Genomic DNA, 57,671 nt, shown 5'->3' on the forward strand with positions numbered 1-57,671 from the left:
TGTTGTACATTAGAAGTAGCGGCATTTTTAGCACCCACAGTAACTTCTTGTGGGCTTTTCATAAACTTTTTAGCTATTGTAGCAACTTCTCTTGGCATAGTAGCCGAAAAAAGCCATGTACTTTTCTCCTTTGGCGCATGTGAAAGAATCTCATTGATATCCTCATAGAATCCCATATTAAGCATTTCATCAGCCTCATCAAGTACACAGTACTCAATTTTAGAGATGTCTACCATATTACGGCTAATCATATCTTTCATTCTTCCAGGTGTAGCAACAACAATTTGTGCTCCTCTTTTCACCTGTCTCGCTTGGTCGGTGATGCTTGCACCACCATAAATAGCTACCACGTTAAGAGATGGTAAATATTTTGAGTATAGTTTTAATTCATTAGCAATCTGTAAACAAAGTTCACGCGTAGGCGATAAAATAAGCCCTTGAGTGGTTTTACTGTTCACATCAATTTTCTGAATCATAGGAAACCCGAATGCAGCTGTTTTCCCAGTACCTGTCTGTGCCAATGCAACCATGTCGGTATCGTTGGCTAGTAGGACCGGAATAGCTTTCTCCTGTACTTCAGAAGGAGTTTCAAAGCCCATATCTGTGATGGCTTTAAGTAGCTGTTCGTTCAGTCCTAATTGTTCAAATTTGTTCATATATCTATTTAAAAATAAGGGCGCAAAGGTAGGCTTATTTATTGAGAATCTACTATTTATGGACTTAATTATTATTATTCCTTATTATTGATAATGAGGTTTTTAAGTCCTTGTCCCTTTTTCAAACGTTATATGGATATTTTTTCACACCCTTTTTTGGTCTAATCAAAAGTAGAATAGTGTAATTTTTTATGCTTTTTGAACCTTAATATTGAAAGAATTGGAGTTGCTTTTGGTTGATGCATTGTTAGTTAACTAAAAGAATTTGATGTAAACCCCCTTTTATTCTTATTAATTTAAGCTTATTTATATTTCTTTTTGATAGGTGACAACATCTAGAATTTTTCCAAACTTCTCACCTACATTTCTAAAATTGGCACATTCAAAATAGCCACATTTTCTAAATAAAGCAATACTAGCCGTGTTTTCTCCGGTAATTATTCCTAGTAAATTTTTAATGCCATTTGTTTTTGCTTTTTCTTCGAGGAAATATAAAACCTTTTTACCAACACCTTTTCCTTCAAATCCATTTTTAAGGTAAATTGTTACCTCCGCAGTACGGTCATAAGCTTGGCGTTTTTTAAAGTGTGTAGTAAAACAATATCCAGCCAATTCATTATCTGCATATATTAAGAAAGAGTGGTACAGATGATGATTAAAATAAAGTAACTCCTTTAATTCGTCTAAAGTTATAGGCTGTGTGTGGAAAGTGGCTGTAGAATTAGCAATGTACCAATCGTAAATTTCTTTAACTAAAGGAAGCTCTTCTTCTTGGATGTCTTTGTAGGAAAGTTCCATTTTTATATAATTTTATTACAAAGTTTTATATTAACTAAGGTAATCTATGAGTTGTTTTATAGCTTTTGCACGATGACTTACTTTATTTTTTTCTTCTGAAATTAACTCAGCAAAAGTGTTTTTATAGCCTTCAGGTTGAAAAATAGGATCATAACCAAAGCCATTATTCCCTTTTTTTGAAGTAGTAATAACGCCATTAATAATACCGTTAAAAATTATTTTTTCACGATCTGTGCGAAGGGCAATTACTGTTTTAAATCTTGCGGAACGGTCTTCTTTATCTTCGAGCTCTTTTAGTAGCTTGTTCATGTTATCGGTTGCATCTTTCTGTTCTCCGGCATAACGGGCAGAGTAGACGCCAGGCGCTCCATCTAAAGACTCTACTTCAAGTCCAGTATCGTCTGCAAAACAATTTAAATTGTAATTATCAAACACATAATTGGCCTTAATAGTGGCGTTCTCTTCAATTGTCTTTCCATATTCTTCAATCTCTTCGGTACAGCCAATATCATCTAAACTTAATAATTCTATGTCTGGAGGTAAAATTGATTTTACCTCTTTTAATTTATTTAAGTTGTGTGTTGCAAAAACTAATTTCATAAGTAATAAAGTTTTCTTTTTTCAAAAGTAATTTTTTGATTGTATATTAGTTAAATATTCCCCCGCTAATTTTAAAAAATATTATAGATGCGAAAGCTTGTGATTATTGCAGTCCTTATAATGGCTGGGAATTTTGTTTTTGGGCAAAAGATAGAGAATGATTCTTTACAGACTGCAAAGGTTAAGAAAGATAAGCGAGTGGAACTAACGCTAATGCCTTATATAAGCTATAATAGAAATTTAGAGTTTATGATTGGGGTCATTCCTATGGCGATGTATCGAATAAATAAAAATGATGCAATTTCTCAGAAATCGACTTCTGGACTTTCTGCGGTATATACTACAAATGGATCGTATTTTGTAGCATTTTTTAATCGTTTTTTCTTTGCTGAAGATCGTTGGAGAGGAAAACTATTTGCTTTAACTGGAGATCATGTGTCTCAGTTTTATGATGATGATACAGAGTTTCCTGGTTTTTACGAGTACGCTACAAATACTACAGTAGTAAGTGTTGGAGTACAAAGACGAATAATTAAGCATTTGTTTGGTGGGTTAACTTATACTTTTGCTGATTATGATACAACTTATGAAGATGACGTAGAAGAACCATCAGCGGTGCAAACTAATGCTTTGGAGTTAAATGTACTTTATGATACCCGAGACCAATATTATTATCCTATGCATGGAGAGAAAGCACAGGTAAGATATATCTCCTTCCCGCAGTGGTTTGGGAACGATCAAGACGCTAATAAAGTGCTAGTAGAGTATAATAAATACTTCCCTATGAAAAATGGTAAGGATTTAATTGCAGCTAGATTTTCGGGTAAATTGGGAATTGGAGATATTGCTTTTGAGCAACAGGTAACTATAGGAAATAAAGATATTAGAGGATATTCTCAGGGCGAGTTTCGTGGAGACGGATTAATGGCAGTGCAGGGAGAGTATCGTTATAATTTTGGAAAAAAAATGGGACTTGTAGGTTTTGCAGGGCTAGCAACTTTATATGGATCAGATGTTGAGGATAACAACTGGAAAATGTATCCTGGAGTTGGAGCTGGATATAGATATCAAGCTTTTAAAAAGGTGAAGTTTAATATAGGATTAGATGCTGCTGTAGGTAAAGACGATTGGGGTGTATATTTTAGAATAGGAGAAGCTTTCTAGAAATTCACAACGCAGAATTATATCAATAAGCAGTTTTGAGACAAAAGTTTGTTTGCCTTCAGTTTTTTATTTTTTTCGCCTAAAGCCTAAAGCCTAAAGCCTAAAGCCTAAAGCCTAAAGCCTAAAGCCTAAAGCCTAAAGCCTAAAGCCTAAAGCCTAAAGCCTAAAGCCTAAAGCCTAAAGCCTAAAGCCTAAAGCCTAAAGCTTAAAGCTTAAAGCCTATCTATGATGATAAGGTTCGTTTCTTAAGATGGTGAATCCGCGGTAGAGTTGTTCGATAAAAAACAAGCGTATCATCTGATGGGAGAATGTCATTTTTGAAAGTGATATTTTTCCTTGTGCTTTTTGGTAGACAGCATCAGAGAATCCATAAGGTCCTCCAATAACAAAAACCAGCTGTTTTACTCCGCTATTCATATGTTTCTGTAAATACTCAGAAAATACTTCCGAAGAGAAATTTTTTCCATTTTCATCTAAAAGAATGAGAATATCCGTAGGATTGAGTTTTTTTAATATCAATTCTCCTTCTTTTTCCTTTTGTTGCGCTTCAGAAAGGTTTTTTGCGTTTTTTATGTCTGGAATAATTTCAAAATCAAAATTAACATAAAAACCTAATCGTTTTATGTATTGACTAATAAGGGAGTTTAATTCCTTCCCATCTGTTTTTCCTACAGCAATAAGTTTGATATTCATGCTGCAAAATTATGAAATCTTATAAAATATTCGGAGTTTGCAATAGAATTGCTTAAAATTAATGAGTTCGAACTCGTAGCTATAGAGGATTTTAATAAATTAGCGCAAAACATTACGGAATGATTTCTGAAGAACAATTTCAAAAAGAGCTAGAGCTCATCATAATAAATGCCATCCGTGAAGATGTTGGAGATGGAGACCATAGTTCGCTGGCATGTATTCCTTCTGAAGCAAATGGGAAGGCTAAACTATTAGTAAAAGATAAAGGCATTATTGCTGGTGTAGAATTAGCAAAGCGAGTTTTTCATTATGTAGATCCTAATTTAAAAATAGAAACGCTTATTAATGACGGAGCTCATGTAAAAGAGGGTGACATTGTTTTTTATGTTGAAGGAAGTTCGCAATCTATTTTAAAGGCAGAACGCTTAGTGCTTAACGCCATGCAAAGAATGAGTGCTATTGCTACCAAAACGCAGAGTTATGTGAAGTTGTTGGAAGGTACAGGAACAAAAATTTTGGATACTCGAAAAACTACACCAGGAATCCGTGCGATTGAAAAATGGGCAGTAAAAATTGGAGGCGGAGAGAATCATAGGTTTGCATTATATGATATGATTATGTTAAAAGATAATCATATAGATTTTGCTGGAGGTGTAACGGAAGCTATTTCGAAAACCAAGCAGTATTTAAAAGATAATCAAAAGAATCTTAAGATAATTGTAGAAGCTAGAAACCTTAAAGAAGTAGAGGTTATTTTGGCTGCAGGAGGGGTTTTTAGAATCCTTTTGGATAACTTTAATTATGAAGATACACGTAAAGCAGTGGCTTTAATTGGAGATAAATGTCTTACAGAATCATCAGGAGGAATTAATGAAAAAACCCTTCGTTTATATGCAGAATGTGGTGTAGATTATATATCTTCTGGTGCGCTAACACATTCCATTTATAATATGGATTTGAGTTTAAAAGCAGTATAATATGTCTGTAGAGATTGAGGAAAAGCTAGCTAAAATACCTGTAGTAAATTACCTTGTTAAATTACTTAAAAATGTAAAACTTCCAGGTTTTGAAGGGCTTTCTGTTTATGATCTCGCGGAAATGTATTTTGTAGGGATTGTAAAAGGAGCGCTAACTTATAGAGCGAGTGCAATATCTTTTAGTTTCTTTATGGCGCTATTTCCTTTCCTACTATTTATTTTAAATTTAATCCCGTATGTTCCTATAGAAGGTTTTCAGCAGGATTTTATTCATTTTATAGAGAGTTTATTGCCACCGCAAACGGCTAATTTTTTTGATTCTATTATTGAAGATATTGTAAGTAAACGTAGAGGTAGTTTACTGTCTTCTGTATTTATATTGTCGATTTTTTTAATGGCAAATGGAATCAATGCTATTTTTGGAGGGTTTGAGACTTCGTACCATGAAGTGATTACAAGAAATGTTATAAAACAATATTTTGTAGCGGTAGGAGTAGCTTTATTAATGGCATTCTTGTTTTTAGCTACAGTAATCGGTTTTATTTTTTATGAAATTTATATTGTGCAATACCTGAGCGAATTGGCTGCCAAAACTAATGGCATGGATATTGAAAGAGGAGATATTATAGGAGTGCAGGTAGGTCGATTTTTATTTTTTGTAATCATCACTTATTTAACCACTGCAATATTGTATTATTTTGGTACTTTAGAAGGGAGAGAAACAAAGTTTTTCTCACCAGGAGCGCTGTTAACGACTATTCTCATTGTAGTAACAACTTATTTATTTGGAATCTACATTGAAAATTTTTCACAGTATAACGAAATTTATGGGTCAATTGGAGCGTTACTTATTTTAATGCTTTATATTTGGATTAACTCCAATATCTTGCTTTTAGGCTTTGAGCTTAATGCATCATTGAGGAGTCTTAAACGTAACTTTTAAACTTAAAATTATGATGAATAAAAAAATCGTACTTGCTATTTCATTTTTATTTTTTGCTGGAATGTCAGCATACTCACAAAGTGTATTAGGGCTATGGAAAACTATAGATGACGAAACAGGAAAAGAAAAGTCTGTTGTAGAAGTCTATGAAGAAAATGGAAAGGTCTATGGAAAAGTGATTGAGATTCTTAACAAAGATCGCGTAGATGTAGTTTGTGATAAATGTGAAGGAGATAAAAAAGATAAACCAGTTTTAGGAATGGTTATTATTGAAGGATTAGAGAAAGATGGTGATGAATATGAAGGAGGAACAATCTTAGATCCTGAAAAAGGAAAAGAGTATAAATGTAAAATTTGGGTTGACGAGGATGATGAAAATCAGCTTAATGTAAGAGGGTATATTGCCTTTTTGTTTAGAACTCAAGAGTGGACTAGAATCCATTAAAAAATACTTTGTTGCTTCTATATTTTTAAATGGAGGCTATTAGTAATATCTTAGCGTTAAAGGAGTTTTTTAAAGCTCTTTTAGCGCTAATTGTATATTTATGAAAAGCGACTAAAAGCTGCCGATAGCTAATTAATAAATCCAAATTAATAGATTCTGAAAAAATGCATTTTATAGATGTTATTCTACCCATACCACTAGAAAAGACATTTACATACGCTGTTTCTGAGCGAGAAGCTTCCTTTCTTCAGCCAGGGATGCGTGTTTCAGTTCCTTTTGGGAGGTCTAAGATTTATACGGGATTGGTGTATCGAGTTCATAATAAAGCTCCAGAGACATATAAGGCTAAAGAAATAGATCAGATTCTAGACAATGCTCCTATAATTACAGAGAGACAATTTAAACAATGGGAGTGGATTTCCTCTTATTATATGTGTAGTTTGGGAGAGGTTTTTAAAGCAGCTGTTCCTTCTGCTTTTCTGTTGGAAAGTGAGACACTTATTTTAAAAAATGAGAGTTTTAATCCCGAAACAGAAGAGTCTTTAAAGGATGATGAGTGGTTGGTTTATGAAGCGCTCCAGCATCAATCGATGTTAAAAGTACACGAAGTAAGCAGTATTATAGATAGAAAAAGTACGCTTTCCGTTTTAAAAAGATTGCTCGATAAGAATGTAATTAAGCTTAAAGAAGAGATTAATGATCAATACAAGCCTAAGCTTATTCGTTATATTAGGCTTAATGAAAGGTATACTTCTGATGATGAGTTAAATGGACTTTTAGAGCAGCTTTCTCGAGCGCCGAAACAAAGAGAGGTTATACTTACTTTTTTTACGATGGAAGCGGTGGCTGGAAAAGGAATTCAAGTTAAAGAACTAGAAGAGAAAAGCAATGCTTCATCGACTACCATAAAAGCATTAGTCGATAAAGAAATATTGGAGGAGTATTTTATTCAGCAGGATAGAATACAATATGAAGGGGAAGAGATTTCAGACTTAAAAGATTTAAATGAATATCAAACTTCGGCATTAAAAGAAATAGAAGAACATTTTACTTCAGAAGGAGTTGTTTTATTGCATGGAGTTACTTCTTCAGGAAAAACAGAAGTTTATGTTAAGCTTATTGAAAAGATTATAGCTGAAGGGAAACAGGTTTTATATTTATTGCCAGAAATAGCGCTTACTACACAGCTTATTAAACGCTTACAGGATTATTTTGGAGAAAAAGTGAGTGTATTTCATTCTAAATATTCTGTAAATGAACGGGTAGAAACGTGGAATAATATCCTTAAGGGGGCTTCTAAGGCACAAATTGTTATTGGTGCAAGATCTGCCGTTCTATTGCCGTTTTCTAACTTAGGACTCGTTATTGTAGATGAAGAGCACGAAACATCTTTTAAACAGTTTGATCCAGCGCCAAGGTACCACGCAAGAGATACGGCTATAGTTTTAGCGGCTATCCATAAGGCGAAAACCTTGCTGGGGACTGCTACTCCAAGTATTGAGAGTTATCATAATGCTAAGATTGGCAAATATAGACTGGTAGAGATTACCCGAAGATTTGGGAATGTAATGATGCCAGATATCGAACTCACAGATATAAAAGAGAAGCATCGGAAGAGAAAAATGACGGGGCATTTTTCAGATCGGTTATTAGAGGCTATTCAAGAAGCATTAGGGGAAAAGGAGCAAGTTATAATTTTTCAAAACCGTAGAGGGTTTGCGCCTATTTTGGAGTGTAATACTTGCGGACACTCTCCTCAATGTCCTAATTGTGATGTGAGTTTAACATATCATCAATATAAAAAGCAATTAAGATGTCACTATTGTGGGTATGCTATGGCAATGCAATTGGCTTGCTTGGCATGTGGGAGTAGTGAGATAGATACCAAAGGCTTAGGGACGGAGCAAATAGAATTGGCATTGAAAGAGCTTTTTCCGAAGGCTAAGATTGGTCGTATGGATTCTGATACTACACGGGGAAAACATGGTTATCAGAAAATAATTACCGCTTTTGAGCAGCTAGAAATCGATATTCTTGTGGGAACACAAATGCTTACCAAAGGATTAGACTTTAGAAATGTTAGTTTGGTGGGTGTTATGAATGCAGATACTTTATTAAATTTTCCTGATTTTAGAGCGCACGAAAGGAGCTTTCAGTTAATTCAGCAAGTTTCAGGTAGAGCAGGGCGTACAAAAAAGCGAGGTAAAGTAATAATTCAGACTTTTAATCCTTATCATCAGATATTACAGCAAGCCTCAATAAATAGTTATGAGGAAATGTTTACAGATCAGATTAATGAAAGGCGACAATTTAGATATCCACCTTTTACAAGAATTATAAAACTAGTTTTTAAACATAAAGATTATAATAAGGTAAATGATGCTAGTAGTTGGTACGCAAAAGCATTGCATACAGTTTTTGATAATCATACTAAAACAGAAATATTAGGACCAGAGTTTCCGCCTGTTTCTAGAATTCGAAATGAGTATTTAAAAAATATTATAATTAAAGTTCCGCACAATCAGTCTGTAAAGCAAACAAAAGATGCTATTAGAAGAATAGATAAGAGTTTTCAATCTATAGCAGCCTATAGAAGTGTGAGAATAATATATAATGTAGACGCTTATTAATGGTGAGAGTTAAATTTAAATAAGGAGATCCTTTTTAAATTTGGTTTAAGAGTTTGTACTGCTTAATGCTTCCGATAGCTCCGTCTTTTTGTTTCTACTAAGCGGAATTTGTTTTCCGTTAACTTCCACATTTTTACTATTAAACTTCTCTACTTTATCTAAATTAACAATATAAGACTTATGAATTCTTAAGAAGCGATTTTCAGGAAGTTCTTTTTCAAAAGATTTCATCGTAGAAAGAATAACAATGTTAGCATCATCCGTTACTAACTTTATATAATCACCTAAAGCTTCTACCCAATTAATTTCATTTAAAAAGACTTTTCTCTTCTTAAGATTACTCTTTACAAAGATGTGATCATCATCTTCTTTAGATGCAACTTTTAATTTGAAGTTGTCTTGAGCTCTTTTTATAGAGGCCTCAAAACGTTCTTGAGTAATAGGTTTATGAAGGTAATCTGTTACATCGTAGTCAAATGCTTTAAGGGCATATTGTGCACTTCCAGTAATTAGTATAACTTGCGGTGGTTCGTTAAGAGCTTCTAGTAAGTCGAAACCATTAACAACAGGCATTTCAATATCTAAAAAGATAAGATCAATGCTTTGTTTTTTTAGACCATTCCTTGCTTCTATAGCATTACTGTATTCAGCAACTAAGTTGAGCATAGGGTGATTTTTTATCAATCTAGCAACAGACATTCTTTGAATGCTTGAGTCGTCTACAATAATGCAATTCATTTTCATTTTGACCTAATAGGTAAGTGGTTGGATATTTATGAAGTACAATTTTAGTGAAAAAAGTAAGGGTAAGCAAGTAAAATGTTGTGAAAAGGCAGAGTTTTGTTGTCGAAAGGGGAAAAATAACCTTCTTTTATCGAAATGTTGCAGATTAGCTTTTTTATTACGATAATTAATTCTACTTTTGCAGCCTTAAAAATTAACAATAATATTCACATTATGAATCATTACGAAACTGTTTTCATTCTTAATCCCGTTTTATCTGAGACTCAGATAAAGGAAACAGTTAAGAAGTTTGAAGATTTCTTAACCTCTAAAGGAGCAGAGTTTGTATCTAAAGAAGATTGGGGGCTAAAAAAATTAGCATATCCTATTCAAAACAAGAAAAGTGGGTTTTACCATCTTTTTGAATTTAAAGTAGCTGGAGAGGTAATCGAAGGTTATGAATTAGAATTTAGACGTGACGAACGTGTTATGCGTTCTCTAACTGTAAGTTTAGATAAGCACGCTATTTCTTGGGCAGAAAGAAGAAGAACAAAACTTAAACAAAAAGCTTAGTATTATGTCATCTATAGAGCAACAAGCAAAAGGAAAAAAAGATGGAGAAATTAGATATCTTACTCCACTTAATATAGAAACTAATAAGACAAAGAAATATTGTCGTTTTAAAAAGTCAGGCATCAAGTATATCGATTACAAAGATCCAGACTTTTTATTAAAATTAGTAAATGAACAAGGTAAGATCTTACCAAGAAGGTTAACCGGAACATCATTAAAGTATCAAAGAAAAGTATCTGTAGCAATTAAAAGAGCTCGTCACTTAGCTTTAATGCCTTACGTAGCAGATTTATTAAAATAAAAGAAGGTAACCATGGAATTAATATTAAAGAAAGACGTAGATAATTTAGGTTTTAAAGATGATGTGGTAACTGTAAAAAATGGTTACGGACGTAATTTTTTAATCCCTCAAGGTCAAGCAGTCCTTGCTACAAGCTCAGCTAAGAAAGTATTAGCTGAAAATTTGAAGCAAAGAGCTTTCAAAGAGAAGAAAGTTATTGAGGATGCTCAAAAAGTTGCAGATCAACTTAAAGACATTCAGGTTAAGATAGTTGCTAAAGCTGGAGCAGGTAAGAAATTATTTGGTTCTGTTAGTAATATAGATTTATCTGAGGCTATTCAGAAAGAGGCTAGTCTTAATATAGATAAGAAATACATTAGCATCTTAGGAGGTAACGTAAAAGTTGCTGGTCCTTACGAAGCTACTATAAGATTACATAGAGAAGTAGTAGTTAATTTCCCTTTCGAAGTTACAGTAGAAGAGAAGTAATTAAGAATTCTTTGTTAATAAAATGTTAAGGCCACTTGTTAAAGTGGCCTTTTTTGTTTGTAGTTTTATTGCTACCGCCAACAAATCATAAACATTTAACTCATTAACAATGAAAAAATTACAGTTACTACTTAAGCTATTACTAGTAATGACAGTGGGAACACTTAGTTCCCAAGTAACAACCTCAAATATTAAAGGGGTTGTAACAGACTCACAAGGTGAGCCACTACCAGGTGCTAGCGTGGTAGCAGTTCATACACCTACAGGGACTAATTATGGTGGAGCAACCAATTTTGAAGGTCGCTTTAATCTTCTCAATCTTAGAGTGGGTGGTCCCTACAAATTAACAATCTCATATATTGGTTTTCAATCTCAAGAGGTTACTGGCGTATATTTAGATTTAGGACAGACCTCAGACTTTGAGATTAAACTGGTTGATGATAGTCAACAATTAGGAGAAGTTGTTGTTACAGGGGATAGTTCTGGTGCCTTTGATGCTGATAGGACTGGTGCAGAGACGAGTGTAGGAAGAAGAGAGCTTACAAGGCTGCCAACCATTTCTAGATCAGCTCAAGATTTTACAAGATTAGAGCCTACCTCAAGTAGTGATGGCTCTTTTGGCGGAAGAAACGATCAGTTTAATAATTTTTCTTTAGACGGAGCTGTTTTTAGCAATCCTTTCGGTTTGGATGCTGCTACTCCAGGAGGACAAACAGATTCACAACCTATTTCTTTAGATGCTATTGATCAAATTCAGGTATCTATTGCCCCTTATGATGTTACCCAATCTGGATTTACAGGAGCATCAGTTAATGCTGTAACTAAAAGTGGAACAAATAATTTTTATGGTACAGTATATGGTTTTTTTAGAAATGAAGATCTTACGGGAGGTAAGATTGAAGGAGAAAAGGTAATTAAGCCAAAATTAGAGCAAAACCAATATGGTATTAGTATCGGAGGACCAATTATTAAAAATAAGCTTTTCTTTTTCGCAAATTTTGAAAAAGATGAAAAAACAGATTTAGGTACCTATGGATTCATACCAAATACAGGTTCAGGCGCAGTAAATGAGTCACGAGTTACCGAAGGGGATTTAATGGATGTTAAAAATGCTTTAGCGGGACTTGGTTACGATACTGGAAGATATGAGGGGTTTACTTATGGAGCAGCTTCCACAAAAGGAATTATAAAAATTGATTGGAATATTGATGACAACAACCGACTAGCATTTATTTATAACTTTTTAGATGCTTACAAAGAGAAACCAGCACACCCAACTGCCATCGGAGTAAGAGGGCCAAGTGCTTCTACGTTACAATTTGAAAATTCTGGGTACCGTATTAATAATAATATTCAATCTTTTCAATTAGAATTAAATTCAAATATATCGGATAAAATTGTTAATAAACTACAATCAGGATATACCTACTTTAATGATTATAGAGATCCGTTATCTTCACCCGCACCTAGTATTTTAATAGAACAGAATGGTTCTAATTATATTGTTGCAGGCCATGAACCGTTTTCTATAAACAATACTCTAGATCAAAAAGTATTTCAAATTACTGATAATTTAAATATATTAATGGGAGATCATAATTTAACGTTAGGTTTTTCTGTTGAAAAATTTGAGTTTGAGAATAGTTTCAATTTAGGGTTTTATGGAGGTACATTTGGATTTGAAATTGACGGTGATCCAGATACTCCTCCTCGTAATTTTGCTAGTGTTCAAGAGTTTCTAGCAAATTCGCAGCCAGGGGGACTTATAGATAACCTTATACAAGGAGCAGAAGGTACTTATAATGCTCTAAATGCAAGTGATGGATGGTCGTTGGCTGAAACTAATGTTGGTCAGTTTGCATTTTATGCTCAAGATGAATGGAATATTTCTGATGAATTTAAGTTAACTTATGGAGTTCGTTTTGATAAACCTTTATATTTTAATACAAAAGATAAAATTCAAGAGAATATTGATAGAAAAGGAACATATGTTCCAGATATTCCCTACTTCGATCCAGAAACAAAGGAAGAAGTAAAGCTTAATTCATTACAACTTCCAAACAACGACTTTCTAGTATCTCCTCGTTTAGGTTTTAATTGGGATGTTTTAGGAGACAGAAGCTTTAAGTTAAGAGGGGGAACTGGTATTTTTACAGGTAGATTCCCTTTTGTTTGGCTTGGTAACCAAGTACAGGGAGTAGACGTGTTTTTTTATCAAATTGTCGATGCTGATTTCAAATGGCCACAGGTATGGAGAAATAGCTTAGGTGCAGATTATAAATTTGAAAATGGTCTGGTTTTAACTACAGATCTTTCATACACAAAAGATATTAATGGAATCAATGTTCAGAATTGGGGGCTTAGTGACCCAAGTGAGAATTTAAATGCGCCAGGTGATAATCGTGCATATTATGCAGATTCTGATAAGGGAAACAATGCGTATGTATTTACAAATAGTGATAAAGGTCGTGTTTGGAATGCTACTTTTAAAGCACAGAAATTCTTCAATAATGGGCTTTTTGCAAGTCTTGCATACAATTATTTAAATTCTAAAGATGTTAACTCAATTGAAGCTGAAATTACTGGAGATGCTTTCGATTTCAATCCAGTAGTTGGAGATGCCAATCAAGATGTATTATCTTTTTCTAAGTACGGAGATTCTCATCGTATTATTGGAGTTATTTCCAAGCAATTTAAATATGGACATGACAAATGGGCGACTACAATATCCGCTTTTGGAGAATATGCTCAAGGAGGAAGATTTAATTATACTTATGCTGGTAATATTAATAATGATAGTTCTTTTCAGAATAATGATCTTATTTATATTCCAACTTCAGAAGAAGTTCAGCAAATGCAATTTATTGGTAATCCAACAGAACAAGCTACTCAAGCTGCGGCATATGAAGCATACATCCAGCAGGATGAGTATTTAAATGAAAACAGAGGGGACTACATGGAACGTTATGGCGCTTTAGCACCATGGAGAAGTAGATGGGATGTGAAAATATTGCAAGATTATAATTTTAAAGTTTCTGAAACAAAAACGAACACAATCCAATTTAGTATTGATATTTTAAATTTTGGTAATTTATTAAATTCTGATTGGGGAGTTATTCAGCAACCAAGAAATTTAAACCCGGTATCAGTAGTGTCTATAGATGCTAATAATGTTCCAACATATAGTTTTGATCCTACTTTAACAGAAACTTTTGGAGCATTTTCTGGAATTCAATCTAGATGGCAAGCTCAAATAGGATTACGCTATATCTTTAATTAAATTTTAAAGTACTTCTCTAAAAGGATAATTTCTTAAATTTTATTATAAAAGGCTATGCACTCCGCATAGCCTTTGTTATTTTTGCAAAATCTAAATTGAATCGTAAAAAAAATTAGGTGAAGTACAGAAGACTTACAAAGGAGCAGTTAGAAGAAATGCATCAAGAATTTATAAATTTCTTAGCAACGCAGACTATAACTGTTGATGAATGGAACGATATAAAGAAAAATAAACCAGAGGTTGCTGAAGACGAAATTGATGTATTTAGTGATTTAATTTGGGAAGGTGTTTTAAGTAAAGTAGATTATTTGGAAAACATCTCTGCTACAGAAATGCATTTATTTTATTTGGGAGAAAAAGAAATGAGACTTATCGCTGTACGCGTACATCAGCCAGGTGTAGATTTAACTACAAAAGAAGGGTTTACTTGGTTTAAGAATAACTTTTTAACGGAAGCCGTTGAAATGATGATTGCAAATAAAGCATACTCTGAAGACCGTAATAAGGATAAATTTGAGCTTATCGAAAAGGGAGCAGTTATTACAAAAGGAGAGTTATTTAATTATTTTGACGATATATTACCAAATTAACTTTAAGATGTGTGTTGGTGGTCTTTAGAATAATCTATTTCTAAAGTCATTAACTCAAACACAATACTAATATAATGGCACAAAAACCAAGCATAGCTAAAGGAACTAGAGATTTTACACCAGAAGAGGTTGTTAAACGTAACTATATAATCGATACCATAAAATCTCATTTTCAAACATTCGGATTTCTTCCAATAGAAACACCGAGTTTTGAGAATTCGGATACATTAATGGGGAAATATGGAGATGAAGGAGATCGACTTATTTTTAAGATCTTAAATTCAGGAGACTTCCTTTCTAAGGTTGATGATGCTTTGTACGAAAAGAAAGATGCAAATGCACTAACGGGAAAGATTTCCGAAAAGGCTTTGCGTTACGATCTTACAGTTCCGTTTGCTCGTTATGTGGTTATGCATCAAAATGAAATCGAATTGCCTTTTAAGCGTTATCAGGTTCAACCAGTTTGGAGAGCGGATAGACCTCAAAAAGGGCGTTTTAGAGAGTTTTATCAATGTGATGCTGATGTAGTAGGCTCGAAGTCTTTATGGCAGGAAGTGGAGTTTGTGCAATTGTATGATGCCGTTTTTCATAGTTTAAAGCTGGAAGGCGTAACTATAAAAATGAATAACCGTAAAATACTTTCAGGAATTGCTGAAGTTATTGGTGCCAAAGATAAATTGATCGATTTTACAGTAGCTCTAGATAAGCTAGATAAAATTGGTGAAGATGGTGTGAAAAAGGAAATGTTGGAAAAAGGAATCAGCGAAGATGCGATTCAGAAAGTACAACCTTTATTTTCTTTTACAGGAAGTAACACCGATAAACTAAATAGTTTACGCGCTCTTTTAGAAGCTTCAGAAGAAGGAATGAAAGGTGTCGATGAATTGAGTTTTATAATAGATGCTATTACTGCTTTAGGACTTAAAACAGCTAAATTAGATTTAGATGTAACATTAGCTCGTGGTTTAAATTATTATACTGGAGCCATTTTTGAAGTGGGAGCTCCTGCAGAAGTAAAAATGGGTTCTATTGGTGGCGGCGGTCGCTATGATGATCTTACCGGTATTTTTGGACTTAAAAATGTAAGTGGAGTAGGAATCTCTTTTGGATTAGATCGTATTTATTTGGTTTTAGAAGAATTAGGACTTTTCCCTGAAGAAGTCTCAGAAAGTACTAAAGTATTGTTCTTAAACTTTGGTCAAAACGAAGCATTATACTGCCTAAAAGCACTTAAAAAACTTCGTGAAGCAGGTATCAAGTCAGAGATGTATCCTGATGATGCTAAAATGAAAAAGCAAATGAATTATGCTAATAAAAGAAATATTCCATTTGTAGTTTTAGCTGGTTCTAAGGAAATAGAAGGAGGTACTTTTACATTAAAAAATATGAATTCTGGAGAGCAGTTTGAAGTAACAACAGAAGAACTTATTGAGAGAGTAATGATTAAATAGTTTTAATTTCCATAATCTTATTCTCAAAGGAATCTTTGTAATTAGATTTACTTTTAATTCTTGTTTTGTAGGTGTAAATAGTTGCAACTGAAAGCTCAAGAAAATCGGCAATCTGGTTACTATCTTGGATTCCGAGTCTATATAAAGCAAAAAGGCGGAGCTCTGTATTTAGGAGCTCCGATTTTTTTAATATGTATTTGTGCTCTTCTGGAAATAGCTGATTAAAATCTGTTATAAAAGTTGGAAATAGTTTTAGGAATATCTCATCGAAATTTTTAAAAAGGTCGCTACGTTCTTTCTTTACACTATATCTATTTAGGACAGTTAGAATTTCATCTGTTTTTTTAGCGATTAGTTTCTGCCGAGTACTTTTCTGTAAGCGATCTATTTTTTTTATAAAACCTGAAGTGGCTTGAATAAAATAAGTAATGTACTCTTGTTTAATTGCATCTGCTTCTCTTAAATGCATATTTACTTTTTGTAATTCATCGTATGAAGCTATTAATTCTTTTTTTGATGTATTTCTTACTTTAAGCTGTTTGAAAATTATAAATAAGAAGACAATCACTATTATCACTAATACTCCTAAAAGAATTGCAATTTTACTTAATAAACTATTTTGTTGCTCAATTTTATGCATTTGAGCTTCTTCAATAATTGGAAGAATACTTGAAATTTGAATTTTTCGGTGCCTTGCATTGTAAAAAGTAGCATCATCCATAGCTAGATGGATATACTTGTTTGCACTGTCTAAGTCATTAATTTCATAAAGTTCGTTGGCTAGATTACGTAAAGCTACCGTCTCTTTTGTTGCAGATTGAACATCAGAAATAGCTGCTAAAGCCAGATACTCAATTGCTTTTTCAGTATAACCGCGTTCCCCATAAATATAACCAAGACTAGAAGTTGCAATACCATAATACTTAGGGGAGAGGTCATAGTTGTTTATCCAATACTCAAAAGCAAACTCAGCGCCTTTAAGGTCTTGTTGTTTTAATCTCCTTAAACTCTCTGTTGTCCAATATTCATTAGTATTTTTATCAACATAACTTAAAGCCTTATTTATGTATTTATTACCTTTTTGAATATAGTTTATACTAAAGCGATGGTCCTTGTTGTAATCTGCTAAATCGTAGTATGTACGTGCTTTAACAGAGTAATAGTTAAATTTATTCTCTTTGGATAATAAGTCAGGATTAATATCATTTAATATGTCTATTGCTTCTTTAAATAGTCCTGAAGAAAGTAAAATAAACCCTTCATTAATAGCAACTTCATTTATTAATTCTTCCTTTTCTAATTTTATAGCTTTTTGTTTTGCATTCTCTAAATAGTAGTATGCAGAATCATATTTAAAAGAGCGATATTCATTAAATAATAGAATATAAGATTGGTATAAACTGTAATCGCCTCCATTAACAATATTTTTTTGAAGCCCTTTTTTTAATATTTCTATCTTTTTGTATTTCTGCTGAATGTAGTATTCTTTATTGTCAAGCTCGTTTTCTAGTTTTTTTAAAATTTCTTCATGACCATTAGCAAAAATGCTAGCAGTAATAAAAAAAAGAAAAACCGAAATGTATCGCATTTTAGTATTATAAAAAGGTTGGTTGATAATAGTAGGTATTTGTTATTTATAATTAAAAACTAGTTCATAGAGTGCTTCACTAACGCCAAAAAAATGATAACTGATTATTGCTTAGTATATTATTTAATTGTTCTTAACATAATTCATTGCGATTCCATTAATTACAAGCGACAATATATGAGTTTTTTAAAATATTGTGCAATATTAATTGCTGAATAATGAATTTTAAACACTAATTACTCTCGATTTAATCTTGATTTTTAAACATTTAATTAAATATTATATTGCTGTAAATGAGTTGTTTGAGTGTTTTTTGAAACTAAATAAATCTTGATTTTTATTATATATTTTTCTAACGGTTTTTCTTGGACTTAGTTTTGAAACAGCTTGAAGAAAAGTTGAGAAGAATGGGGTTTTCTAATAAATTACCTTGAACATTAAAAACGATTTAATTAAATAGTTAGCTTTAAACCAATGGATTAAGTTTTTATGGAAAGCCTCACTCACTTTTAAGAAATAGATAACAGTTTTGTGACTCAATTAAAGAGGAATTATAAAATGAAAAATATAAAATCAATACCCGAACTTAACCTATTTAATAAGATGCAGAAGTGTCTTTTATTACTCATTTTAACGTTATTTTTTTCATGTGATGAAAAGCCGATATCTATTTTATCTCCTGATAATAAAAATGAATTGATTTTTAGCTTAACAGAGAAGGGAGAACCTCAATATGTTCTTTCTTCAAGAGGTAAAAACGTGTTGTTACCTTCAAAGCTTGGTTTTGAATTTGAAGAAAATGAAGCCATGAAAGAAGGATTCAAAATCATCAATATTGAAAAAAGTACTGCCGATGTTTTATGGGAGCAGCCGTGGGGAGAGTTCAAAGAAATTCGAGATCACCATAATGAATTGATTGTTCATTTAAAGGAAAAAAATGGGAGCGGACGAACAATGGATCTTGTTTTTAGACTTTTCAATGATGGACTTGGGTTTAGATATATTTTTCCGAAGCAAGAGAATTTAGGGAAAGTGAAAATTTCCAATGAAATTACTGAGTTTACTTTTCCAAATCAAGAAGATGTATGGTGGATTCCTGTTCATCGTGAGAATAGCTATTATGAAAGTTCTTACCGAAAAACTCCAATTGGACAGACAGATACTATAAATACTCCTGCTACTTTTGAAACAAAAGACAGTTTATATGTAGCTATTCATGAGGCTAATTTAACCGACTTTGCTTCAATGACCTTACTTAAAAGTAATGAGAAACAGTATAAAAGTGAATTAGTACCGTGGGCGGATGGAGTAAAGGTTTATACGGAAACTCCTTTTAAAACTCCTTGGAGAACAGTTATTGTAGGTGAGAATCCTGCTCAATTAGCTACCTCTACGTTAATGCTTAATCTCAATGAACCTTCTAAGATCGAAGACCTCTCTTGGATTGAGCCTTCTAAATATATTGGAATCTGGTGGGGAATGCATTTAGAAAAGTATACCTGGGGGCAGGGAGAAAAACACGGAGCTACAACAGAAAATACAAAAAAATATATAGATTTTGCTTCAGAAAATGGATTTGATGGAGTTTTAGTTGAAGGTTGGAATGTAGGATGGGATGGTGATTGGACAGCAGATGGACGTGCTTTTAGTTTTACAGATGCATATCCTGATTTTGATCTAGAAGAAATTTGTAAATATGCTGCTCAAAAGAATGTTCGTCTAATTGGTCATCATGAAACTGCTGGAGCTGCAAAGCACTATGAAGACCAGCTTGAAGATGCCTTTGCATTGTATAAAAAAAATGGAGTAAACGCTGTGAAAACAGGATATGTAAACAAGTATCTGAACAAAAAGGAATGGCATGATAGTCAATATGGAGTGAGGCATTACAGGAAAGTGATTGAAACTGCTGCAAAATACCACATCATGATTGATAATCATGAGCCAGTAAAAGGAACAGGGTTACAAAGAACATACCCTAATTTAATGACTCAAGAAGGCGGTAGAGGTCAAGAATACAATGCGTGGTCTCCAGACGGGGGAAATACTCCCGAGCATACTACAATAATGCCTTTTACAAGAATGCTTTCTGGTCCTTTTGACTTTACTCCAGGGAATTTCGATTTTGATTATAAAACGCCAAACGGAGCAATGGTAAATACAACTTTAGCAAAGCAATTGGCTCTATATGTAATTATTTATAGTCCGCAGCAAATGGCATCAGATCTACCAGAAAACTATAAAGATCAACAAGCATTTCAATTTATAAAAGATGTGCCTTCAACCTGGGAAACAACTAAAGTGCTTGATGCTCAGATTGGAGAATATGTTACTACTGTTCGTAAAGATAGAAATAGTAGAAACTGGTATTTAGGTGCTATTACAAATAAAAAAGCGAGAGATATAAGAGCGGAATTATCTTTTTTAGAACCAGATAAAAAATATGAAGCTACTATATATTCAGATGGGAAAGATGCCAATTACAAATCGAATCCTTACCCTATAATCATAACAAATCAGTTGGTCAATAATAAAAGTGTATTAAATTTAGAATTGGCTCCAGGCGGCGGAAGTGCTATTAAATTTACTCCTGTAGATTAATATAAACAAAGAAATATATTGCTTTTTGCTACTGATAAGTGAAGGCATCTATAATATCATAAGCGAGTAAAATAATTAGTTTGATTGAGAAGTGAACTTTTTTATGAACAATGGTTGTAATTCAACCTTGGGTGAAAGCTCAAAAAAACCTGTCTGAATATTATTTTAGACAGGTTTTTACATTTTAAAAAACTACTAATTAATAAATTTTCATTTAATCAAACATTATTTTTTAGACCAACAACAGTAAGCTGTAGCTAAACAACAGTCAGTATTTTATAGGTTTAAATAAGTGTTTTTTTCTAATGATTTAGGACAATAAATATTTAATTTTAGAAGGTTTTAGACAATAAATTATTAACCAACTTACTAAATGAACTGTGTTTGTATTTTGCGTTTTTTCGGGAAGCTTCAAGATACTTTTATTTCGTTTAGAACTTATACTTTTTGAAATTGAAAACAAGTAAAAGAATACTTTCTATTGATATTATGAGGGGATTAACGCTCTTCTTGATGCTATTCGTAAATGATTTATTTGAGTCTGGAGTACCAAAATGGTTAGTACATAGTAAAGCAACCGAAGATGCTATGGGACTTGCGGATTGGGTGTTTCCAGGGTTTTTATTTATGGTAGGACTTTCTATTCCATTTGCATTTTTATCACGAAGAAAAAAAGGAGATAATAACCTCGATATATTAAAACATATTTTAATTAGAACTTTAAGTCTCTTACTTATTGGTGTCTTTATGGTTAATATAAATGAACTCAATTCAGTGCTGGCAGGAATTAATAAATACCTATGGGCTGTTTTAGTGTATATTTCTATATTTCTCATTTGGAATAAATATCCTGATAAGTCTAGTTATAGCGTCTTATTTAAGGTGTTAAAAGGAATCGGAATCCTTGGATTAGTACTTTTAGCTTATATTTTTAAAGGAGGAACTGAAGAAAGTCCAACTTGGATGACAACAGGATGGTGGGGAATTTTAGGACTTATAGGTTGGGGGTATTTTGCTGGATCCATATCTTATTTGCTAACCCGTGGAAAATTAATAGGAGTTGTTATTTTATGGATTGGTTTTATAGTGCTAAATATATTATCACAGCTACAGTTATTAGGTTTTTTAAATCCAATGAAGCCTTATTTTGGTGTTTTAATTAGTGGAAATACTCCTTCAATTGTTCTTTGTGGATTGGTAGTCGGAATGCTTTTAAAAGATAATAAAGATGATTTTAAAAAGCTAATGCAGATACTTTTACCATTTGGACTATTGGTTCTTTTTATTGGATTTATATTTCGAAATTGGTTTATCATATCTAAAATGCAAGGAACGCCTACTTGGGCAATGATTTGTAACGGAATAAGTATTTTGGTTTTTTGTTTACTCTTTTATGTGATAGATTATTTAAAGATTTCTAAATGGAGTTCAATATTCAAGCCTGCAGGTCAGAATTCTTTAACTACCTATTTGGCGCCTGATATTATTTATTATACAATTTGGGGTTTCGGATGGAATATTCTTATTTATAAACAAGAAGAATCGGCATTATTGGCTGTAGGCGGTTCTATTATATGGGCATTTGCTATGATTGGCTTTGCTGCTTTACTTTCAAAAATTAACATCAGACTAAAACTTTAAAAAATGAAACAGATTTATCTCGTATGTACGTTTTTAATTACTTGCTGTTTATTACAAGCGCAGAGTGAGCTTCCTTTGAGAGGAATTGCAATTGCAGCACCAGCAAAACAAGATGTAAACAGGTTTGTTAAGTTTATAAATGAAGAGCTCTCCCCCCGAAAAGTAAATACAATGGTATTGAGAGTGGATTATGACTATGAATATAAATCGCATCCTGAATTGGTAAATAAAGGAGCGCTTTCTACCGAAGAAATTAATAGGATAGTGGCGGCTTGCAAAAGACAAAAAATTAAAATCATTCCACAGATAAATTTATTGGGACATCAATCTTGGGCAGATTCGATAGAGAAATTATTGCAGGTATATCCTGAGTTCGACGAAACCCCACATGTGAAAATTCCTGAAAAATATGAATGGCCAAACGAAGACGGATTGTATTGTAAAAGCTATTGTCCGCTTCATCCAGAAGTTCATAAAGTAGTTTTCGATTTGGTAGATGAAATAATGGAAGTCTTTGATGCCGATGCATTTCATGCAGGAATGGACGAGGTTTTTTATATTGGAGACTCTAAATGTCCTCGATGTAGCGGAAGGGATAAAGCTGAATTATATGCTGGCGAGGTTACAAAAATAAGAAACCATTTAGCAAGTAATGGACAGCGTTTATGGATTTGGGGAGATCGATTGATTGATGGAAAAACAACAGGAATTGGGATGTGGGAAGCGAGTATGAATAATACTCACCGAGCAATTAATTTAATCCCAAAGGATGTTATTATTTGCGATTGGCATTACGAACGGGCTGATCCTACAGCGGTTTATTTTGCAATGAACGGTTTTGATGTAGCTACTTGTTCATGGAGAAAACCAGAAGTTGCTTTAAAACAACAACAAATGCTAAAAGATTTAAGAGCGAATGCCACCGATGAGATGAAAGAGCGCTATAAAGGGATGCTGCACACAGTTTGGACAAGTGCTGGGAATTTTTTAGATATGTTTTATGCAAATGATAGCGAAGAGGTAAATGAGGCTACTACTTTTAAAGCATTATTTAAAGCCTCATAAACCTTATAACTCCTCACAGCTATATCCTAAACCATGTAATGTATTTGCAATGGTTTTAGCAGTAGTTTGAACAGTTTCGACTCTGAGGATTTTATCACAATCCTCAAGGTCGAAATTCCACTGTTCGTTTTTTTGCATTAGTTGATTTAAAAAGGGGCGTAATTTTTTTAGCTCTTTTCTTCTTTCTACCGAAGTTTTAAATACTAATACTGATTTCATAATAAAAAATGAGTCGGTTAGCGTTCCCAGAAAAATGGCGGTTCAATATTCAAACTTCTTAGGTATACATATCCTTGCCCACGATGATGAATTTCATTATCAATAAAATAGAGAATTGAGGATATAACGGTGCCTTCATATTCTCCAAAAAGTTTTATCTGTTTTGAGAAGTCTTTTGCTTCAAGTTGCTTCCAATAATTATTAATATCTTCAGTAGACTGATCCCATAGTTTTAAAATAGCAGATTTCTTTCCTCCATGATCAAAATCTTCTCTTAATTTTTCTGTATTTCCAACTACAATTTCTTTCATTCCGGGTGCCGCTATTCCTATAAGTTCCATTGTCATTTCAGCAAAAGTTCTCATGCCTCCAATATTGTAGTTAAAGAATTTGTCTTCAGGAAAAATCTCTATTACACGACGGGTAAGTGCTCTATGTCCTTGCCAATGCGCTAATAGCTCGTCTGGAGTTAATACAGTTGCTTTGTTTTCATTGATTTGATTGTCTGCGTTTTTCATAATTATATATTTTGTTGTTTACATCTGGAATCAAAATTAAATAGGGGAGATGACAGCCTTATGTCAGCAGTAAAAAAAAAGTATCTACTGACAAATAGTTGTCACAATAGCTTGATAGCTTTGCTTAATTTAATATAAATAATGGCATTACATATTCAAAATAAAGTTTGCTCATCTGGAGAATTTTATTTTTTCTGGAAGTCTTATCTTTGGAGGATATGCCAAAACATTATGAGCGATACCACCATAAAACGCTTTGATAGAATCGTAACTATTTTAACGCAGTTACAATCAAAAAAGATAGTCAAAGCACAAGATCTTGCAGAACGTTTTGAAGTAAGTTTACGTACTATTTACAGAGATATTAGAACGCTAGAAGCATCTGGAGTCCCAATTATTAGTGAGGCTGGAATTGGATATAGTATTATGGAAGGGTACAGGCTTCCGCCAGTAATGTTTACAAAAGAAGAAGCAGGGAGTTTTGTAGCTGCAGAAAAGCTGATGCAACAGTTTACAGACGATTCTCTTGGAGCTTACTATCAATCGGCTATGTACAAAATAAAATCTGTTTTACGGGGTTATGAAAAAGATTGGATTGATGCTATAGAATCTCAAGTTACCATAAATTCATCTCGCGAACTTTTTAATAAAGAGATTCCTAATGCATTGGAGATTATTTTTGAAAGCATTGCAGAGAAACACCAGATTTTTTTAAAATACCAGTCGCTTCACGCTGAGAAACATTCTGAAAGATTGATAGAACCCGTAGGACTTTTTCATGAGCATAATTATTGGTATATGATGGCGTATTGCCATTTAAGAAAGGATTATCGGCAGTTCCGCACCGATCGAATTATTAAGATTAGTAGGACGCAGACTCCTTTTTTATTAACGCACGGAACATTAGAAGATTATCGTAAGAAAGAAGAGGAGTGCGATAAAACTAAGATCGTAATTTTGGTAGACAAGCAGATTGCAAAATACATGAAGAGTAATTGTAATTATTACGGACTTACTTCAGAAAAGATAAAAGGGAATGACGTTGAAATGACTTTTTTTACTTCTGATGTAAAGGATGGATTTGCACGTTGGTTTCTTATGTTTGCGGACTATGCAACTATTATCGAACCAGCTTCTTTAAAAGAAAGAGTGAAGGAGATTATTATGGAAGCATCGAGTAGATTATAACGGATAAGTGCTTCTTAGTTATAACAATTAAATTACAATAAGAATATGGAAGTATTTCCGGTAATAGCATCTACAATCTCAGCTAAAGAATTGGGAGATTTTGTAGTAGAAAAATATGGACTTGTAGGGAGTTACGACTGTAAGTTGTTTCGAACGGGAATGAATCATACGTATTACCTTTCCGAAGGCGAAACAAAATATGTGATTAGGGTTTATAGCCATAATTGGAGGTCAAAATCGGAAATAGTAGAAGAAATAAAGCTTTTAAATCTATTAAAGGATAATAACCTAAGTATTTCTTATCCTCTTCAAGATAAGAGTGAAGGTTTTATCCAAGAAATAGAAGCACCAGAAGGGATTAGATATGTAGTTTTATTTTCGTTTGCTAAAGGTGGTAAAGTTAGATTTATGAGCAATAAAACCTGTTACAAAATAGGTGCTCTTATGGCTCGATTTCATAAGCTTACAGAGAAAAGTACTATTGATAGAATCTCTTATAACCAACAATCGCTTTTTGAAGCTCCTTATAAGAAATTAAAAGATTTCTTTTCTGAAGAGTTACCAGAAATGCAGTTTATAAAAGAGCAAGTAATAGCATTTAAAGACTCTGATTTTAAATGTAGTCAGATAGGAATAGTTCATATGGATATTTGGTATGATAATATGGCGGTTTCAGATGAAAATGAAATCACCATTTTTGATTTTGACTTCTGTGGTAATGGTTGGCGAGTTTTAGATATTGGGTATTTCTGTAATCAATTGTTTAATATTGGAGTTGATAAAGAGGAATATGAAGTTAAGAAGAAAAATTTTTTAGGGGGATACAAAAGTATTAGTGAATTACCAGAACAGGAAATAGCATTAATCCCAAAAGCAGGATTAGCAGTTTTTATTTTTTACCTCGGAATTCAAGCACAAAGATTCGATTGGTCTAATATTTTTCTTTCTGAAAACTATCTCAAAATGTATGTAGGTAGAATGAAATCTTGGGTCGATTATACTAGGTGATAATTAATAAAGAAGATTTAAAAAGTAAGCGTAATTTTTGATAAACTGGTATACTAAAATAAACTTATTCTTATTTTAGTAGTTGCAATAAGCAAAACTATGAATCCTAAAGTAGATTTCTTTTTTGAAAAAGATAACCAATGGCAAGAATGTTATAAGAGACTAAGAACTATTATTCTCGATTGTGGTCTTATAGAAGAATTAAAATGGGGCGTTCCATGCTATACATTTAATGGGAGCAATGTGGTTTTAATCCATGGATTTAAATCGTATTGTGCTCTGCTATTTCATAAAGGAGTTTTATTAAATGACGCTGATGATATTTTGATTCAGCAAACTAAAAATGTACAATCTGCTCGTCAGATTCGATTTACAAGCCTCCAAGAGATATTAGATTTAGAGCGCACTTTAAAGGCCTATATTTTTGAGGCTGTAGAAGTGGAGAAAGCAGGATTGAAAGTAGCTTTAAAGAAGACAAAGGAATATGAAATTCCAGAAGAATTTCAAGAAAAACTTGATAATGACCAAAAATTAAAGGATGCTTTTTATTCTTTAACACCAGGAAGACAACGGGGTTATCTATTGTATTTTTCTCAAGCAAAGCAATCAAAAACGCGTTTGGCAAGAGTTGAAAAATATATTCCTAAGATTTTTGAAGGATTAGGATTGAATGATTAATTTTTAAGGTTTTAAAGTATTTAAAACTCTATTTAAACTCCGAGGGGTGATTCCTAAATAATTTGCAATGTCTTGTTTAGAAATTTCCTCTATAATAGTAGGGAATTGATGGATTAGCCGTAGCAGATTATCTTCCAGAGTATGCGATTGATTGTAGGCATGGCGAACTGCTGTATAAGTGAGTTTTTTACTTAGAGCTTTTAAAATATGCTTGTTAAAAATATGATCTTCCTCTAATAACTCATTAAAATAAGAAGCCTCTATTTTATATACTTCAACAGTATTTATGGCTTCAATACAACAGAAACTAGTATCGCCATTTATAGCTTCTAATTCTCCAAAAATTTCACCTTCACCAAAAAATTCTTGGATAAAATCTACACCATTATCTTCTGTAAGATAGCATTTTGTTATTCCAGATTTAATAATATACACCGAAAAAACTCTTTTCTTCTGATCTAATATTTTTTCTCCAGCGTTATAAGATTGCGTAATGATATTCTGATTAGATTCCTTCAGGAGTTTTTGTGTGATATATTGTAAGAGGTCGGCGTTTTTTCGTATCATTTTACTACTTCGGACAAATGTCCTTTTTAAAAACTATTACAAACCATTTCTTTGTATTCAAAATAGCTACAAACAAAGATATTTAATAAGCATGAGCTTTATAAAGAATATAGCGGTAAAATACAATTCGCATCCAATCTACAATTTTAAGTTTGCATTGGTATGTTCTAGTTCATTACTTTTTTCTGCTAGTTACAATATGCTTATTCCTGAACTTCCTGCTTATTTAAGCTCTTTGGGAGGAGCTAAATACATTGGTTTAATTATAGCATTATTTACGCTTACCGCAGGAATTTCTAGACCTTTTAGCGGACGTATTACTGATACCGTTGGGCGTGTTCCTGTGATGGTTTTTGGAGCTTTGGTATGTGTGTTTTGCGGAGTTTTGTATCCTGTTTTAAATACTGTTGCAGGCTTTTTAATATTGAGACTTCTCCATGGGTTTTCTACAGGTTTCAAACCTACGGCAACCTCAGCATATGTGGCAGATATTACACCTCAGCGCGCTTGGGGAGAGGCTATTGGGATGCAAAGTCTATTTTATAGTACAGGAATGGCTGTTGGACCTGCTGTAGGAAGCTTTATAAAAATGAATTATTCATACAGCACCTTATTTTATATATCGTCGGCATGTGCTTTTCTTTCGATGCTTATCATTCTAAATATGAAGGAAACATTATCACCCAAGAAAAAATTTACTTGGTCATTATTAAAAATATCAAGAAGAGATATTATTGCTATCGAAGTTCTTCCAGCAGGCTTGGTAACATTTTTATGTTATGCCTCTTATGGAGTTATGCTAACACTTATTCCAGATTGGACAACCCATATTGGAATTGCAAATAAAGGATTGTTTTTTATAGTATTTACCATCTCTTCATTGCTAATAAGATTTATAGCTGGGAAAGCTTCTGATAAATATGGACGGACTGTTGTTATCACCTTAGGACTTGTAGTGCTTTCTGTAGCAGTTGTAGTCATTGGATTGGCTACTTCACATTTACTATTTATTATAGGAGCCATTTTATATGGTGTTGGAATGGGCGGCTTAACGCCTTCGCTAAATGCATGGACTATAGATATGAGTAGACCAGAAGCAAGAGGTAAAGCGATGGCGACTATGTATATTGCTCTGGAAGCGGGAATTGGAATTGGGGCTTTATTCTCTGGATGGTATTATCAATCAACAATAAATCATATTCCACATGCCTTTTATGCTTCATCAGTTTTAGCAATAATAGGACTTATTTATATGTTGAGGAGAAACACTTCAGCAGTAAATAAATAGCTTAGAGAAGTAACTTCCCTAAGCTATTAGAAACTTATTTAACTAAGTTTTTTACAAACCAAAAATCTTGTAAAGTTAAATTAAGAGTAATAAGATGGTAGTTTTCTTTTACCAAAATATTATCAACAAGACCTTTGCTTCCGTAGCTGTAGGAAAGATTCAAAGTGGAATTATTTCTGTTGCTTATAGGTAATCCTAGTCCTGCTGTAACACTATAACTGCTTATTTTATTATCATTTATTTCTAAATATCCATCATCATAATTAAAACCTGTACGGTAGGAAATACGCTTAAAATAGCTTTTGTTTCTAGAATCACTATTGAATTCTAATCCGAGTCCAAAAATATTCTGATTTGCATAGGTTCCTATATGATCCGATTGGTTGGTATCATCCCAAAAACTCTTTTTATAGTCTCCATTTATGGTAAGTTTATTTTGAAATAAACGAGCGCTAAAACCAAGTCCCAATTGCATAGGGAGTTCAAAATCGGAAACATCACCTTCCGCTTCTTCTTCGATAGTGACACTATTATAATCAAGGGTTTTATAAGTAGATCGTTTTAAACTTCCACTCAAAGCAGTTGGAAGCTTTAAAGTTCCTCCAATGGAAACATTTTTTAAAACTTCGATTTGTGTTCCTAGCCCTAATTGTAGTCCAGAATAAGAGGTTTCTTCCTCTAAAGAAAAGGAGGAGCTACTTAAAGTAAAGTTTTCTTCCTCTTCAATATTTCCGAATAATACAGAAGCGCTTATCCCCACACTAACTCTCGGAATAATGGTATAACCAAAGTTTCCGCTGAATTCATTCAATCCACCGCTTCCTAGAATATTACTTTTAAAAGTCTCCGTAGAGCCTTCAATATTAGTTTCTAATCCAATTAAAGAATACCCTACTTGGCTGTATGGAATAAGTGTTAGTCCCATTCCCATTTTACTATTTATAGGAAATGCAAATGCTATGTTTGAGAAATTGAAACTAGTATTATTCTCTGCATTATTTTTATTCTCATAAGTGTTAAGTTCAGCCTTTCCTCCAACATCAAATATAAAACTGTTTTGAGGGATAAGAGAATAGGAGGCAGGGTTTAAATTATTAATATACCCGTCGGATTTCATTGCGATTCCTGTATATCCCATCCCATTTACTTTCCCAATACCACTTTGATTGATAACTCCAAGGCCATATAATGAGTAAGGGGAACTCGTTAAACTTTCTGATTGTGCATATGTAAATAGTCCAAATAGGGAAAACAGAAGGGCTAGATTAATTTTCATCTTCATCATAAACAGTATATATTAAGTTTAATTCAATTTTGTAGCTATTGTTAGTACTTCCGTATAAAACCATTCTATCTACACTCGATTCAAAGTCGTTGGGTAATAGAGCAAAAGATTGAATATCGTCCGTTTCTAAGTTTAAAAGGGTTTCTACATAAGTTCCAAAAGGGAGAACGTAATAGATGTTATTAAACTCTTGGTTTTCTTTATTGAGTATGGCTTGTACTGCGCTACCGTCACTATAAGTTAGCTGTTCTGTAACATTATTATTTTGATCTAAAACATAAACATTAAGTGTGTCTCTAAGTGTTAGATTGTCGTTATACGACGCTATTTCAGGATGTATATTTAGTGTAGCATCTAGAATAGTTCCTGTGCCTTCAATATCAAAAAGGGTTTTTATGTGAGGAAAACTAATAGCTGTTGCAACTCCAATTCCAGACTGAATAAAAGATTTATTTTCACTTTGTGAGCTAGAAATAACCTCTTCTTGATCGGTTAGACTTTGTATATATTCGTTAGAGTTTACTGAGGATATCTGATTAAAAAATGAAGCATAATCAGTTCCTTTATTGATAGGAATATCAAGATAGCTTTGCGAAAGATACGTATCTTCTTCAATCGTATAATATAAGCGCATATAGCAGGAAGTAGTTTCCGTAGAAAAACCTATAACAGATCCATTATCGCTGTCTCCAGGTTGTATGGTAATTCCTTTAAAGTAATTTTTAAACTCGTCGGAATTTGTAATCACTTTTGTTTGAAGGTTGTCAAATATTTCGTTCCCCAAGTCATCATCTATTTTTATTTCCAAAGTATCTGCCTCCATTGGGCGAGGTCGGTAAGTAAGTAATCCTATATCTTCAGTGTTATAATCAACTTCACTGGTGTTGTAAAAAACATCTTCATCGGGCTTTACGGCTTCCGTTACTCTTTTTACATGGATATTATTGTATTGTAGTGTATCGTTATAATAATAGTTGTCGTAATGAAGATAGAGCGCAATACTATCGTAGGTAGCTTCACTATCTATGGTGTAACTATCAGGAAGCATTTCAAAATAGCTGGCGGCTTTTACAGTTCCAAATTCGGGATCAGTGTATTTCCCTAAGAGGATTCTATTGCTACTTGAAGTTGTAAGACTATCGAACTTCATTGTAGAAGTCTCGATAGTAAGAGTGTCAATTTCTATGACTCTTATCTGACTATCTACAAAAGAGTTACCGGCATTAAAATCTGGGTCGTAAGGGCTATCATCGGTGCAAGAATAACACATAATAATGGCGAGTGAAATCATAGAAATAATAGGTGTTCGCATCTGTTTTTTTGGTAAATGTAACGTGACTATTACGCTATAAAAATCTTAATATATCATCTTAAAAAATTAGTATACAAACCCCTATAATTCTACTACGAATAGAATAGGAGGTGCTTATAGATAAATACACCCTATTCGTATATTAAAATGGGGGTTTTATATATTCCATTTCTTAGGTTTTTATCTCTGACTTAGCTTTACCCAAAAATTAAATCTATGAAGCGTAATTACAGTTTAAGATCATTACTATTATTAGTATTTGTAAGTACTACATTTATTGCATGCTCGTCTGACGATGATGATGACGAATTAGGAAACTGGATCGACCGTTCTATTTTTGATGGCTCTCCAAGAAGTGGGTCGTCTGCCTTTACAATAGGTAATATTGGTTATATGGGCGTTGGTTATGATGGCGATGATTATTTAAATGATTTCTGGGCTTACGATATGGATGGGAACTATTGGTCTCAGAAAGCAGATTTCCCTGGTGTAGCAAGAAGTGCAGGAGTAGGGTTTGAAATTGATGGAAAAGGATATATCGGATCTGGATATGATGGATTGGATGAATTGGGAGATTTCTATGAATATGATCCAGAATTGAATACTTGGGAAGCAATTGCAGATTTCCCAGGAACTAATAGACGTAGTGCAACAGCATTTAGTATTAATGGATTTGGTTACTTCGGAACTGGTTTTGATGGTGATAACGATCGTAAAGATTTCTGGAAATATGACCCTGCAACAGATTCATGGTCAGAATTAGAAGGCTACGGTGGTAATAAAAAGAGAGCCGCTACAACTTTTGTTATTGATGGAATTGCTTACCTAGGAACAGGAATTTCTAATGGTGTTTATACAGATGATTTTTGGAAGTTTGATCCAGAAACGAATGCTTGGACGAAATTACTAGACTTAGATGAAGAAGATGACTATGCCATAATGAGAAGTAATGCAGTAGGCTTTACAATGAATGGTTACGGATATATTGTAACTGGACAGCAGAGTGGAGCTGTAGCAAGTGCATGGCAATACAATCCTTTAAATGATTTATGGGAAGAGTTAACAAGTTTTGAAGGGTCCTCTCGTCAAGATGCGATTGCTTTTTCAAATGGAATAAGAAGTTTCGTAGGGTTAGGTAGAACAGGAAGTCTTTATTTAGATGATATAGATGAGTTTTTCCCAACCATGGAATACGATGATGAAGATTAAGGCAGGGCTAAAATCTTGCTTGTTTGTTGAGTTTTAAATATGAGGTGCGCTGGATACGCACCTCTTAAACTGTTTATACATATTTCTATTTCTAAATTTTAAGATTTTTTTTGGATGAGGTTAAATAAAACACAAAGCTACCTGCTAATAACCAGTTGTTTAGTATTATTATCCTTGCTTTACTCTTGTAATAAAAAGGAACCAATTACTAGTGAAGTTATAGAAGTAGATGGAGGATTTGGTTATGAAGTATCCTATAAAAATCGTGTGCTAATAAAGCAGGAATATATTCCCGCAATTAGCTTTAGAAAAGCATTTGCCACAAAAGAAGATGCAGCTAAAATTGCAGAAGTGGTAAAAGGGAAATTGATGAAGAAGCAGAAACCGATAATTAATAAAGAAGAGATCGATAGTTTACACATCAATATAGAAAAATATGAGGACTGATTTAAACTCCATAAATAAATCAAATGGAATTTTTAGTGATGTACTCTTGCATGTATTAGTTTGGCTATGTTGGTCGGGAGTAATACTCTTCCAATCGTATAGTAGAACCGGTAGTATAGATTTCTTCTCTATCTTCTCTCCAAGTTTCTTTATAAACATCTCATTATTTTACCTCAATTATTACTTTTTAGTACCTAAACTTCTATTAAAGAAAAAAATAATTCCTTATCTCTTTGTATCACTTATAGTAATTTTAGTGGTGAATTATATTATGGAACGCACGCTACCTCCAGATATAATGTTCAATAGAGAAGAAGTGAGAGGACTGCCTCCAGCTATAGATCGAAGGTTTAATTTCCCAAGAGATGAGTGGTTTCGTTTTAAAATGTTTTTAGGTCCAGCTATTGGCGCTGCTTTTTATTTTGTGGTTGGTACAATTATTAGGGTATATATTGAGTGGAATAATAACGAACGTCTTCGTGAGAAAACGGAAACTGAGAAGGTAAATTCTGAGCTCCAATTTTTAAAAACACAATTGAATCCTCATTTTTTATTCAATTCTTTAAATGCTGTTTATACATTATCCATAAAGAAATCTCCAGATACTTCTGAGGCTATCATAAGTTTATCAGAGTTGATGCGCTATATGATATATGAAGCCAATAAAGAGATTGTTTCCTTAGACAAAGAATTGGATTATATAAAGAGCTACATACAGCTTCAGCGATTAAGGTTACCTAATGCAGAAGAGGTTTATTTTAATATTTATGGCGATGAAAGGGGAAAGACTATAAAGCCACTATTGTTTATCTCTTTTATAGAAAATGCTTTTAAATACGGTACTGATTATAGAGGTAATACATGGATAAAAATTAATATTTCTATTGATGAAGATAAGATTCATTTGTTTGTAAGGAATAAGATAGGGATTGTTAAGAAATCTCCTGAAAGCTCCGGGATTGGATTGGAGAATATTCAAAATAGACTAAAACTATTATATCCAGGAGCGCATCGATTAGACATGCAGAATGACGGTAAGTACTATACAATAAATTTAACGATATTAAATATTCAAGGCGATGAGATGCATAATAATAGACGATGAGCCATTAGCAATAGACTTGATAAAAGAATATTGCGGCAAATTAGACTTTATAGATGTGGTAGGAGTGTTTACTAATGCTTTAGATGCTATTGTAACTATAAAGGAGCGAAATGTAGATTTGATATTTTCTGATATCGAAATGCCTCAAATTAATGGAATAGACTTTATAAACTCATTAGATAATAAGCCGCTTTTTATTTTTACCACCGCTTATTCTCAATATGCTGTAGAAGGATTTGAGCTTAATGCAGTAGACTATCTTGTAAAACCAATTCCATATCATCGATTTATAAAAGCGGTATCTAGAGCTAAAGAAATTATTGCTAATAAAAATTCTACTATGACTACAAATGTATTTTCCTCAACTGGCGATCAGAAGCTAGAAAATGACTATATTTTTATAAAGGCAGATTATGAAAATGTAAAAGTTGATCTTGAAGATATAAAGTATATTCAAGGTCTTAAAGACTACTTAAAAGTTCATATAAACGGGACCAATAAGCCTATTTTGACCCTTATGAGTTTTAAAGAGCTGCTCTCTAAACTTCCAGAAAAAGACTTTGTACGAATTCATAGGTCTTTTGTTATTAATGTACCTTTTGTTAAGACAATTCAAAAGAATAAGGTAGTGATAGATGATATTAGAATTCCGATTGGAGATAGTTACAAAGAAGAGTTTTATAACCGATTAGGAATTAAGTAAAAGCAATTCCTTTTTGTGTATTAATTTAAATACAGTTGATACTAATTTTTGCAAAAATGAATAAGGTTTACATTTAGTTTAGTATTACTGTATTAAAAAAGGCATTCTATAAAGTATGATGATATAATTATACTTTATAGGATGCCTTTAATTTTTGTGTTTTATTAGTTAGCTATTTTATGACTGAAAAGTTTAGGGTTGATAACTAACATTGCCCAAGCCCAGTTATTAGTATTGTCGTTTGTAACACCACCTTTAACAATACTCATACTATCTGAAGCAAACATATGTGAGTATCCTACTTTTAAAGTAGCAAATTTCATTAGCTTATGAGTGTATTGTAAGTCGATTTCTGTTCCTAAATAAGAATCAGCATCATTAGGAAGATCTCCATTTGCACCAAAGTAATGTACTGCTGTTAATAGACTTGATTTTTCACCTGTTTTAAAAACTACTTTACTGTAGATATCATTTAACCCTGCGTTATTTGCATAGTTACCAACATAGAAATAATCCATAAAACCATTAAATCCATGGTTTGTACCATATAATGGGAAGAAAGAGTTACTACTGCTATCACCAGAATCAGAACCACTTAATATCTCAAATCCAAGAGCAAATAATGTATTTTGTGGTTTGTAGCTACCTTCAAGCATAAGTTCATATGCATTTAAGTTAACATCCAAAGGGTATGCTTTTCCGAACTGATAGTAGAAACTACCTGCAAAATCTAAAACTGAAATAGGGAACTTAACATAGGTTCCAGCTGTCTGTGTGTAATAAACTCCATCTGCTTCATCATTAATATCAAACTTTTGGAAACCATTATTTAAGAATAGGAAACTAGCAGATGCTTTTTCCCATGTTTTTTTAGCATATAAATACTGCATCGTTTTATAAGTAAAGAAACCAGGAACGTCATAAGCAGTTCCTGTGTTTTCCTGACTCGTTTGGCTAAAAGCAAAACCTGCATCCGCCATAAAGCTATCGTTACGATACTTTATAAGTGCAGCATCATGAAAACGTCCTTGCATAGCCCAATCAAGACCACCAAATATACGCTCGTTATCGTATATAATAGTTTGTCGACCAACTTTTGTCGACCAATTCTCATTAATATTTAATTCTGCCCATGCTTGGAATAACGAAAAAGAATCGTTTCCGTCAATAGGTAAAATCTGCCTCGTATCTCCCCAGGTACTAACATCTTGCACGCTAACCATTATATTTAATAGTTCCGAACTATAATTCATATTTAATCTGGTACGCTGCGTTACAAATGCTGCAGGATCTGCATCATCTGGAAATGGAGCACTATAACCATGGCGATACTCAAAGCGCGGACGTATGTCTGCAGAAACATCTAAAGTTTGACTAAAGACAGTGCTTGTAAAACAAACAAAGACAAGTAAGGTGGTAATAATTTTCTTCATAATATTAAATTTATTTAAATCTAAGTATAAATACTTAATTAATATACATAAACACGTAATTTTTGTGGTAATGATTAAAAAAATAATCATTATGTTTGTTTTAGTTTAAAGATAAAGAAATGATTTCTGTAAAAGAAGCAATTACGTCAATTCTAGACAATTCTATTTCCTTAGGAACTCATCATATTCATATAACTAAAGCATCCGACTCTTATTTGTCATCGAATATTTACTCAACTATAAATCTACCACTTTTTCGTCAATCAGCAATGGATGGTTTTGCAGTTTGTCAATATAATGGTGATTCTTATAAGATTATTGGTGAAATACAAGCGGGTGATAGTAAGGATATAGCATTAAAGAAAGGCGAGGGAGTTAGAATTTTTACAGGGGCACGAGTTCCTAAAGATGCTGATATCGTTATAATGAAGGAGTATGTGGAAGAGTCTGGTGATGAAATTTTACTACAAAAAAAAATATCACAGAAAACTAATATTAGAATTCCGGGAGAATTAATTAAAGAGGGAGACTTAGCTTTAAAAAAAGGAACTTTATTAAATAGTGCTGCACTTGGATTCTTAAGTGGACTAGGTGTTGATAAAGTTACAGTCTCACAAAAACCACGAGTAGCTATTTTAGTTACAGGTAATGAGTTGGAGAAAGCAGGTACTCCGTTAACTGAAGGTAAAATTTACGATAGTAACTCTATAATGTTACAAATGCTATTAAAAAAGGCAGGGGTAACGATTGTAGATTGTTTTAATGTCGAAGATACACAAGCAGCTTCTACTTCTATAGTAAAGGAAGTTTTGGAAGCATATGATTTTATTATCGCTTCTGGAGGGATTTCGGTGGGCGATTATGACTTAATGAGAAATGCTTTTCATATAAATGGTGTGGATGAAAAATTTTATAAAATAAATCAGCGGCCAGGGAAGCCTATTTATTTTGGAAAGAAAGATAATACTTTGGTGTTTGGACTTCCAGGGAATCCAGCAGCATGCTTTATAAATTATCAAGCGTATGTACTTCCTGCACTTCAATTAGCTATGGGGAAGATCACTGATACCCTTTTTAAAACGGCAACTTTAGAAGATGCTATCACAAATACTACAAAAAGGAGTTTGTTCTTAAGAGCTGAGGTAAAAGGTTCTTCAGTAAAAATTTTTAAGAATCAGAATTCGGCAATGCTTCAAAGTCTAGTAAATGCCAATGCTCTTGTATATATTTCTGAAAAAACTACACAAATAGAAAAGGGAGAAGAAGTTCGTTATTTGGAGATTCTTCAGTAACTTTATGATTCGAATGAATTTTATAATGATTTAAGATGAAAAAGAAGAAAAATGTATTTATGGAGGGAGCAATATCCCCATCATTTATAGCAGATTCTATAGCAAAACACCAATCGAAACATTCTATTGGAGCACATAATATTTTCTTAGGACAAGTACGTGCAGATGAGATTGATGGTAATAAGGTGAGTGCAATTGAATATACTACCTACGAAAGTATGGCTGATGAAAAGTTATATGAAATTCGGGAGAAAGCTTTTGAGAAGTTCAACCTTACTTGCATGCATATTTATCATAGTTTAGGAAAAGTAAATGCTGGAGAGATTTGTCTTTTTGTTTTTGTTTCTTCTGAAAGAAGGAAAGAGGTTTACGAAGCTACAGAGGCTATTGTAAATATGATAAAAGAAGAGGTACCCATTTTTGGAAAAGAAATTTTTGAAGATGAGACTCATCAGTGGAAAGTAAACAGTTAAGAGCAGAAACCTTCTTTTTATTTAAATAAGCAATACCCAAAATATGAATGATATTTCTCGTGAAATAAAAACAGCTTGTACTTCTATAGCAGCGATTACAATTACACTGAATGAAGAATTGATACCGCTTTATAAAAAAGAGGTTTTTACATTGGTGAAAACTGGAGCGCAGTTGGCTGTAAAAAATGCCTTTTCGATTATTCCAGATGTATATCCTGCTTTATTGGACAGTATAGATATAACGGATGAATTGGAGGGGGAAGAGCTTACATTTACGGTTAGTGTAAAAGCAATTCATAAAACTAATTTAGATTCGGAAGCAATGTTAGGTGCTTCTGTTGCTGCCATTACACTAGTAAATACTTTCGAAACTAAAGATGCTGGGATAGCCATTGGTGCTTTAAGGATTGTAAAGAGTAAAAGTGCGCTTAAAGGATTTAAAAGGATATTTCCTTCTAATTTGAAAGCCGCTGTTATCGTTTGTTCTGATTCTATTTCTGATGGGAAGAAAGAAGATAGGGCAGGGAAAGCTATTATTGAGAAGTTAAAGGAATCGTCAATCGAGATTTCTAATTATGAAATTATTCCTGATGAAGCAGTTATTATAGCTGAAAAAGCTTTAGAACTATCTAAAACTAATAATTTATTGATTTACACTGGAGGTACAGGACTTTCATACCGAGATGTTACTCCCGAAGCATTGGAGCCTATTATCGAGCGAAGAATTCCAGGGATAGAAGAAGCCATTCGTAGTTACGGACAAGAAAGAATGCCGTTTGCAATGCTTTCAAGAAGTGTAGCGGGAACAATCGGGAATTGTTTGGTTTTGGCCTTACCGGGATCTACAAACGGAGCTAGCGAATCTATGGAGGCTATATTTCCTCATGTTCTTCATGTTTTTAAAATACTAAGAGGACAGCAACACGATTAGCGCTTTAGCCCGCAGTTGTTTCAGTATTTTAACACTTCAAACCTTCGAAGGGTATTTGATAGTAAAGTATTGAGTACTCAGCAAACTACTTTGTTTAATAGTTTAAAATAGACTACTATTGTCACCCTGAGCTTGTCGTGAGTATTTTGATAGTAAAGTATTGAGTGCTCAGCAAACAGCTTTATTTAAGAGTTTAAAATAGACTACTGTTGTCACCCTGAGCTTGTCGAAGGGGGGGGGAGTTAAGTTTTAGTGTTCAAGAAGTAATTTTTATTCTAATTCGGAATTCAAAATTCAAAATTTTAAATTTGCCTAAAGCCTAAAGCCTAAAGCCTAAAGCCTAAAGCCTAAAGCCTAAAGCCTAAAGCCTAAAGCCTAAAATCAACTCAGTTCTTTAATCATATTTAGCCTTTTCATGGCTGCTTTTGGTGCTTCACATAAAGAGCAGCAGTATTCATTTGGGAGTTGTTCAAAAGCTGTATTTGCAGGAATATCTTGTGTTAAGTCTCCATAGGTAGGATCGTAAATGGTAAGGCATTCGCCGCATTGGTATACTTCCGTTTCTATCTCTTTTTTAATTTCTATTTCCTTTTTAGGAGTTTCTTTTTCTTCACCTAAAGTATCAAAATACATTTTACTAAGTTCCATAAGTAAACCTGGGAGCTCTACTTTATCTACATCTTGAACATGTGTTAGGTATTCTATGGTATTAGGATCAAAATTCTTTGCATAAAGTAAATTGTAAGTGTCTCGAATTTTAAAATCACCTAATGCTTCTGGCTGTCTATTTTTTTCAATAACAATAGAGGTAAAATAGTATGCCTTTTTCGTATAGTCTGTAATTCCAAATGTAAGTCCGTAAGTACTAATATCATTTTGATCAAAATTAGAAACCAAGTATTTTTTTAGCTTTAAAGCATCTTTATTATTTACAGGAAGATGCCAGTTAAGCTCCAACATTGAGTGACGAACATTAATACCGCGCTTTCCTAAGAATTTCTCCCATTTAAGCTTAAACTCTGTTTGAATTCCTTTTATGATAAAAGATTTCCAAGGAGTAATACATATTTTTCCAATTTTACATTCAGCACATAAATCGCACATAGCTTTTAGAAAATCCAAGTCGTATTTATTATTCCTCCAATACAAGCCTAACCAGTATTTATCCGATCCCATTCTATTCATTCCTTCATAATATGGAAAAGGGTAGAAAGGAACATCTAAAGGCGTGTCAACAGTTCTATTATTGGTGTCGATTGCATCATTTACAAGCTCGAACACCATATTAATAGTTTCGGGTTCTTCTTGAAGTAACTCTTCTATAGCAAGCGATACTTTTGCAATATCCCAACTGTAAATTAGAGCGGGGTACATTACTATTTCTTCCCAATTTGGGAGTCGTACATACAAATACCAATAATCATCGTGAGCAGAAGCTATAAAGTTCAAATGCCCAGTAAAAAGAGGGACAAGACGTTGTTTAGGGTCCGTAATATTTATTTTCAATAAGGGATGATGTCTAAATTGCTCTAAAATATATAAATAGCGATCTCCTGTAAGCCACGAATTTTTAGGAAAAATATCAGCAGAAACATAAGAACAAACAATATTTTCTGTTCCCTTTTCATTCGGAGCAATCCATTCTAAATCGTTAAAATTAGCTATGGATTCTTTAGCTATTTCTTTTGAAAAAAGGATGTCTTGTCGGGAGCCAAATGAAATAGTTTTTAAGCCTGAATTTTCAGCAGCTTCAGCAATCGATTTTAATTCTCCAGGAGACAAAACACCGCCTTTTATGATTAATCTGTTCAGTTCTTTATTCATTTGGATCGTTTTTAAGCTAAAACACTACTATTTTTTAATAATTCCCTTACTTCCGTTTTACAACTTCCGCAGCCGAGACCAGCTCCTGTTTGTTTGCATAATTCAGTAAAATCAGAACACCCATTACGGATTACTTCTTCAATATTTCCAACGCCCACTTGACTACATGAACATACGAGATTCCCCATTACAGGCTTTGTATTTGTAGCACCACGGAGTAAGGTATTTCTTTTATCGGAGAGTTCCATTTTGCCTTCAATCATTTCCTTGAATTCAGCAAACTCATTTTTATCTCCCATTAGAATAGCACCCACTAATAAATCGTCTTTTACAATGCATTTTTTATAATACCTTTTTGTGGCATCCATAAAAATAATTTCTTCATAGCTAGTATCGTTTTCCGGAACATTTATATCTCCAATACTACAAAGGTTGAGGTCATTAAATTTTAAAATATTCATCAGTACGGAGCCTTTGTATCCGCTGCTAATATCTCCAGCAATAAAATTTGCTAGAATATTGGCTTGCTCTTCCGCAGCAGAAGTAATACCAAAAAGTTCGTTATTAAATTGAGCAATCTCTCCAATTGCATAGATTGATGGATCCGAGCTTTGTAAATGCTGATTGATTTTAATTCCGCGACCGCAGTCGATACCAGCATGTTTTGCAATCTCAATATTTGGACGTGTACCAATAGCGTAGACAATAGCGTGTGCATTAAAGTTTTTCCCGCTTTTTAGAGTGATTGATAGATCCCCATTTTCATCATCGTCAAAAACGGTACTTACCTCATTATCAAAATATATTTGAACCCCTCTTTCTTGAACATCTAAGGCTAGTAATTTACTTGATGTTTTGTCCAACTGACGTTCCATTAAACGAGAAGAACGTTGAACGATTGTAATTTTTACACCTTGGTGTTTTAATGCTGCTGCGAGCTCTAAACCGAGAAGTCCGCCACCAACAATTACAACGTGTCGCTCTTCAGTAGGAAGGTTTGTATTTTCTAAGTGGCTTTTAAAATTGTCGGCATCACTTTTACTTCTCATGGTAAATCTTCCAGGAAGCTCCAATTGAACATCATTAGGAACAAAAGCACGACTTCCAGTTGCTAGAACTAGTCGGTCGTATTGATGTATATTCCCGTAGCTATCCTTAATATGTTTATTTTCTTTATCAATAGAAACAATAGAAGTACTACCATGCAGCGTTATTTTAAGCTTTGAGAGCTCATTTTCTTTTAATTTCTGAAGTTGCTCCCATGAAAGTTCTTCTGTGATATATTCTGGTAATAAAACTCTATTATAAAATGGATGAGGTTCTTCAGAAAAGGCATGTATTTCATGATGAATAGTATGCTCTCTATAATTTTGAATAAACCTAAAAGCAGCAGCTCCAGCTCCTACAACTATTATTTTTTCTCTTTGCTTTTTATATTTAGATACTGCAACTGCTGTAAACTTAAAGTCAGGTTCTTTAGACTGCGGATCTACAATAGTATTGGTTAGATTATTAGCTCTGTTGAGGTCACTTTTTAATACTTTACCCCAATGCATGGGTATAAATATCACCCCTTCACGAACGCTATCTGTTACTTTTGCCCGCAATCTTACCACTCCGTTTTTACTTTTTATTTCTGAAACGTCTCCGTTTTTAATTCCGTATAGATAAGCATCAACAGGATTTATTTCTAAAACGGGAGTAGGGTAGTGCGTATGTAAACGAGATACCTTCCCTGTTTTTGTCATTGTATGCCATTGATCACGAACCCTTCCAGTGGTCAAGATTAGAGGATATTCGCTAGAAGGTTGGATGGAAGCATTTTCTGTACTATAAGGAACATTAAAAATTGCTTTCTGAGAAGGAGTATAGAACTTCTTATCTTCAAAAAGGCGTGTTGTTCCTTTATGTCTATAAGCTGGCACTGGCCATTGCATGGTGCCTTCATTTTTAAGTCGGTCGTAATTCAGAAAAGAAATGTCAATATTTGTGCCTTTGGTCATCGCACAATACTCTTTGTAGATTTCCTCTGTAGCATTGTAATTAAAGCCTCTAAACCCCATTTTATTAGCGAAATCGCATAATATTTCAACATCAGGCCTAGCTTCTCCAGGAGCATTGATAACTTTTGGGAGGTAAGAAATCCTACGTTCAGAGTTCGTCATAGTTCCTTCTTTTTCCAACCACCCGGCAGCAGGTAAAAGTAAATCCGCCATTTTTGTGGTATCAGATTTATGAGAGATATCCTGAACGATAACAAATTTTGCATTTTTTAATGCTTTTTCGACCCTTCTAACATTCGGCATACTTACCAATGGATTTGTACAAACAATCCACACCGCTTTTAGTTTTCCTTTCTCCAGGGCATCGAACATTTCTGTGGCTGTATATCCAGGTTTTCCTGAGATACTATTTACACCCCAGAATTGAGCAACTTCTTTTCGGTGTTCTTCATTGAATAGATTTTTATGAACTGCTAATAAATTGGCCATTCCACCAACTTCGCGGCCTCCCATGGCATTTGGTTGCCCTGTTAAGGAGAAAGGTCCAGCTCCAGGTTTTCCAATCTGACCAGTAATTAGTGATAAATTTAGGAGTGAAAAGTTCTTATCAGTACCAACTACACTTTGATTAAGCCCCATTGCCCACATGCTTATAAAACCTTTAGCAAGGCCAATCATATCGGCAGCTTTTTTTATGTCATTTTCGGGAACACCGCAGATTTTAGCGGCTTTTTTTATAGAAATTCCTAGAATTTGTTCTTTATACTTCTGAAAATCTTCCGTGTGGTTTTTTATAAAATTATAATCGATCAATCCACGTTCTAACAGACGCCTCCCTATGGCATTATGGAGTACAACATCGGTTCCAGGAATAAGTTGTAAGTGTAAATCAGCAAATTTAGCAGAATCAGTTTTTCTAGGATCGATTACAATTACTTTTACGTTTGGATTCTCTTCTTTATGCTTTTCAAGTCTTCGAAAAAGAATAGGGTGACACCAAGCAGGGTTCGCTCCAGAAATTAGAAAACAGTCAGCCAATTCGATGTCTTCATAACCAATTGGAACGGAGTCTTCTCCAAAAGTTTTTTTATAACCAACAACTGCAGAACTCATGCATAATCTAGAGTTGGTGTCGATATTATTGGTACCTAGAAACCCTTTTGTTAGTTTATTGGCAATATAGTATTCTTCGGTTAAACACTGCCCAGAAACATAGAAACCTACGCTATCTGGACCGTGTTTTTTTATAATTGATTTAAAAACAGAAGCAGCCCTTTCCATGGCATCATCCCAAGAAACACGCTCTCTAGGATGTGATTTACTCCATCGCATTTCTGGATATAAAATTCTATCAGAAGTATCGTTGGCTACATAGTGAAGGTTCATCCCTTTTGAGCATAACATCCCCTTATTCACTGGATGATCTTTATCTCCTTCCACATGAACTTTGTTTTGAGCATCTTTTTTTATTATTATGCCACAGCCAACGCCACAATAGGAACAGGTAGTTTTTACTTCTTCTTTCAGCATTTTACTTTTGTTTTGCTACTCGTTAGTAGTAATTGCTCGATTTTATATGATCGACCTATTTCAATTTCCGATAATTTTTCCTCAAATAAAACAGAGAGACTTCATTATTACGGATGTTATAATTATATAGTATCTAGATTCTTATATTCTTAATTTATGGGTATAGATATTATCCATTTGCAGTAGCCAATTCTCCAGAAGCCTGCTTTAATTCTCTTTGAGCTATTTTTTCATCTTGAGCTGAGAATCTTATCGCTAAGGCACATAATCCTGTTACTACTACCAACATACCTATCATTAAGTAACCACTAGAAACCGCTGAAGCAGCAGCTTCTGATTGGGCAGCTTTTATGGCGGCTTCACCCATTCCTTGATGATCTGCAATGGCAATTTTTTCTGCTACTGCAGATTTAGACTTTAATAAAATAGCAGCAAGAAAAGCTCCTACATTTCCACCTGCACCTACAATCCCAGAAATAGATCCAATAGCTTTTTTATTGATAAATGGTACAACAGAAAATGTTGCGCCTTCCGCCATCTGAACAGATAAACTAAAAGCTATTAAGAATATAATTCCAGCAATTAAGCTTGTCATTGTAGAAAATATAGTAAGCATCAAACCTTCTACCGTAAGGATGGCTACTAGAAATAGAACGCGTCCTCGGAGGCCTTTACTTTTTCCAAACTTATCCCCGAAAAACCCGCCAAGAGTACGAGCAAAAATATTCATTAGAGCAAATGATAAGACAATATTACCTGCTGTAATTCTTTCTAGCTGAAATGTGTTTTGTAAATAATCGTCCATCGTTCCATATACTGTAAGTTCAATTCCGAAACACGAAGCATAAACGATAAATAAAATCCAAACTCTATAATCTTTAATAGCTTCAAGGAAACCAACTTCATCCCTTTTCCCTTTAGGTATTTTTTTACCTTTTTCTCTAAGTTCCTTTATATTACCTTCTGGAGTATCTTGAGTAAAGAAATAATATGCAATTCCCATTAAGAAGCATACAGTACCAGCTATAACCATTGCATAGCGCCATGCCTCAGTTTCTGCAACACCAAAACCGATAACAGCCGCTGCAATAAGTGGCATTCCTAGTCGGTTTGCTCCACCACCAAGATTACCCCATCCTGCAGAAGTAGCATTTGCTGTTCCCACAACATTTGAAGCGAACATCAAAGAGGTATGTACTTGTGTAATTACAAAAGAAGCTCCTATAAAGCCAATAAAAAATCTACATAATAAGAATTGAAATGGTGTTTGTACCAATCCGCTTAATATAACAGGAATAGACCCTAATACTAAAAGCCATGTGTAACATAATCTTGGACCATATTTATCACATAATTTTCCGATTAGCAAACGTGCAAATACAGTTCCTGTTACAGCTAGAATAACGGCATTCCATTTTTGATCTGGAGATAATCCTAGTTCTCTTACCACATCGGGCATGAAGGGCACAATACCAAACCATGCGAAGAAACACATGAAAAAGGCAATGGAAGACATCCAAAATGTTCTTATTGGAATACTTCTTAGATCTGTTAAATTTAACTTGGTCGCTTTAGTTGTAACTGTTGTTTTCATAATACTTAAATTTACATTTATAAAATTAAGTATTAATACGTAATAATTAAAATATAAATTAAGTATTTAAGTAGAATTATCAAATTGAAAATTTTGACAATCAAAATTGAAATATTTGTAATTCAGTAGAATAAAATATGAAAATAGTGGAAACTAGCTAGAGAGTTAATTGTTTAAATACGTAGTTTTTAGCGTTTAAGTTAAAGGAGATTATAAGTATTAGCTTTATTCGCAAGTTCCATTTGATTCTTTACATCTAATTTTTTCATTAGATTAAATCGATGTACTTCAGCAGTTCTTTTACTTATTTTAAGTTCTTCCGCAATTTCTTTATTACTTAGTCCTTTTAATACATGAGTAAGTATTTGCTTTTCTCTTTTGGTAAGATTAAAGTCATTTTCAGTAGTCGCTGTGTTAGTGGACAACTTAGGCTTTCCATCAACAAAATTATTAATGATGATAGAAGAAACATCTCCAGTAAAATATTTTCCGCCTTCGGCAACGGTATGTAACGCCTTTATAAATTCTTCTTTACTGGCACCTTTTAATAAGTATCCATCTGCTCCAGCTTGAATCGATTTAACTACGTATTCTTCAGAATCATGCATGGAGAGTACTAATGCTTTTACTTCTGGAGTTGTTTTTTTTAACTGCTGAACAACTTCAATCCCATTCATTTCGGGCATTCTAATATCTACGACTAACAGATCAGGCTTATTTTTAGCAATGATTTCTAAAGCTTCTTTACCATTCGAAGCTTCATCGATTACATTTATTGATTTATCATCTTCCAATAAAGATTTTATCCCATCTCTAACTAGAACATGATCGTCTGCTAGAATAATATTAATTTGCTCCATAGTTGTTATCGTAGAATCTAAGTACGAAAATACGAAATAATACTTAATTTAATATTATAGCGATACATTAGGTTCGATAAAAAAATTGGCTCTACAGCTAGTGTAACTATCTAACTCTTCTCTTTTAAAGTAACTAGAAATAATTATTAGTTTGCCTTTGTAATCATTAAATGTGGCCATAGGATACCCCAGCGTTGGATATGTATCATACTGGTATTGATTACGCCGTTTAATAACAATTAATTGCTTATTGAAATTTTCATGATTAGTAGAGATATCATCATGATTAGCAGCGTAAAGTTCGGTTGCATTTTTGCCCCATCCTAAAAAGTATTCTGGAGCAGAATTAGTCATTACTAATTGAGTTTGATTTACTAGGTATATATCTCCTGTATCTAAGTTAAAAAGTTCATCAGTAGCAGGTTCATATAAAGTACGTGTTTTCCATTGAGATTGAATGCTTATAGCTGTCTGACCAGTAATATCGATTAGGCCTTGATCATCTATCTCTATGTTTAGACTATAATTAATTTCTTTATGTCCAAGAAGGAAGTTATTAGTTGATGTAGGAATTAAGTGATAAGCATTTGTACTTAAAATTCTATCAAAATGAGGTTTACTATCAATCATAGAGAATCCCTCTGAATCTCTTCGGTAGCTTATAAGATGTGTTTTATTGACAAAAAGATAAATTCCATTATCTATATATTCAAAATCACTATAGGTTGTGATTTCATATCCTGATTCACCATTTTCATGTAATAAATTAAGATTGTCAGCATCATATATATGTAAATTGCCATTATGATTAACAAATAACTCATTTCCTTGATCAGAATTTATTAATTTCATTTCTATACCGGAATATAGTCTTATTCCAGTTTTTTTAGCAACAACTTTTTTAGTTTCATAATTATATTTAATAATATTATAACCAGTGCCGTTCTTTTCACCTAATCCATTTAAATATATGTAAGGTGCTTTTGGATCATGAGTAAATTGTTCAATATTGTAGAGGTCAATTAATCCTTCTCTTTCGAAATCTACTTGTTGTCTTAAGTCTAAGTTCTCATATTCTATAGAGGTATTTCCAAAAATATCCTCAACATAAACTATATATACTGGATTCTTGATATATGAAAATTCATCCGTGAAGTTTAGGGTTTCTTTTTCGTATATTTTTTTTAAAATCTGGGTGTTTCCTTCAGATTTTATAGGCTGCGCATCAGGATTATCTCCATATACTAATACAGTGTAATTTGAGAAATATGGGGATTGTGACTCTTCCCACTCTAATTCTACTTGCTGATTTACTACAGTAGGTTGCTTTAAAAAAATTTCTCTCACATGTAATGACCCAGTAAAAACTTTTTGTAATTCACTTTCCCCTAAAAGACCATTTTCATTATATATTTTAAAATAGTAATAAAGCTTATCTTGAATAGGAGGATCTAAATCTATAAAAGAATTAATTTTAATGTCATCAATAGTTTTAATTAGAGTAGCATTATTTTTTGAAAGGGTAGTGCTTCTATAAATTTCATATCGCTCAAATCCATTTACACCTACATAAGTTTGCCAATTGAACTCAATTTGCTCTATGTGTTCTTCGTTGGTATTCTGTTCAAAAGTATCAGAATATAAATCTTTATCTTCAGCTGGAGTATATGAGTGAGCAGTAAAACTAAAAATCTGGTCTTGTAAACTCGCGCTCACATCCATTTTTATCTTGAATATAAGTGTATTATCTGTAGCTTTAATAATAACAATTTCATCAGACTTTCCATTTGCATCTGTAATTGTAAGAATACCATTATTTAATTTCCAAGAAGAAGTTATTACATTCGCTGTGCAATTATATGAATCTGAATAGATATATTCTCTGTATTTGCCATCCGAAGTAATTGAAGTAAAGTCACTTCCACATTCTGGTCTAGACGGCTGTATTATAGAAATTTCTCCATTATATTCAACTGTACTCATAGCCCAATTGCCAGCGATATCCTCCATTTTCACAGAAGTTAAAGCATTTGCATAAAACAAATCTTCAGGAGTTTGCTCATCATCTTTATCACATGCATAAAAGATGATTCCTACGAAAAATATAATCAAAATTTTAAAAATCTTCATAAAGTGGTATTTTAGGAACTGCTAAAATAAAAATTTTATGATTCTATTTACTTTGGGAGATGAAAATTTTCTAAATAGGAACATTGATGGTAACTCTCGTGCCTTTTCCAGGGGAAGAATTCATAAATAAACGACCGTTAATGTAATTTATTCGTTCTTTCATAAAAGTGAGTCCCATTCCTCCTTCACCATTTTCTCTTGGTTTTAATTTATTGGTGTCGAAGCCTTTTCCGTTATCGTCAATAGTGACACTGAGGAGCTCCTTGCTATGGGAAACAGTGATAATAATATGTGTAGAATCAGCATATTTAATGGCGTTATTTACTGCTTCTTGGGTAATTCTGTAAATATTAATTTCAGCAAGAGAATCTAAGCGATCACTAAATTCAGTTTTATTAAAAAGTACAATATTCTTACCTGTAAATTTTGCTAGTTCTTGAGTAAGTTTAGAAAGCGCAGGAACAACTCCATGATCGGTTAATTCTGGAGGTGTTAAGTTAAATGTAGCTGTTCTAACACCTTTGATTATGTTTGAAGTCAGCTCTTTTAAATGTTCAATTTTTTCGGCTGCTTTGGCTGTATTTTTAACATCAATACTTTCAATATTAAATTTTAAACCGGTTAACATTTGTCCTATTCCATCATGAATATCTTTGGCAATTCTATTTTGTTCTTGCTCTTGGTTTTCTATGATTTTTGCTGACAATGTTTTCTGCTGATCAATTTTAGCTTCAAAGCGCTCTTTATTTAGTCGCTCTATCTGTAGTTGTGCTTTTTTTCGCTCGGTAATCTCAAAACAAATGAGTAGTAATTCTTCCTTTTGATCTCCTGGATGATAAGGGATAACAGACATTTCTAGCCAAATAGCTTCATCATTGGTAAGCGTTCCTTTAATTTCTCCTTGCCAGCCTGTATTTTGATTATTACTGATTATGTTTTCTATCTGTTCTTGTTCTTTTTCATCCGTAGAAATAATTTCTGAAAACTTTGTTGTTGTACTGAAACTTCTATGATTAAACTTGCTAGAAAACTTACTTCCTAAATGTACCAAATAGCCATCGGGAGTAATACGGGCAAACAATAATGTTTGTTCCATAACCAAGCTTAAAGCTTTTAACTGGTTAACAGATTTCTCTTTTGCTTGGCTTAAAACATCAGCATTATAAGCCATTTCTTTAGCCTTTTCTTCGGAAACTAATAGATTTTTAATCGTTTGTTTGGTGCGTTTTGCTGCTGGCCAGAAGATAAATAAAAACTCAGCTAATAAAATTGCAAGCGTTACCACAAGTAAAATAGATTCTAACTTCTGAAGCTTTTCTACTTTATGAGTTGCTTCTTTGTCGTATTGATTCACAATGCGATCCATAATAGCTAGAAATTCTTGCTCCTGAATTAATAGAACTTTTATTTCTTGCTGAAAATCATCTTTAAAGATAGTTGCATCTGTATTTGCTTCGTGAAGAATATTATTTACTGAAGTCTGAATCTGACTAAAGGAAGGTTGCAACTCATCAAACATCTCTTTTATAGCCTCAGAATTATCACCTTCAATGTGTAAACTGTCATTACCATTTTGAAGTGATTGATGTGAAGACTCCCAAAGGAGAAGTGTTTTTTTAATCTCAATTAAGGCGTCTTTTTTATCTAAAGAACCTTCTTTATTAGAAAGTAATAGTACTTCTTTGGTTAGTTTCTGACTCAACATTCGCTGTCTACCAGCAATATTTATAATTTTAGCATCGTCTTGTTGGTCGCTTAAAAACTTACGAACTAATAACTGACTTATAATTACGGATAGCGCAATAGCGCTTAAAGCTATAATGTATAGTTGTCTAAGCTTGTTGAAAGTATTTTGGTCTAACGAGTTGACCTTTGTGCTCATAATTTTTTAAGCTAATGCTCGTTTAATAAGCGATAAACTGTTGTCACTTAGGGGTAATTTTAAAGCTGCTTTATGTCCTTTGTTAGACATTTTTCCCCATGTTTTCTGAAGTATATCGATAAGTTTTTCATCGGAATGTTTATCAGCAAAATCTTCAAAATAATACTGTAAAAAGACTAAACATATAACATCTTCTAGCGTTTGTGTTCCTTCATCTTTTTTCAACATTTTTTTTCTAATTAAAAAAGATACTCGCTCAGAGAATTCATCGTCATAACCAACTTCTTTTAAAATCTCTGAAGTTACATCAGCATGCATTTTTTTAAGCTCTTCTCTCCATTTTAAGTAGCCAACGCGGTCCATAGGGTAGGAGTTACGCTCTATTTTCCATCTTTCTATATGTTGTGCTCTTGCTGCAATTTGTAATTCTTCAGTAGCCGTAGGTTCAAAAGAAAGCAACGTCTCCGTCATACGTTGGGAATACAATAATTCTTTTGGATATGTTTTCCCTTGGTAAGTTTCAGTATTTGGATCTTGAGCGTTTGCACGATCTATTTTTTCAATTGCTTCTTTAAAATTTGGTTGGCTCATATTTGTGTTTATTAATCTGTGAAGCCAATATACACATTTTCATTTTCAATTTTAACAGGATAAGTAGCAATTTTGTAGTCCTCTCCATTTAAGTTCTCTCCATTTTCTAAGGAAAATGTTTTTTTGTGAAGCGGACACGCTACTTTTGGAATTCCGCTTAGATCACCAACCATACCACGAGAAAGTACCATTTCCATTTTATGAGGACATAGATTCTGACAAGCATACCAAGCAGATTTTCTCGCAAAATGATACACAGCAATCTGCTTAGATTTATACTTTACACATGCACCGCCATCTTTAGGGAAGTCGTTTATATTTCCAGCTTTAAACCAATGCATAACTTTGTTTTGTGTGACCGATTGATATTGTTGAAGTAGTTGTTCCATAATTTAAATATTGCGAGGTTAGTATTGTTTTTTCTGAAATTCCTCAGTTCTCAGTTGACATTATTTTCACAACTAACTATCTGCCAACTGATAAACTGATTACTGTAAACATATTATACCCATGCTTTAGGCATTTTTTGATCTCTAAGTGCTACATATTCTATGTTGCTATCTCTTTCGTCTGTATTTACAAAGTGCTTAAAGCGTTTCATCATTTCTGGATCTTCAATGGCTTGTTTCCATTCGCACTCGTATTTATTTACAAGACTTTGCATTTCTTTTTCTAAATCTTCAGCTATTTCTAAAGAATCTTCAATAATTACTTTTTTAAGGTATTCTATTCCTCCGTCTAATTTATCTAACCAAGGAGCTGTGCGGGTAAGGGGAGCTGCAGTTCGGATGTAATACATTAAAAATCTATCTAAATATTTAACACAGGTTTCGTCATCCAATTGTTCCGCCAATAAGATAGCGTGTTTGGGCGTAGCACCTCCGTTACCACATACGTATAAGTTCCATCCGCCATCCACAGCAATTAGTCCAAAGTCTTTTCCTCTTGCTTCTGCACATTCTCTGATGCATCCAGAAACACCGCCTTTTAATTTATGAGGTGAGCGTAACCCACGATATCTGTTTTCAATCTCGATTGCAAAAGAGACACTTTCATGCATTCCGTAGCGACACCACGTTGATCCAACACAACTTTTTACCGTTCTTAATGATTTACCATAAGCGTGACCACTTTCAAAACCAGCGTCTATTAATTCTTTCCAAATAAGAGGTAATTCATGTAACTCAGCTCCAAAAAGATCAATTCTCTGTCCTCCAGTAATTTTAGTGTATAGATCATATTTCTGCGCTACTTTTCCTAAAACCATTAATTTTTCAGGTGAAATTTCTCCTCCAGCAACCCTAGGAACAATAGAATAAGTTCCATTACGTTGGATGTTTGCTAAAAACTTGTCGTTTGAATCCTGAATGGTAACTTGCTTATTTGCTGTTTCCATATAGATGCTAGCAAATAATGAAGCCAAAGCAGGTTTACAAGTTTCACACCCGTCTCCTTTTCCAAAGAGATCCAAGGCTTCGTCATATGTTTGTACATTATTTACTTTAATAAGATCGTACAATTCTTGTCGGTTATAATTAAAGTGTTCACATAATGTTTCTTTAACTTCTTTTCCTAGAGATTTTAAAGTTTCATTTACTAAATCTACAACCATCGGCTTACAACCTCCACAACCACTAGTTGCTTTAGTAGCCTTAACTACATCAGAAAGAGAACAACAAGTTTCGTCTTTTATCATTCCGCAAATGCTTCCTTTTGTAACACTTTCACAAGAACATATTTGAGCAGTATCTGGGAAATCCATTACACTTCCTACTGAGGAGCTTTCACCACCTCGAGCGCCTAAAATTAGATCTTCAGGATTTTCTGGGAGTTTCATTTCATTGATGTATAATTGAAATAGAGTATTATAATCAGAAGAATCTCCCACTAGAATTCCTCCTAAGAGTTTTGTTCCGTCTTTAGTAACATTAATTCTCTTGTAAATACCTTTGTGTTTGTTTTCAAAAGAAATAACAGATACATTATCATTTTCTATGAAGGGATCTCCAAAACTAGCAACTTCTGTTCCTATAAGTTTAAGTTGTGTAGACATATCTATGGAAGAAACCATTTTAATGTCTCCTCCAGTAATTTGTTCCACAGCAACGTTTGCCATATCGTAACCTGGAGCAACTAAACCATAAATACCTTCGTTATAAAGCGCTACTTCTCCAATAGCATATACATCTTCTGCCGATGTTTGCATTTTATTATTTACCCAGATACCTCCGCGTTCACCAACTTTTATCCCTGCATCTCTAGCAAGCTCATCTCTAGGGCGGATCCCCGCAGATATAATTAACATATCAACTTTTAAGGAAGAGTTATCATTAAACTGCATAGCTTCAATTGAATCTTCACCGACAATCTCTGAAGTAGCTTTTTCTAAATGGACTTTAATATCCATTTGTTCTATTTTGCTTTTTAATAGGTTACTTGCAGGCAGATCTAATTGTCTTGGCATTAAACGAGGAGCGAACTCTATTACATGAGTTTTCATTCCTAATTCTTTAGCTGCATTTGCTGCCTCTAATCCTAAAAGTCCACCTCCAAGCACGGCTGCCTGTGTTTTGCCTTCTTTTTTAATTTTAGAAGCATAACTTTTCATCGCGTCTAAATCTTCTAAAGTACGATATACAAATACTCCAGATTTTTCTGACCCTTTAATAGGGGGAATGAAGGGGGAGGAACCTGTTGCTATAACTAAGTAGTCGTAATTGTATATTTCCTTTTTATACGTAGTAATCTCTTTTTTCTGAGTATCGATATTAGAGATTAGTGAAGAAGTATGTAGAGTGATTTTATTTTCTGAATACCATTCTGTTGGAGCCATTAATAGCTCCTCTGCAGACTTTTCACCAAAGTACTCGCTTAGATGAACTCTATCGTAAGCTGGCCTAGGTTCTTCTCCGAAGACTTCGATTTCAAAATCATTTCTATTGGCTTTGTTTATAAGTTTTTCACAGAACTTATAACCAACCATTCCATTTCCGATAACTATGACTTTCTTCATGACTACGTAATTTTAAGTCAAATATAAGTAAAAATACTTAATTTTGTATACGTAGATTACGTAATTGAGTTTCTTAGCTCTATTTTTATAGAATCATAGATTTTGGGTAATAAAAATTTATAGATGTATAATTTTGAGGGCTTTAAATAAAAATATCCGCACTTTCCATTTGGAAAATGCGGATACAACGTAAGTTTAAAGGGGAACCCCGTAAAATGGGCTTACGTTTAAACTAACACTTAAGCTAGTTCTTAATATTAATTATTAGAACATAAATCCTAATCCAGCTGAAAATACAGAATTATGAATATCTGTATCTTCTACCACTTCAGATAAACCATATGAATATCTAGCTTGAAGGAAGAATCCATTTTCAAACTTATATTCTGCACCTCCTGTTAATTGGAAATCAACATCATTTATCTCATCGGTATCAAAGTCTCCAGCATCTTCTGTAGGTTCAAAATCTAATTCTTCATTTACTTTAAAACCTACTTGCGGACCTGCATGTAAGTTAAAACCTTCAGCTAGATAGATTTTAGCAAGAAGGGGAACTTGTATGTAGTCTACTTGAAACTCGGTATCTTGGTCATCTACATCGAACCCTTGTCCGGAATAGAATACCTCAGGTTGAATGGAAACTCGTTCGCTAATTGGCGCCTCAGCAACCAAACCTGCATAGAAACTAGTTCTGTTATCTGGACTGTCAATGTCATCTCCAGTAACGCTAGAAAAGTTTACACCTCCACGAGCTCCTAATTGGAATTCATCCGACCAAGATTGTGCACTTGCTACTGTTCCTACTAATAAAGTTGCTATTACTAAAATGTGTTTTTTCATGATTGAATAGTTTTAATTATTTATTACTATTGGTTTGTTTTTCAAATGTAGGAGGCTTATTAAAGCAAAATTGTTAACCGATTTATAAGTGTTTTCTAAGAAAAACTTAAATATTAAGTAGACTATATGCTCATTTTTTTTAGTGTCGGGTTTCTAGCAATTATTGTGTGTTTATTTGCAACTAGTTACCTGTTTGTTTTTAAATACTATTTTCTATTGTGTAGGTTTTTAACTTTAGGAAAACTTTAATAGAGACACTTTTTATACCTTTACAAAAACATATTTTTAATGCATTAATATGTTATTATGTGTCTAGAAATTCACCTAGATATAAAACAGCACCGATAAAAAATAAATAGATGAAAGGATTATCAATTGTTCTAATTATAATAGTATGTTTCTCTTGTAAGGAAACTCCCAAAGCAGAGAAAAAACAAGAAGAGATAACACAAGAAATTGAAAAACCTTTGGAAGAGGTTGTCGATTCTGTAGTTCCTGCAGAGGAAGAAAAGAAGCAAGTAGTTCCTTTAGCTTCAATTCCAGATACTACTTTTGTTAGATTGGCAGACTATAGCGATGATTTTGCTTATGAAATGAAATACGCTACCGAAGATAATTTTTTGAAGGCACAAGTATATGATTGCGGTGAATGTTATGTTCGAGCGGTTACAGCACGAGGATTGCTAAAAGCTAATGCCGCTTTTGTTGAAAAGGGATATCGAATCAAGTTTTTTGATTGCTACCGTCCGCATGATGTGCAAAAGAAAATGTGGAAAATAGTGCCAAATGCTACTTATGTTGCTAATCCTGCCAAAGGATCGATACATAATAAAGGAGGTGCTGTAGATATTACATTAGAGACGTTAGCAGGGGAAGAGTTGGATATGGGAACTCCTTTTGATTTCTTCGGAAGAAAAGCAAGACACGCTTATACCGATTTACCAAAAGAGGTATTGGATAATAGAAAATTATTAAAAACTACAATGGAGTCTTTCGGTTTTGGAGCGATTACTTCAGAGTGGTGGCATTATAATTATAAACCTACCTTAAATTATAAGGTAGCCAATTTCACTTGGGATTGTGAGTAATTAACCATTCATTAAAGAAACAATATGGCAAGCAACAATAGCTGCCGTTTCTGTTCTTAATCGGTTGTCACTCAAACTAACAGGAGTAAAACCTTTATTTTTGGCGGTTTCTATTTCATTAATCGAGAAATCGCCTTCTGGACCAATAAGGATTAGAACCTGATTGTCTGCCATTACTTTTCTCTTAAGATCAGATTTCTCTTGATCTTCACAATGGGCAATAAATAATTGACCATTAAAATCACCATCCATAAAATCATTATAAGAAATGGCTTCATTCAATATTGGGAGATAGCAATTTAAAGATTGCTTCATGGCAGCCTGCAATATTTTTTCATAGCGTTCTGGTTTTATGGTTTTACGCTCAGAGTGATCGCAGATAATGGGAGTAATTTCATCGATTCCTATTTCTGTAGCTTTTTCTAAAAACCATTCAAAACGGTCGTTCATTTTTGTAGGAGCAACAGCCATGTGCAGATAGTAATTCTTTTTACGTTTTAGCTCGCTACTTTTAATGGTAACAACACAATTTTTTATATCAGCATTAATAATTTCAGCATTAAAAAGCCATCCTTTACCGTTAGTAATATAAAGTGTATCGCCTTCTTTTTTACGAAGCACTTTACTAATATGTCTACTTTCCTCTTTATCGAAAGTAAATTGCTCGGTGTTGCTCTCTATTTCTGGTGCGTAAAAAAGTTGCATGAATGTGTGTTAAAAGGTTTGTAAAGATAAAACTGAATCTACTATTTGTTTATAATGAAAAACGTGCTTTTGCTGTAATTTTTTCGTTAGTAAAATCTTCATTTAAATATTTATAATACCCAACAATACCAATCATAGCTGCATTATCTGTAGTATATTCAAATTTAGGAACAAATGTTTCCCATCCAAAGCGTTGCTCACCATCTTTTAGCGCTTTTCGGATTCCTGAATTTGCAGAAACTCCTCCGCCGATAGCAATTTGTTTGATTCCAGTTTGCTTCGTAGCTTTCTTTAATTTATCAATCAAAATATTAATAATTGTATATTGGATCGAAGCACAGATGTCTTTCAGGTTTTCTTCAATGAAATTAGGATTTTCTTTTACTTCTTTCTGAATAAAATAGAGAACAGCTGTTTTAAAACCACTGAAGCTAAAGTTTAATTCGCCTACTTTTGGCTTAGGAAATGGAAATGCCTTAGGGTTTCCTTCTTGAGCATATTTATCGATAAGAGGACCGCCAGGATAAGGGAGTCCTAAAATTTTGGCAGATTTATCAAAGGCTTCTCCAACGGCATCATCAATCGTTTCTCCAATAACTTCCATATCGAAGTAATCGTTAACTTTTACAATCTGTGTATGTCCGCCACTAATTGTCATTCCTAAAAAAGGAAAGGTAGGAATAGGTGTATCTTTTTCTTTTATAAAATGAGCCAAAAGATGCGCTTGCATATGGTTTACTTCAATTAGAGGGATATTTAATCCTTGAG

General features: G+C 33.4%; 50 protein-coding genes (2 of these 50 running past the window's edge). 26 read left to right on the forward strand and 24 right to left on the reverse strand.

Annotated features, from left to right (window positions below):
• The 3 genes from JM658_RS10535 to JM658_RS10545 all read right to left on the reverse strand — a co-directional run.
• On the reverse strand, positions 1-656 hold the 5' portion of the coding sequence (locus tag JM658_RS10535) for a DEAD/DEAH box helicase (protein WP_236959224.1). 1,153 nt of this gene lie to the left of the window's left edge; the window shows 656 of its 1,809 coding nt (coding positions 1-656); its start codon is at positions 654-656; its stop codon lies beyond the left edge, outside the window.
• Between the two features lie 306 nt (positions 657-962).
• On the reverse strand, positions 963-1,454 hold the full coding sequence (locus JM658_RS10540) for a GNAT family N-acetyltransferase (protein WP_236959225.1): 492 nt from the start codon (positions 1,452-1,454) through the stop codon (positions 963-965).
• Positions 1,455-1,484: 30 nt separating this feature from the next.
• Positions 1,485-2,054: a non-canonical purine NTP diphosphatase gene (locus JM658_RS10545; RefSeq protein WP_236959226.1), complete on the reverse strand. Its 570-nt coding sequence runs from the start codon at positions 2,052-2,054 to the stop codon at positions 1,485-1,487.
• A gap of 87 nt (positions 2,055-2,141) precedes the next feature.
• Here JM658_RS10545 and JM658_RS10550 point away from each other — a divergent pair, with 87 nt between their 5' ends.
• Positions 2,142-3,218, forward strand: coding sequence for a BamA/TamA family outer membrane protein (locus JM658_RS10550; RefSeq protein WP_236959227.1), 1,077 nt, complete (start codon positions 2,142-2,144; stop codon positions 3,216-3,218).
• Between the two features lie 219 nt (positions 3,219-3,437).
• Here JM658_RS10550 and rlmH read toward each other — a convergent pair whose 3' ends face one another.
• Positions 3,438-3,911, reverse strand: a complete 474-nt coding sequence (gene rlmH / locus JM658_RS10555; RefSeq protein ID WP_236959228.1) for a 23S rRNA (pseudouridine(1915)-N(3))-methyltransferase RlmH — start codon at positions 3,909-3,911, stop codon at positions 3,438-3,440.
• A 119-nt stretch (positions 3,912-4,030) separates the two neighbouring features.
• Between rlmH and nadC the strand changes: the two genes are divergently transcribed.
• The 4 genes from nadC to priA all read left to right on the forward strand — a co-directional run bounded on the left by nadC (position 4,031) and on the right by priA (position 8,906).
• Complete coding sequence (gene nadC / locus JM658_RS10560; protein WP_236959229.1) at positions 4,031-4,888, forward strand: carboxylating nicotinate-nucleotide diphosphorylase; 858 nt, start codon at positions 4,031-4,033, stop codon at positions 4,886-4,888.
• 1 nt (position 4,889) lies between these two features.
• A complete protein-coding gene (locus JM658_RS10565) occupies positions 4,890-5,831 on the forward strand; it encodes a YihY/virulence factor BrkB family protein (protein WP_236959230.1) in 942 nt (313 codons plus the stop codon).
• Positions 5,832-5,841: 10 nt separating this feature from the next.
• Positions 5,842-6,276 carry a DUF2147 domain-containing protein gene (locus tag JM658_RS10570; RefSeq protein WP_236959231.1) on the forward strand — a complete coding sequence of 145 codons (435 nt, stop codon included), beginning with the start codon at positions 5,842-5,844 and terminating at the stop codon, positions 6,274-6,276.
• A gap of 164 nt (positions 6,277-6,440) precedes the next feature.
• A complete protein-coding gene (gene priA, locus JM658_RS10575; RefSeq protein WP_236959232.1) occupies positions 6,441-8,906 on the forward strand; it encodes a replication restart helicase PriA in 2,466 nt (821 codons plus the stop codon).
• 45 nt (positions 8,907-8,951) lie between these two features.
• On the opposite strand, the gene JM658_RS10580 is transcribed toward priA, so the two are convergent.
• Positions 8,952-9,650 (reverse strand): LytR/AlgR family response regulator transcription factor, encoded by a 699-nt coding sequence (locus tag JM658_RS10580; RefSeq protein WP_236959233.1) that lies wholly within the window; start codon positions 9,648-9,650, stop codon positions 8,952-8,954.
• A gap of 213 nt (positions 9,651-9,863) precedes the next feature.
• On the opposite strand from JM658_RS10580, the gene rpsF reads away from it, so the two are divergent.
• From rpsF to hisS, 6 genes are all read left to right on the forward strand, one after another.
• The gene (gene rpsF, locus JM658_RS10585; RefSeq protein ID WP_236959234.1) at positions 9,864-10,202 is read left to right on the forward strand and encodes a 30S ribosomal protein S6; all 339 of its coding nucleotides are present in this window, start codon (positions 9,864-9,866) and stop codon (positions 10,200-10,202) included.
• Between the two features lie 4 nt (positions 10,203-10,206).
• Entirely contained in the window at positions 10,207-10,503 is a 297-nt protein-coding gene (gene rpsR / locus JM658_RS10590) for a 30S ribosomal protein S18 (RefSeq protein ID WP_202027488.1), read from the forward strand.
• A gap of 12 nt (positions 10,504-10,515) precedes the next feature.
• Positions 10,516-10,971, forward strand: a complete 456-nt coding sequence (gene rplI / locus JM658_RS10595) for a 50S ribosomal protein L9 (protein ID WP_236959235.1) — start codon at positions 10,516-10,518, stop codon at positions 10,969-10,971.
• A 109-nt stretch (positions 10,972-11,080) separates the two neighbouring features.
• Positions 11,081-14,251 carry a TonB-dependent receptor gene (locus JM658_RS10600; RefSeq protein WP_236959236.1) on the forward strand — a complete coding sequence of 1,057 codons (3,171 nt, stop codon included), beginning with the start codon at positions 11,081-11,083 and terminating at the stop codon, positions 14,249-14,251.
• 116 nt (positions 14,252-14,367) lie between these two features.
• Positions 14,368-14,841, forward strand: coding sequence for a DUF6495 family protein (locus JM658_RS10605; RefSeq protein WP_236959237.1), 474 nt, complete (start codon positions 14,368-14,370; stop codon positions 14,839-14,841).
• 74 nt (positions 14,842-14,915) lie between these two features.
• Positions 14,916-16,292 (forward strand): histidine--tRNA ligase, encoded by a 1,377-nt coding sequence (gene hisS / locus JM658_RS10610; RefSeq protein ID WP_236959238.1) that lies wholly within the window; start codon positions 14,916-14,918, stop codon positions 16,290-16,292.
• Here the strand turns inward: hisS and JM658_RS10615 are convergent.
• Positions 16,285-17,880, reverse strand: a complete 1,596-nt coding sequence (locus JM658_RS10615) for a DUF6377 domain-containing protein (protein WP_236959239.1) — start codon at positions 17,878-17,880, stop codon at positions 16,285-16,287. The genes hisS and JM658_RS10615 overlap by 8 nt on opposite strands.
• Before the next feature lie 603 nt (positions 17,881-18,483).
• Between JM658_RS10615 and JM658_RS10620 the strand changes: the two genes are divergently transcribed.
• The 3 genes from JM658_RS10620 (at position 18,484) to JM658_RS10630 (ending at position 23,187) form a co-directional block, all read left to right on the forward strand.
• Positions 18,484-20,481 carry a glycoside hydrolase family 97 protein gene (locus tag JM658_RS10620; protein WP_236959240.1) on the forward strand — a complete coding sequence of 666 codons (1,998 nt, stop codon included), beginning with the start codon at positions 18,484-18,486 and terminating at the stop codon, positions 20,479-20,481.
• Positions 20,482-20,934: 453 nt separating this feature from the next.
• Entirely contained in the window at positions 20,935-22,122 is a 1,188-nt protein-coding gene (locus JM658_RS10625; RefSeq protein ID WP_236959241.1) for a DUF5009 domain-containing protein, read from the forward strand.
• A 3-nt stretch (positions 22,123-22,125) separates the two neighbouring features.
• Positions 22,126-23,187: a family 20 glycosylhydrolase gene (locus JM658_RS10630; protein ID WP_236959242.1), complete on the forward strand. Its 1,062-nt coding sequence runs from the start codon at positions 22,126-22,128 to the stop codon at positions 23,185-23,187.
• A gap of 3 nt (positions 23,188-23,190) precedes the next feature.
• Here JM658_RS10630 and JM658_RS10635 read toward each other — a convergent pair whose 3' ends face one another.
• Positions 23,191-23,406: a hypothetical protein gene (locus JM658_RS10635; protein WP_236959243.1), complete on the reverse strand. Its 216-nt coding sequence runs from the start codon at positions 23,404-23,406 to the stop codon at positions 23,191-23,193.
• A 17-nt stretch (positions 23,407-23,423) separates the two neighbouring features.
• Positions 23,424-23,924, reverse strand: coding sequence for a DinB family protein (locus JM658_RS10640; protein WP_236959244.1), 501 nt, complete (start codon positions 23,922-23,924; stop codon positions 23,424-23,426).
• Between the two features lie 231 nt (positions 23,925-24,155).
• Between JM658_RS10640 and JM658_RS10645 the strand changes: the two genes are divergently transcribed.
• The 3 genes from JM658_RS10645 to JM658_RS10655 all read left to right on the forward strand — a co-directional run bounded on the left by JM658_RS10645 (position 24,156) and on the right by JM658_RS10655 (position 26,798).
• Complete coding sequence (locus tag JM658_RS10645; protein WP_236959245.1) at positions 24,156-25,112, forward strand: helix-turn-helix transcriptional regulator; 957 nt, start codon at positions 24,156-24,158, stop codon at positions 25,110-25,112.
• 45 nt (positions 25,113-25,157) lie between these two features.
• Positions 25,158-26,120 (forward strand): phosphotransferase, encoded by a 963-nt coding sequence (locus JM658_RS10650; protein ID WP_236959246.1) that lies wholly within the window; start codon positions 25,158-25,160, stop codon positions 26,118-26,120.
• A 99-nt stretch (positions 26,121-26,219) separates the two neighbouring features.
• On the forward strand, positions 26,220-26,798 hold the full coding sequence (locus JM658_RS10655) for a YdeI/OmpD-associated family protein (RefSeq protein WP_236959247.1): 579 nt from the start codon (positions 26,220-26,222) through the stop codon (positions 26,796-26,798).
• Between the two features lie 3 nt (positions 26,799-26,801).
• On the opposite strand, the gene JM658_RS10660 is transcribed toward JM658_RS10655, so the two are convergent.
• A complete protein-coding gene (locus JM658_RS10660) occupies positions 26,802-27,365 on the reverse strand; it encodes a Crp/Fnr family transcriptional regulator (protein ID WP_236959248.1) in 564 nt (187 codons plus the stop codon).
• Between the two features lie 91 nt (positions 27,366-27,456).
• On the opposite strand from JM658_RS10660, the gene JM658_RS10665 reads away from it, so the two are divergent.
• Complete coding sequence (locus tag JM658_RS10665) at positions 27,457-28,653, forward strand: MFS transporter (RefSeq protein ID WP_236959249.1); 1,197 nt, start codon at positions 27,457-27,459, stop codon at positions 28,651-28,653.
• Between the two features lie 34 nt (positions 28,654-28,687).
• Here the strand turns inward: JM658_RS10665 and JM658_RS10670 are convergent, their stop codons facing one another.
• Both JM658_RS10670 and JM658_RS10675 read right to left on the reverse strand, forming a co-directional pair.
• Positions 28,688-29,938: a hypothetical protein gene (locus tag JM658_RS10670; RefSeq protein ID WP_236959250.1), complete on the reverse strand. Its 1,251-nt coding sequence runs from the start codon at positions 29,936-29,938 to the stop codon at positions 28,688-28,690.
• A complete protein-coding gene (locus JM658_RS10675; protein WP_236959251.1) occupies positions 29,919-31,250 on the reverse strand; it encodes a DUF4270 family protein in 1,332 nt (443 codons plus the stop codon). Before JM658_RS10675 ends, JM658_RS10670 begins: the two co-directional genes overlap by 20 nt.
• Positions 31,251-31,466: 216 nt before the next feature.
• Here JM658_RS10675 and JM658_RS10680 point away from each other — a divergent pair, with 216 nt between their 5' ends.
• From JM658_RS10680 to JM658_RS10695, 4 genes are all read left to right on the forward strand, one after another.
• Complete coding sequence (locus tag JM658_RS10680) at positions 31,467-32,459, forward strand: Kelch repeat-containing protein (RefSeq protein ID WP_236959252.1); 993 nt, start codon at positions 31,467-31,469, stop codon at positions 32,457-32,459.
• Positions 32,460-32,573: 114 nt separating this feature from the next.
• The gene (locus JM658_RS10685; protein WP_236959253.1) at positions 32,574-32,906 is read left to right on the forward strand and encodes a DUF4907 domain-containing protein; all 333 of its coding nucleotides are present in this window, start codon (positions 32,574-32,576) and stop codon (positions 32,904-32,906) included.
• A complete protein-coding gene (locus tag JM658_RS10690; protein WP_236959254.1) occupies positions 32,896-34,011 on the forward strand; it encodes a sensor histidine kinase in 1,116 nt (371 codons plus the stop codon). The genes JM658_RS10685 and JM658_RS10690 overlap by 11 nt, the downstream gene beginning before the upstream one ends.
• The gene (locus tag JM658_RS10695; RefSeq protein WP_236959255.1) at positions 33,986-34,714 is read left to right on the forward strand and encodes a LytR/AlgR family response regulator transcription factor; all 729 of its coding nucleotides are present in this window, start codon (positions 33,986-33,988) and stop codon (positions 34,712-34,714) included. The genes JM658_RS10690 and JM658_RS10695 overlap by 26 nt, the downstream gene beginning before the upstream one ends.
• Positions 34,715-34,878: 164 nt before the next feature.
• Here JM658_RS10695 and JM658_RS10700 read toward each other — a convergent pair whose 3' ends face one another.
• Positions 34,879-36,147 carry an alginate export family protein gene (locus JM658_RS10700; RefSeq protein WP_236959256.1) on the reverse strand — a complete coding sequence of 423 codons (1,269 nt, stop codon included), beginning with the start codon at positions 36,145-36,147 and terminating at the stop codon, positions 34,879-34,881.
• Between the two features lie 119 nt (positions 36,148-36,266).
• Between JM658_RS10700 and JM658_RS10705 the strand changes: the two genes are divergently transcribed.
• Genes JM658_RS10705 through JM658_RS10715 form a run of 3 tightly spaced genes read left to right on the forward strand, consistent with a single transcriptional unit; the run spans position 36,267 to position 38,843 of the window.
• Entirely contained in the window at positions 36,267-37,439 is a 1,173-nt protein-coding gene (locus tag JM658_RS10705) for a molybdopterin molybdotransferase MoeA (RefSeq protein ID WP_236959257.1), read from the forward strand.
• Positions 37,440-37,474: 35 nt separating this feature from the next.
• A complete protein-coding gene (locus tag JM658_RS10710; RefSeq protein ID WP_236959258.1) occupies positions 37,475-37,912 on the forward strand; it encodes a molybdenum cofactor biosynthesis protein MoaE in 438 nt (145 codons plus the stop codon).
• Between the two features lie 43 nt (positions 37,913-37,955).
• The gene (locus JM658_RS10715; RefSeq protein ID WP_236959259.1) at positions 37,956-38,843 is read left to right on the forward strand and encodes a molybdenum cofactor synthesis domain-containing protein; all 888 of its coding nucleotides are present in this window, start codon (positions 37,956-37,958) and stop codon (positions 38,841-38,843) included.
• 381 nt (positions 38,844-39,224) lie between these two features.
• On the opposite strand, the gene JM658_RS10720 is transcribed toward JM658_RS10715, so the two are convergent.
• The 10 genes from JM658_RS10720 to JM658_RS10765 form a co-directional block, all read right to left on the reverse strand.
• Complete coding sequence (locus tag JM658_RS10720) at positions 39,225-40,667, reverse strand: rubredoxin (protein ID WP_236959260.1); 1,443 nt, start codon at positions 40,665-40,667, stop codon at positions 39,225-39,227.
• An 11-nt stretch (positions 40,668-40,678) separates the two neighbouring features.
• Complete coding sequence (locus JM658_RS10725; protein WP_236959261.1) at positions 40,679-44,200, reverse strand: nitrate reductase; 3,522 nt, start codon at positions 44,198-44,200, stop codon at positions 40,679-40,681.
• Between the two features lie 169 nt (positions 44,201-44,369).
• A complete protein-coding gene (locus JM658_RS10730; protein ID WP_236959262.1) occupies positions 44,370-45,794 on the reverse strand; it encodes an MFS transporter in 1,425 nt (474 codons plus the stop codon).
• Positions 45,795-45,994: 200 nt separating this feature from the next.
• The gene (locus JM658_RS10735; RefSeq protein ID WP_236959263.1) at positions 45,995-46,654 is read right to left on the reverse strand and encodes a response regulator transcription factor; all 660 of its coding nucleotides are present in this window, start codon (positions 46,652-46,654) and stop codon (positions 45,995-45,997) included.
• 54 nt (positions 46,655-46,708) lie between these two features.
• Positions 46,709-48,784 (reverse strand): lipocalin-like domain-containing protein, encoded by a 2,076-nt coding sequence (locus tag JM658_RS10740; protein ID WP_236959264.1) that lies wholly within the window; start codon positions 48,782-48,784, stop codon positions 46,709-46,711.
• A gap of 70 nt (positions 48,785-48,854) precedes the next feature.
• Complete coding sequence (locus JM658_RS10745) at positions 48,855-50,666, reverse strand: sensor histidine kinase (RefSeq protein WP_236959265.1); 1,812 nt, start codon at positions 50,664-50,666, stop codon at positions 48,855-48,857.
• Between the two features lie 6 nt (positions 50,667-50,672).
• Entirely contained in the window at positions 50,673-51,257 is a 585-nt protein-coding gene (locus JM658_RS10750) for a DUF4202 domain-containing protein (protein ID WP_236959266.1), read from the reverse strand.
• Positions 51,258-51,268: 11 nt separating this feature from the next.
• The gene (nirD, locus tag JM658_RS10755; RefSeq protein WP_236959267.1) at positions 51,269-51,646 is read right to left on the reverse strand and encodes a nitrite reductase small subunit NirD; all 378 of its coding nucleotides are present in this window, start codon (positions 51,644-51,646) and stop codon (positions 51,269-51,271) included.
• 113 nt (positions 51,647-51,759) lie between these two features.
• On the reverse strand, positions 51,760-54,270 hold the full coding sequence (gene nirB, locus JM658_RS10760) for a nitrite reductase large subunit NirB (RefSeq protein WP_236959268.1): 2,511 nt from the start codon (positions 54,268-54,270) through the stop codon (positions 51,760-51,762).
• A 264-nt stretch (positions 54,271-54,534) separates the two neighbouring features.
• Positions 54,535-55,110: a porin family protein gene (locus tag JM658_RS10765; RefSeq protein WP_236959269.1), complete on the reverse strand. Its 576-nt coding sequence runs from the start codon at positions 55,108-55,110 to the stop codon at positions 54,535-54,537.
• A 359-nt stretch (positions 55,111-55,469) separates the two neighbouring features.
• Here JM658_RS10765 and JM658_RS10770 point away from each other — a divergent pair, with 359 nt between their 5' ends.
• Positions 55,470-56,198, forward strand: coding sequence for a M15 family metallopeptidase (locus JM658_RS10770; RefSeq protein ID WP_236959270.1), 729 nt, complete (start codon positions 55,470-55,472; stop codon positions 56,196-56,198).
• Here JM658_RS10770 and JM658_RS10775 read toward each other — a convergent pair whose 3' ends face one another.
• Together JM658_RS10775 and tsaD are read right to left on the reverse strand one after the other, a co-directional pair.
• On the reverse strand, positions 56,199-56,903 hold the full coding sequence (locus JM658_RS10775) for a 16S rRNA (uracil(1498)-N(3))-methyltransferase (RefSeq protein WP_236959271.1): 705 nt from the start codon (positions 56,901-56,903) through the stop codon (positions 56,199-56,201). It lies immediately after the preceding gene.
• Between the two features lie 49 nt (positions 56,904-56,952).
• Positions 56,953-57,671 carry the 3' portion of a tRNA (adenosine(37)-N6)-threonylcarbamoyltransferase complex transferase subunit TsaD gene (tsaD, locus tag JM658_RS10780; protein ID WP_236959272.1) on the reverse strand. The gene runs 304 nt beyond the window's last position, so the window shows 719 of its 1,023 coding nt (coding positions 305-1,023); its start codon lies beyond the right edge, outside the window; it ends in the stop codon at positions 56,953-56,955.

This window comes from Joostella atrarenae, from assembly GCF_021764745.1.
GTDB lineage: Bacteria > Bacteroidota > Bacteroidia > Flavobacteriales > Flavobacteriaceae > Galbibacter > Galbibacter atrarenae.

Coding starts and splice junctions, on each gene's coding strand:
- JM658_RS10540 (WP_236959225.1), bottom strand. CDS start 1,454: ATGGAACTTTCCTACAAAGACATCCAAGAAGAAGAGCTTCCTTTAGTT.
- JM658_RS10545 (WP_236959226.1), bottom strand. CDS start 2,054: ATGAAATTAGTTTTTGCAACACACAACTTAAATAAATTAAAAGAGGTA.
- JM658_RS10550 (WP_236959227.1), top strand. CDS start 2,142: ATGCGAAAGCTTGTGATTATTGCAGTCCTTATAATGGCTGGGAATTTT.
- rlmH (WP_236959228.1), bottom strand. CDS start 3,911: ATGAATATCAAACTTATTGCTGTAGGAAAAACAGATGGGAAGGAATTA.
- nadC (WP_236959229.1), top strand. CDS start 4,031: ATGATTTCTGAAGAACAATTTCAAAAAGAGCTAGAGCTCATCATAATA.
- JM658_RS10565 (WP_236959230.1), top strand. CDS start 4,890: ATGTCTGTAGAGATTGAGGAAAAGCTAGCTAAAATACCTGTAGTAAAT.
- JM658_RS10570 (WP_236959231.1), top strand. CDS start 5,842: ATGATGAATAAAAAAATCGTACTTGCTATTTCATTTTTATTTTTTGCT.
- priA (WP_236959232.1), top strand. CDS start 6,441: ATGCATTTTATAGATGTTATTCTACCCATACCACTAGAAAAGACATTT.
- JM658_RS10580 (WP_236959233.1), bottom strand. CDS start 9,650: ATGAAAATGAATTGCATTATTGTAGACGACTCAAGCATTCAAAGAATG.
- rpsF (WP_236959234.1), top strand. CDS start 9,864: ATGAATCATTACGAAACTGTTTTCATTCTTAATCCCGTTTTATCTGAG.
- rpsR (WP_202027488.1), top strand. CDS start 10,207: ATGTCATCTATAGAGCAACAAGCAAAAGGAAAAAAAGATGGAGAAATT.
- rplI (WP_236959235.1), top strand. CDS start 10,516: ATGGAATTAATATTAAAGAAAGACGTAGATAATTTAGGTTTTAAAGAT.
- JM658_RS10600 (WP_236959236.1), top strand. CDS start 11,081: ATGAAAAAATTACAGTTACTACTTAAGCTATTACTAGTAATGACAGTG.
- hisS (WP_236959238.1), top strand. CDS start 14,916: ATGGCACAAAAACCAAGCATAGCTAAAGGAACTAGAGATTTTACACCA.
- JM658_RS10615 (WP_236959239.1), bottom strand. CDS start 17,880: ATGCGATACATTTCGGTTTTTCTTTTTTTTATTACTGCTAGCATTTTT.
- JM658_RS10620 (WP_236959240.1), top strand. CDS start 18,484: ATGCAGAAGTGTCTTTTATTACTCATTTTAACGTTATTTTTTTCATGT.
- JM658_RS10630 (WP_236959242.1), top strand. CDS start 22,126: ATGAAACAGATTTATCTCGTATGTACGTTTTTAATTACTTGCTGTTTA.
- JM658_RS10635 (WP_236959243.1), bottom strand. CDS start 23,406: ATGAAATCAGTATTAGTATTTAAAACTTCGGTAGAAAGAAGAAAAGAG.
- JM658_RS10640 (WP_236959244.1), bottom strand. CDS start 23,924: ATGAAAAACGCAGACAATCAAATCAATGAAAACAAAGCAACTGTATTA.
- JM658_RS10645 (WP_236959245.1), top strand. CDS start 24,156: ATGAGCGATACCACCATAAAACGCTTTGATAGAATCGTAACTATTTTA.
- JM658_RS10650 (WP_236959246.1), top strand. CDS start 25,158: ATGGAAGTATTTCCGGTAATAGCATCTACAATCTCAGCTAAAGAATTG.
- JM658_RS10655 (WP_236959247.1), top strand. CDS start 26,220: ATGAATCCTAAAGTAGATTTCTTTTTTGAAAAAGATAACCAATGGCAA.
- JM658_RS10660 (WP_236959248.1), bottom strand. CDS start 27,365: ATGATACGAAAAAACGCCGACCTCTTACAATATATCACACAAAAACTC.
- JM658_RS10665 (WP_236959249.1), top strand. CDS start 27,457: ATGAGCTTTATAAAGAATATAGCGGTAAAATACAATTCGCATCCAATC.
- JM658_RS10670 (WP_236959250.1), bottom strand. CDS start 29,938: ATGATGAAGATGAAAATTAATCTAGCCCTTCTGTTTTCCCTATTTGGA.
- JM658_RS10675 (WP_236959251.1), bottom strand. CDS start 31,250: ATGCGAACACCTATTATTTCTATGATTTCACTCGCCATTATTATGTGT.
- JM658_RS10680 (WP_236959252.1), top strand. CDS start 31,467: ATGAAGCGTAATTACAGTTTAAGATCATTACTATTATTAGTATTTGTA.
- JM658_RS10685 (WP_236959253.1), top strand. CDS start 32,574: ATGAGGTTAAATAAAACACAAAGCTACCTGCTAATAACCAGTTGTTTA.
- JM658_RS10690 (WP_236959254.1), top strand. CDS start 32,896: ATGAGGACTGATTTAAACTCCATAAATAAATCAAATGGAATTTTTAGT.
- JM658_RS10695 (WP_236959255.1), top strand. CDS start 33,986: ATGAGATGCATAATAATAGACGATGAGCCATTAGCAATAGACTTGATA.
- JM658_RS10700 (WP_236959256.1), bottom strand. CDS start 36,147: ATGAAGAAAATTATTACCACCTTACTTGTCTTTGTTTGTTTTACAAGC.
- JM658_RS10705 (WP_236959257.1), top strand. CDS start 36,267: ATGATTTCTGTAAAAGAAGCAATTACGTCAATTCTAGACAATTCTATT.
- JM658_RS10710 (WP_236959258.1), top strand. CDS start 37,475: ATGAAAAAGAAGAAAAATGTATTTATGGAGGGAGCAATATCCCCATCA.
- JM658_RS10715 (WP_236959259.1), top strand. CDS start 37,956: ATGAATGATATTTCTCGTGAAATAAAAACAGCTTGTACTTCTATAGCA.
- JM658_RS10720 (WP_236959260.1), bottom strand. CDS start 40,667: ATGAATAAAGAACTGAACAGATTAATCATAAAAGGCGGTGTTTTGTCT.
- JM658_RS10725 (WP_236959261.1), bottom strand. CDS start 44,200: ATGCTGAAAGAAGAAGTAAAAACTACCTGTTCCTATTGTGGCGTTGGC.
- JM658_RS10730 (WP_236959262.1), bottom strand. CDS start 45,794: ATGAAAACAACAGTTACAACTAAAGCGACCAAGTTAAATTTAACAGAT.
- JM658_RS10735 (WP_236959263.1), bottom strand. CDS start 46,654: ATGGAGCAAATTAATATTATTCTAGCAGACGATCATGTTCTAGTTAGA.
- JM658_RS10740 (WP_236959264.1), bottom strand. CDS start 48,784: ATGAAGATTTTTAAAATTTTGATTATATTTTTCGTAGGAATCATCTTT.
- JM658_RS10745 (WP_236959265.1), bottom strand. CDS start 50,666: ATGAGCACAAAGGTCAACTCGTTAGACCAAAATACTTTCAACAAGCTT.
- JM658_RS10750 (WP_236959266.1), bottom strand. CDS start 51,257: ATGAGCCAACCAAATTTTAAAGAAGCAATTGAAAAAATAGATCGTGCA.
- nirD (WP_236959267.1), bottom strand. CDS start 51,646: ATGGAACAACTACTTCAACAATATCAATCGGTCACACAAAACAAAGTT.
- nirB (WP_236959268.1), bottom strand. CDS start 54,270: ATGAAGAAAGTCATAGTTATCGGAAATGGAATGGTTGGTTATAAGTTC.
- JM658_RS10765 (WP_236959269.1), bottom strand. CDS start 55,110: ATGAAAAAACACATTTTAGTAATAGCAACTTTATTAGTAGGAACAGTA.
- JM658_RS10770 (WP_236959270.1), top strand. CDS start 55,470: ATGAAAGGATTATCAATTGTTCTAATTATAATAGTATGTTTCTCTTGT.
- JM658_RS10775 (WP_236959271.1), bottom strand. CDS start 56,903: ATGCAACTTTTTTACGCACCAGAAATAGAGAGCAACACCGAGCAATTT.